General features: G+C 70.7%; 53 protein-coding genes, 2 tRNA genes and 1 pseudogene (2 of these 56 only partly in view). 31 read left to right on the forward strand and 25 right to left on the reverse strand.

The features are described from left to right. The 8 genes from AB0C01_RS17445 to rpmH all read right to left on the reverse strand — a co-directional run. Positions 1–1,000, reverse strand: partial view of a ParB/RepB/Spo0J family partition protein gene (locus AB0C01_RS17445; protein ID WP_357571604.1) — the 5' portion only. It extends 14 nt beyond the left edge of the window; 1,000 of the gene's 1,014 nt are visible here — the first part of the coding sequence; the start codon lies at positions 998–1,000; its stop codon lies off the left edge, out of view. A gap of 27 nt (positions 1,001–1,027) precedes the next feature. After that, positions 1,028–2,347: an AAA family ATPase gene (locus tag AB0C01_RS17450; protein ID WP_357242984.1), complete on the reverse strand. Its 1,320-nt coding sequence runs from the start codon at positions 2,345–2,347 to the stop codon at positions 1,028–1,030. Between the two features lie 256 nt (positions 2,348–2,603). Continuing rightward, positions 2,604–3,314: a 16S rRNA (guanine(527)-N(7))-methyltransferase RsmG gene (gene rsmG, locus AB0C01_RS17455; protein WP_357244057.1), complete on the reverse strand. Its 711-nt coding sequence runs from the start codon at positions 3,312–3,314 to the stop codon at positions 2,604–2,606. A gap of 142 nt (positions 3,315–3,456) precedes the next feature. Beyond that, positions 3,457–4,077, reverse strand: coding sequence for a R3H domain-containing nucleic acid-binding protein (locus AB0C01_RS17460; RefSeq protein WP_357571605.1), 621 nt, complete (start codon positions 4,075–4,077; stop codon positions 3,457–3,459). A gap of 211 nt (positions 4,078–4,288) precedes the next feature. Next, complete coding sequence (gene yidC / locus AB0C01_RS17465) at positions 4,289–5,284, reverse strand: membrane protein insertase YidC (protein WP_357242990.1); 996 nt, start codon at positions 5,282–5,284, stop codon at positions 4,289–4,291. Positions 5,285–5,286: 2 nt separating this feature from the next. Next, on the reverse strand, positions 5,287–5,577 hold the full coding sequence (gene yidD, locus AB0C01_RS17470) for a membrane protein insertion efficiency factor YidD (RefSeq protein WP_357242993.1): 291 nt from the start codon (positions 5,575–5,577) through the stop codon (positions 5,287–5,289). Continuing rightward, positions 5,574–5,990, reverse strand: a complete 417-nt coding sequence (gene rnpA / locus AB0C01_RS17475) for a ribonuclease P protein component (protein ID WP_357571606.1) — start codon at positions 5,988–5,990, stop codon at positions 5,574–5,576. The genes yidD and rnpA overlap by 4 nt, the downstream gene beginning before the upstream one ends. Before the next feature lie 33 nt (positions 5,991–6,023). Further along, complete coding sequence (gene rpmH, locus AB0C01_RS17480; RefSeq protein ID WP_007453904.1) at positions 6,024–6,161, reverse strand: 50S ribosomal protein L34; 138 nt, start codon at positions 6,159–6,161, stop codon at positions 6,024–6,026. Positions 6,162–6,792: 631 nt separating this feature from the next. On the opposite strand from rpmH, the gene dnaA reads away from it, so the two are divergent. The 5 genes from dnaA to AB0C01_RS17505 all read left to right on the forward strand — a co-directional run bounded on the left by dnaA (position 6,793) and on the right by AB0C01_RS17505 (position 13,189). Then, positions 6,793–8,622, forward strand: a complete 1,830-nt coding sequence (gene dnaA / locus AB0C01_RS17485; RefSeq protein WP_357571607.1) for a chromosomal replication initiator protein DnaA — start codon at positions 6,793–6,795, stop codon at positions 8,620–8,622. Positions 8,623–9,394: 772 nt separating this feature from the next. Further along, positions 9,395–10,528 (forward strand): DNA polymerase III subunit beta, encoded by a 1,134-nt coding sequence (dnaN, locus tag AB0C01_RS17490; protein ID WP_357243002.1) that lies wholly within the window; start codon positions 9,395–9,397, stop codon positions 10,526–10,528. Positions 10,529–10,568: 40 nt separating this feature from the next. Next, a complete protein-coding gene (gnd, locus tag AB0C01_RS17495) occupies positions 10,569–11,441 on the forward strand; it encodes a phosphogluconate dehydrogenase (NAD(+)-dependent, decarboxylating) (RefSeq protein ID WP_357571608.1) in 873 nt (290 codons plus the stop codon). A 16-nt stretch (positions 11,442–11,457) separates the two neighbouring features. Further along, complete coding sequence (gene recF, locus AB0C01_RS17500) at positions 11,458–12,591, forward strand: DNA replication/repair protein RecF (RefSeq protein WP_357243008.1); 1,134 nt, start codon at positions 11,458–11,460, stop codon at positions 12,589–12,591. 61 nt (positions 12,592–12,652) lie between these two features. Next, positions 12,653–13,189 (forward strand): DciA family protein, encoded by a 537-nt coding sequence (locus AB0C01_RS17505; protein ID WP_357244060.1) that lies wholly within the window; start codon positions 12,653–12,655, stop codon positions 13,187–13,189. Between the two features lie 10 nt (positions 13,190–13,199). On the opposite strand, the gene AB0C01_RS17510 is transcribed toward AB0C01_RS17505, so the two are convergent. Beyond that, positions 13,200–13,424, reverse strand: a complete 225-nt coding sequence (locus tag AB0C01_RS17510) for a hypothetical protein (protein ID WP_357243012.1) — start codon at positions 13,422–13,424, stop codon at positions 13,200–13,202. 118 nt (positions 13,425–13,542) lie between these two features. On the opposite strand from AB0C01_RS17510, the gene AB0C01_RS17515 reads away from it, so the two are divergent. Next, positions 13,543–14,031 carry a MarR family transcriptional regulator gene (locus AB0C01_RS17515; RefSeq protein ID WP_357243015.1) on the forward strand — a complete coding sequence of 163 codons (489 nt, stop codon included), beginning with the start codon at positions 13,543–13,545 and terminating at the stop codon, positions 14,029–14,031. Here the strand turns inward: AB0C01_RS17515 and AB0C01_RS17520 are convergent. Then, entirely contained in the window at positions 14,016–14,570 is a 555-nt protein-coding gene (locus AB0C01_RS17520) for a hypothetical protein (RefSeq protein ID WP_357243018.1), read from the reverse strand. The two genes, AB0C01_RS17515 and AB0C01_RS17520, sit on opposite strands and share 16 nt — an antisense overlap. Before the next feature lie 521 nt (positions 14,571–15,091). Between AB0C01_RS17520 and gyrB the strand changes: the two genes are divergently transcribed. The 6 genes from gyrB (at position 15,092) to AB0C01_RS17550 (ending at position 22,365) form a co-directional block, all read left to right on the forward strand. Further along, positions 15,092–17,038, forward strand: a complete 1,947-nt coding sequence (gene gyrB, locus AB0C01_RS17525) for a DNA topoisomerase (ATP-hydrolyzing) subunit B (protein ID WP_357243021.1) — start codon at positions 15,092–15,094, stop codon at positions 17,036–17,038. A gap of 193 nt (positions 17,039–17,231) precedes the next feature. Further along, on the forward strand, positions 17,232–20,951 hold the full coding sequence (gene gyrA, locus AB0C01_RS17530; protein WP_357571744.1) for an intein-containing DNA gyrase subunit A: 3,720 nt from the start codon (positions 17,232–17,234) through the stop codon (positions 20,949–20,951). A 4-nt stretch (positions 20,952–20,955) separates the two neighbouring features. Continuing rightward, entirely contained in the window at positions 20,956–21,861 is a 906-nt protein-coding gene (locus AB0C01_RS17535; RefSeq protein ID WP_357243024.1) for a DUF3566 domain-containing protein, read from the forward strand. A 151-nt stretch (positions 21,862–22,012) separates the two neighbouring features. Next, a tRNA-Ile gene (locus AB0C01_RS17540) sits at positions 22,013–22,086 on the forward strand. Between the two features lie 44 nt (positions 22,087–22,130). Further along, positions 22,131–22,259: a DLW-39 family protein gene (locus AB0C01_RS17545; RefSeq protein WP_357243027.1), complete on the forward strand. Its 129-nt coding sequence runs from the start codon at positions 22,131–22,133 to the stop codon at positions 22,257–22,259. 30 nt (positions 22,260–22,289) lie between these two features. Then, positions 22,290–22,365: transfer RNA gene (locus tag AB0C01_RS17550), tRNA-Ala, on the forward strand. Positions 22,366–22,602: 237 nt separating this feature from the next. Here AB0C01_RS17550 and AB0C01_RS17555 read toward each other — a convergent pair. The 3 genes from AB0C01_RS17555 to AB0C01_RS17565 form a co-directional block, all read right to left on the reverse strand. After that, positions 22,603–23,466: an alpha/beta hydrolase gene (locus AB0C01_RS17555; protein WP_357571609.1), complete on the reverse strand. Its 864-nt coding sequence runs from the start codon at positions 23,464–23,466 to the stop codon at positions 22,603–22,605. Between the two features lie 81 nt (positions 23,467–23,547). Beyond that, positions 23,548–24,087 (reverse strand): hypothetical protein, encoded by a 540-nt coding sequence (locus AB0C01_RS17560; protein WP_357571610.1) that lies wholly within the window; start codon positions 24,085–24,087, stop codon positions 23,548–23,550. 950 nt (positions 24,088–25,037) lie between these two features. Next, complete coding sequence (locus tag AB0C01_RS17565) at positions 25,038–25,451, reverse strand: contact-dependent growth inhibition system immunity protein (RefSeq protein ID WP_357243035.1); 414 nt, start codon at positions 25,449–25,451, stop codon at positions 25,038–25,040. Between the two features lie 186 nt (positions 25,452–25,637). Here AB0C01_RS17565 and AB0C01_RS17570 point away from each other — a divergent pair, with 186 nt between their 5' ends. The 3 genes from AB0C01_RS17570 to AB0C01_RS17580 all read left to right on the forward strand — a co-directional run bounded on the left by AB0C01_RS17570 (position 25,638) and on the right by AB0C01_RS17580 (position 26,854). Continuing rightward, complete coding sequence (locus tag AB0C01_RS17570; RefSeq protein WP_357243038.1) at positions 25,638–26,012, forward strand: YciI family protein; 375 nt, start codon at positions 25,638–25,640, stop codon at positions 26,010–26,012. A gap of 52 nt (positions 26,013–26,064) precedes the next feature. Further along, positions 26,065–26,337 (forward strand): hypothetical protein, encoded by a 273-nt coding sequence (locus AB0C01_RS17575; protein WP_357571611.1) that lies wholly within the window; start codon positions 26,065–26,067, stop codon positions 26,335–26,337. A 97-nt stretch (positions 26,338–26,434) separates the two neighbouring features. Next, on the forward strand, positions 26,435–26,854 hold the full coding sequence (locus AB0C01_RS17580) for a CBS domain-containing protein (protein WP_357571612.1): 420 nt from the start codon (positions 26,435–26,437) through the stop codon (positions 26,852–26,854). Positions 26,855–26,928: 74 nt separating this feature from the next. On the opposite strand, the gene AB0C01_RS17585 is transcribed toward AB0C01_RS17580, so the two are convergent. Together AB0C01_RS17585 and AB0C01_RS17590 are read right to left on the reverse strand one after the other, a co-directional pair. Next, positions 26,929–27,729 (reverse strand): MBL fold metallo-hydrolase, encoded by an 801-nt coding sequence (locus AB0C01_RS17585; protein ID WP_357243045.1) that lies wholly within the window; start codon positions 27,727–27,729, stop codon positions 26,929–26,931. A gap of 51 nt (positions 27,730–27,780) precedes the next feature. Further along, entirely contained in the window at positions 27,781–32,223 is a 4,443-nt protein-coding gene (locus AB0C01_RS17590) for an HAD-IC family P-type ATPase (RefSeq protein ID WP_357571745.1), read from the reverse strand. A 162-nt stretch (positions 32,224–32,385) separates the two neighbouring features. Here AB0C01_RS17590 and AB0C01_RS17595 point away from each other — a divergent pair. From AB0C01_RS17595 to AB0C01_RS17620, 6 genes and pseudogenes are all read left to right on the forward strand, one after another. Continuing rightward, positions 32,386–32,702: pseudogene (locus AB0C01_RS17595) on the forward strand (hypothetical protein). 58 nt (positions 32,703–32,760) lie between these two features. Continuing rightward, positions 32,761–33,063, forward strand: a complete 303-nt coding sequence (locus AB0C01_RS17600) for a hypothetical protein (protein WP_357571613.1) — start codon at positions 32,761–32,763, stop codon at positions 33,061–33,063. Then, complete coding sequence (locus AB0C01_RS17605) at positions 33,027–34,148, forward strand: MFS transporter (RefSeq protein ID WP_357571614.1); 1,122 nt, start codon at positions 33,027–33,029, stop codon at positions 34,146–34,148. The genes AB0C01_RS17600 and AB0C01_RS17605 overlap by 37 nt, the downstream gene beginning before the upstream one ends. Positions 34,149–34,398: 250 nt before the next feature. Then, complete coding sequence (locus tag AB0C01_RS17610) at positions 34,399–35,181, forward strand: NAD(P)H-binding protein (RefSeq protein ID WP_357571615.1); 783 nt, start codon at positions 34,399–34,401, stop codon at positions 35,179–35,181. 37 nt (positions 35,182–35,218) lie between these two features. Next, the gene (locus AB0C01_RS17615) at positions 35,219–35,413 is read left to right on the forward strand and encodes a hypothetical protein (RefSeq protein WP_357243056.1); all 195 of its coding nucleotides are present in this window, start codon (positions 35,219–35,221) and stop codon (positions 35,411–35,413) included. A 95-nt stretch (positions 35,414–35,508) separates the two neighbouring features. Then, positions 35,509–36,057 (forward strand): YbaK/EbsC family protein, encoded by a 549-nt coding sequence (locus tag AB0C01_RS17620; RefSeq protein ID WP_357244069.1) that lies wholly within the window; start codon positions 35,509–35,511, stop codon positions 36,055–36,057. An 85-nt stretch (positions 36,058–36,142) separates the two neighbouring features. On the opposite strand, the gene AB0C01_RS17625 is transcribed toward AB0C01_RS17620, so the two are convergent. The 4 genes from AB0C01_RS17625 to AB0C01_RS17640 form a co-directional block, all read right to left on the reverse strand. After that, positions 36,143–36,802, reverse strand: a complete 660-nt coding sequence (locus AB0C01_RS17625; RefSeq protein ID WP_357571616.1) for a DsbA family oxidoreductase — start codon at positions 36,800–36,802, stop codon at positions 36,143–36,145. Between the two features lie 20 nt (positions 36,803–36,822). Beyond that, on the reverse strand, positions 36,823–37,251 hold the full coding sequence (locus AB0C01_RS17630) for a SufE family protein (RefSeq protein WP_357243062.1): 429 nt from the start codon (positions 37,249–37,251) through the stop codon (positions 36,823–36,825). Positions 37,252–37,318: 67 nt separating this feature from the next. Further along, entirely contained in the window at positions 37,319–37,744 is a 426-nt protein-coding gene (locus AB0C01_RS17635; RefSeq protein ID WP_030487636.1) for a CBS domain-containing protein, read from the reverse strand. 57 nt (positions 37,745–37,801) lie between these two features. Then, positions 37,802–39,571 (reverse strand): proline--tRNA ligase, encoded by a 1,770-nt coding sequence (locus AB0C01_RS17640; protein WP_357571617.1) that lies wholly within the window; start codon positions 39,569–39,571, stop codon positions 37,802–37,804. 84 nt (positions 39,572–39,655) lie between these two features. Here AB0C01_RS17640 and AB0C01_RS17645 point away from each other — a divergent pair, with 84 nt between their 5' ends. The 4 genes from AB0C01_RS17645 to AB0C01_RS17660 all read left to right on the forward strand — a co-directional run bounded on the left by AB0C01_RS17645 (position 39,656) and on the right by AB0C01_RS17660 (position 42,109). After that, the gene (locus AB0C01_RS17645) at positions 39,656–39,874 is read left to right on the forward strand and encodes a hypothetical protein (RefSeq protein ID WP_357571618.1); all 219 of its coding nucleotides are present in this window, start codon (positions 39,656–39,658) and stop codon (positions 39,872–39,874) included. 43 nt (positions 39,875–39,917) lie between these two features. Continuing rightward, positions 39,918–40,685: an SGNH/GDSL hydrolase family protein gene (locus tag AB0C01_RS17650; RefSeq protein ID WP_357243071.1), complete on the forward strand. Its 768-nt coding sequence runs from the start codon at positions 39,918–39,920 to the stop codon at positions 40,683–40,685. A gap of 2 nt (positions 40,686–40,687) precedes the next feature. Beyond that, positions 40,688–41,134 (forward strand): hypothetical protein, encoded by a 447-nt coding sequence (locus AB0C01_RS17655; protein WP_357571619.1) that lies wholly within the window; start codon positions 40,688–40,690, stop codon positions 41,132–41,134. Positions 41,135–41,206: 72 nt separating this feature from the next. Further along, positions 41,207–42,109, forward strand: coding sequence for a sulfurtransferase (locus tag AB0C01_RS17660; protein WP_357243077.1), 903 nt, complete (start codon positions 41,207–41,209; stop codon positions 42,107–42,109). A 61-nt stretch (positions 42,110–42,170) separates the two neighbouring features. On the opposite strand, the gene AB0C01_RS17665 is transcribed toward AB0C01_RS17660, so the two are convergent. The 3 genes from AB0C01_RS17665 to AB0C01_RS17675 all read right to left on the reverse strand — a co-directional run bounded on the left by AB0C01_RS17665 (position 42,171) and on the right by AB0C01_RS17675 (position 44,549). After that, a complete protein-coding gene (locus tag AB0C01_RS17665; protein ID WP_357571620.1) occupies positions 42,171–43,355 on the reverse strand; it encodes a hypothetical protein in 1,185 nt (394 codons plus the stop codon). Beyond that, complete coding sequence (locus AB0C01_RS17670; protein WP_357571621.1) at positions 43,352–43,900, reverse strand: SigE family RNA polymerase sigma factor; 549 nt, start codon at positions 43,898–43,900, stop codon at positions 43,352–43,354. The genes AB0C01_RS17665 and AB0C01_RS17670 overlap by 4 nt, the downstream gene beginning before the upstream one ends. A gap of 67 nt (positions 43,901–43,967) precedes the next feature. After that, complete coding sequence (locus AB0C01_RS17675) at positions 43,968–44,549, reverse strand: TetR family transcriptional regulator (protein WP_357571622.1); 582 nt, start codon at positions 44,547–44,549, stop codon at positions 43,968–43,970. Between the two features lie 106 nt (positions 44,550–44,655). On the opposite strand from AB0C01_RS17675, the gene AB0C01_RS17680 reads away from it, so the two are divergent. Then, a complete protein-coding gene (locus AB0C01_RS17680; RefSeq protein ID WP_357243089.1) occupies positions 44,656–45,813 on the forward strand; it encodes an FAD-dependent oxidoreductase in 1,158 nt (385 codons plus the stop codon). Here AB0C01_RS17680 and AB0C01_RS17685 read toward each other — a convergent pair. Next, the gene (locus AB0C01_RS17685) at positions 45,810–47,036 is read right to left on the reverse strand and encodes an MFS transporter (protein ID WP_357571623.1); all 1,227 of its coding nucleotides are present in this window, start codon (positions 47,034–47,036) and stop codon (positions 45,810–45,812) included. The genes AB0C01_RS17680 and AB0C01_RS17685 overlap by 4 nt on opposite strands. Positions 47,037–47,154: 118 nt before the next feature. On the opposite strand from AB0C01_RS17685, the gene AB0C01_RS17690 reads away from it, so the two are divergent. The 5 genes from AB0C01_RS17690 to AB0C01_RS17710 all read left to right on the forward strand — a co-directional run bounded on the left by AB0C01_RS17690 (position 47,155) and on the right by AB0C01_RS17710 (position 54,903). Further along, on the forward strand, positions 47,155–48,942 hold the full coding sequence (locus AB0C01_RS17690; protein ID WP_357243095.1) for an HSP90 family protein: 1,788 nt from the start codon (positions 47,155–47,157) through the stop codon (positions 48,940–48,942). Between the two features lie 2 nt (positions 48,943–48,944). Continuing rightward, complete coding sequence (locus tag AB0C01_RS17695; RefSeq protein WP_357571624.1) at positions 48,945–51,785, forward strand: hypothetical protein; 2,841 nt, start codon at positions 48,945–48,947, stop codon at positions 51,783–51,785. Positions 51,786–51,888: 103 nt separating this feature from the next. Next, positions 51,889–52,488, forward strand: a complete 600-nt coding sequence (locus AB0C01_RS17700; RefSeq protein WP_357243101.1) for a TetR/AcrR family transcriptional regulator — start codon at positions 51,889–51,891, stop codon at positions 52,486–52,488. Between the two features lie 71 nt (positions 52,489–52,559). Further along, on the forward strand, positions 52,560–53,897 hold the full coding sequence (locus tag AB0C01_RS17705; RefSeq protein ID WP_357243104.1) for a biotin carboxylase N-terminal domain-containing protein: 1,338 nt from the start codon (positions 52,560–52,562) through the stop codon (positions 53,895–53,897). A gap of 85 nt (positions 53,898–53,982) precedes the next feature. Further along, positions 53,983–54,903, forward strand: coding sequence for a hydroxymethylglutaryl-CoA lyase (locus tag AB0C01_RS17710; RefSeq protein ID WP_357243107.1), 921 nt, complete (start codon positions 53,983–53,985; stop codon positions 54,901–54,903). Between the two features lie 61 nt (positions 54,904–54,964). On the opposite strand, the gene AB0C01_RS17715 is transcribed toward AB0C01_RS17710, so the two are convergent. Beyond that, positions 54,965–55,540 (reverse strand): snapalysin family zinc-dependent metalloprotease, encoded by a 576-nt coding sequence (locus AB0C01_RS17715; RefSeq protein WP_357243110.1) that lies wholly within the window; start codon positions 55,538–55,540, stop codon positions 54,965–54,967. A 108-nt stretch (positions 55,541–55,648) separates the two neighbouring features. Next, positions 55,649–56,392, reverse strand: partial view of an aldo/keto reductase gene (locus tag AB0C01_RS17720; RefSeq protein WP_357571625.1) — the 3' portion only. The gene runs 240 nt beyond the window's last position; only the last 744 of its 984 coding nucleotides appear in the window; the start codon falls outside the window, past its right edge; the stop codon is at positions 55,649–55,651.

Here is a 56,392-nt window from a genome sequence, read left to right on the forward strand (position 1 = left end):
CCTCCTGCTGCACTCCGATGATCCCGACGATCCGCTCAAGGTCGTCCACTGTCGCGAACTCGATGGTGATCTTGCCCTTGCTCCGGCCGATGTCGACCTTCACCCGGGTGTCGAACCGGTCGGACAGTCGATCGGCGAGGTCGGTCAGGGCCGGCGCGTGCGCCTTCGGCCGGCGCTTCGCCGCCTGCCCCTTCGCCGGCCCGTCGTTGAGCGTCAGGGCGACAATCTCCTCGGTCGCCCGGACCGACAGGCCCTCCGCCACGATCCGCAACGCCAACTGCTCCTGCGCCTCACTGCCGTCGAGGCTCAGCAGTGCGCGGGCGTGGCCCGCCGACAGGATCCCCGCGGCGACCCGGCGCTGCACCTGGGCCGGCAGGTTCAGCAGCCGGATCGTGTTGGAGATCTGCGGGCGACTCCGACCAATCCTGCGGGCCAACTCTTCGTGGGTGGCCCCGAACTCCTCCAGCAGTTGCTGGTAGGCGGCGGCCTCTTCGAGAGGGTTCAGATTGGCTCGGTGGATGTTCTCCAGCAGGGCGTCGCGGAGCATGGCGTCATCACGGGTGTCCCGGATGATCGCCGGAATGCTGTCCCGCCCCACCGCCTGGGCGGCCCGCCAACGCCGCTCGCCCATCACCAGCTCGTACTTCTCGTCGTCGAGCTGCCGGACAACGATGGGCTGAAGGAAGCCGACCTCCTGGATGGAGGTCTTGAGCTCCTCCAGTGCCTCCTCGTCGAAGACCTGGCGGGGCTGCTTCGGGTTGGGCAGGATCGCGTCGACGGGGATCTCGGCGAATCGCGCTCCGGGTACCGGACTGAGCGTGGGCTCCGGCTCGTGCACCGTCGGCTCGACGGGCACCGTCGAGACGGCCGCAGTGCCGGTGTCGTCCGCGTACTCGTTCTCCGGCTCCGCCATGACGGTGCCGGCGGCACCCGGAACCGGCCCGGTCGGGATCAGCGCTCCCAGGCCCCTACCCAGACCGCCCCGAGGACGGTTCTTCATGCCTCGCCTCCCAGCGACTCGTCCGCACTACGCATTCCGGCCCACCGGCTCCTTGACGCCTCGCTCGGCAATCTCCTGGGCGGCCTCGAAGTAACTCGTGGCTCCCCGCGATCCGGGATCGTAGGTCATCACCGACTGGCCGTAGCTGGGTGCCTCGGAGACCCGGACGTTGCGGGGGATGACCGCCTGGAGAACCTTGTCGCCGAAGTGGTTCCGGACGTCCTGCTCGACGGCGTCAGCCAGCCGGGTACGCCGGTCGTACATCGTCAGGAGGATCGTGGAGACATCGAGCTTCGGGTTGAGGTGTTGGCGCACCAGGTTGATGTTGTTGATCAGCTGGTTGAGCCCTTCCAGGGCGTAGTACTCACACTGGATCGGGATCAGCACCTCCTGCGCCGCAACCAGGGCGTTGACCGTGAGCAGGCCGAGCGACGGCGGGCAGTCGATGAAGACATAGTCGAACTCGCCCGGGTAGGCGGCGATCGCCCGGTCCAGGCGCGACTCCCGCGCCACCACCGACACCAGCTCGATCTCGGCGCCGGCCAGGTCGATGGTCGCGGGTACGCACCAGAGATTGGGGATGCCCTCGACCGCCTGGGCCACCTCGGCCAGGGGCACGCTGTTGATCAGACAGTCGTAGACGTCCGGGATTCCGGTGTGGTGCGGGACGTTGAGCCCGGTGGAGGCGTTGCCCTGCGGGTCGAGGTCCACCACGAGCACCCGGTTGCCGTGCAGGGCGAGCGCCACCGCAAGGTTGACGGTGGTCGTGGTCTTGCCCACGCCGCCCTTCTGGTTGGCGACGCACATGACCCGGGTCCGGTCGGGCCGAGGCATGGTCACCTCGCCACTGGGATTCAGGATCTGCACGGCGCGCATCGCCTCCATAGCCAACGGTGGGTCATCCTCTTCGCGCGTCGGGGTTTCACGTGAAACGTACGTGGGGTCGGCCGCCACGGCAGCCAACGACTCGGTCGAAGCGACAGGTGGGTCGGCGATCACCGGAGCGGCGTCCCGGACGGCCGCCGCGTTGGGCTGGTGCGGAACCGCCGGCTCGAAGCGAACCGCTCTCGCGGTGTTGCGCCGTCCCAACGTCTGCCGCACCTCCGCGACATTGGCTGGTCGGCTCGACCCCTCCGATGTCCGTCGAGCCGCCGCCGGGTCCACGACCTCGGGCCCGGTCTGTTGAGCCGCCGGCTCTCCGCCGAACACCAGCGGATCGCCGTCCGCGGGTCGGGTCGCCGGTCCGGTCGCGTCCGGCGACCAGCTCGGGTAGTCGGTTTCACGTGAAACGGGATCGCCTGTCGACCCGGTCACGCGTGGATCGTCGTACCTGCCGTCGTCATGCACCTGTCATCCCTGCCCGCTTCGGATGGTCGGTCCGCGCCCCGGTCAACTTGGCCACACCCACGCTCGCAACCCAGAGCGTACGGCTCACGGGAGCGGTCGGAGACCCGCGACGTCCGTCGCCCGCTCCACACTATCGACGCGCGGTCAGCCTACGGCGGACGGGCGCGGCCGGTCCACGTCGGGTTCTCATCCCCTTGTCCATCCGCACCGGTACAACGAGGCAACCCACCCGCCGGAAGCCCGATGACGCGAAGTGTCAGCGTCGACGAGGGCGACCGCTGCGGGAGCGCTTGTTGGCCGCCACGCGTGCCGGGCCGACCATCCGCTCGCGCACGATCTCCACGACGGTGGTGGGTGGATCGATGACCCCGGTCCCACAGAGGTGCACCGCCGGCTCCCCGCCACCGAGTCGCGCCACCACCTCGGCGTGCTCCTCGATCTCGGCCGCCGCGGACGAACCCTTCAACGCCAGCAGCCGGCCACCACGGACCGCCAGCGGGAGACTCCAGCCCGCCAGGCGATCCAGCGGCGCGACCGCGCGGGCGGTCACCACGTCGCCGCTTATGGGTTCCCGACCGCTCGACCCGGTAGCCGCCTCGTCCGCCCGACCACGGAACACCCGCACCGACTTGGCCAGACCGAGTCGTTCGACGACCTCGATCAGGAATGACGTGCGTCGCGCCAGCGGCTCGATCAGGGTGACCGTGAGATCCGGGCGCGCGATGGCCAGGACCAGACCCGGCAGACCGGCACCGGACCCGACGTCGAGGACCGACGCGCCGGACGGGATCCGCTCGGCGACCGCTGCGCAGTTGAGCAGGTGCCGGTCCCAGATGCGAGGTGCTTCCCGGGGGCCGATCAGACCGCGGACCACCCCGTCGGTGACCAACAACTCGGCGTACGAGGCAGCCAGGTCGAGACGATCGCCGAAGAGGGAGAGTGCGGCCGGGGCCAGTTCGGGCGGCAGCGCCGCGTCGACGGGCGACGGGGTGGTGCCGAGTCGATCTGGGTCGGCACCTTCCCCATCGGGCTGGACAGCGGACGGCCCGAGCGGCGTACCGCCCGGGCCGGTCACGGCGTCGGCCGTGTTGTCGTCGTGGGTCACCCGGTCAGTCCGCTGGCCGTACGACGATGCGCCGGTTCGGCTCCACGCCCTCGGACTCGCTCGCCACCCCGGACATCGCGTTGACCACGTCGTGTACGCACTTGCGCTCGAACGCGGACATCGCCTCCAGGCGGACCGGCTCGCCGTACTCCTTGACCTTCTCGACGGCGTTCTTGGCGACCGCGGCGAGTTCCTTGCGGCGGTTCGACCGGTAGCCACCGACGTCGAGCAGCAGCCGGCTCGGCGTTCCGGTCTGCCGGAAGACGGCGAGGCGGGTCAACTCCTGGAGCGCTTCCAGGGTGGCTCCCCGCTGGCCGACCAGGTTCTGCAGCCGCTCGCCGACGACCTCGACCATCGGGCGCCCCGCGGCGACCAACTCGTCGATGTCACCGTCGTAGTCGAGGATGTCGAGCAGCCCCTCGACGTAGTCGGCCGCGATCTCGCTCTGCCGGAACAGGTCGCTCTCGCTCACTGCCTTCTTCACCCTGCCGCCGGCAGCGGTTTCGGTGTCGTCGTCGGCCGCGCTGTCGTCGTCGGTCTCGGTGTCGTCACCGTCCACCGCGAGCGTTGCGGTCTCCTCCTCGTCCAGGGCCTGCTCGGCGCGGGGGATGCTGGTCTCGGTCACGGTCTCATCTCCGTACTCGCTCGGCCGGACCCTCGGGTCCGACTGGTTTCCCGGGGCCGGCTGGAGGTCGCCGGTGCCCGCGGGCACGTCTGTACGGGCAGTGTCGCCCGTGGCCGCACGATGCGCGGTCGGTTCCGCTCGGCGCCACCGGACGGCGGCTGCGCGGTGCGGAACGGGCCGCCGCCGGTCACCCGGCGACGGCCCTCTGAGCTCAGCCCTGCCGCTTGGCGGGACGGCTCTTCTTCGGGTTGTTCGCCGGCTTGGCACCTGGCTTCGGCCCGGCCACCTTGGGCGCGGTCGCCTTGACCGGCGCCGGCGGGGCCGCCTTGCCGCGACCGAACAGACCACCGGACTTGGCGGGCTGCACCGGGTTGCGGGTGGCCGCGGGGGCGACGGCCTTCTTGGCGGTCACCGGCGGCGGGAACTTCCGCAGCACCCACTGCTGCTGGCCGAGGGTGAAGAGGTTGTTGGTGACCCAGTAGATGATGACGCCGATCGGGAAGATCGCGCCGGAGATCAGCAGCGACGCCGGGATGCCGTAGAGCATCAGCCGCTGGATCATCCGCTGCTGCGGGTCCTCCGCCCAACCGGTCTTGAGGATCATCTGACGGCTGGTCAGGTAGGTGGTCGCGATCATGACCAGAACCAGGATGCCAGCAATGATCTTGACGGTGCTGCCGGTGGCGCCGAGCCGGGCCAGCTCGTCGGCCGTCGAGCCGAACTTGCCGGCGATCGGGGCGGTGAAGAGCTTCGCCTGCGAGGCGCTCTCGAACTGGTCGACGCTCCACCCGTACAGGGTCTTGCCCTGGTTCGCCGGGTCCAGTCGCTTCAACGTGTGGAAGAGACCCAGGAAGACCGGGATCTGAAGGAACATCGGAAGGCAACCCATCAACGGGTTGGCCTTCTCCTTCTTGTAGAGCTCCATCATTTCTTTCTGGAGCGTCTCCCGGTCACCCTTGTGCTTCTCCTGAAGCTCCTTGACCTTGGGCTGGAGCGCCTGCATCGCCCGCTGGGACTTGATCTGCTTGACGAAGACCGGGAACAGGATCACCCGGACGGTGACCACCAGGAAGATGATGGACAGGATCCAGGCGAAGTTGGTGCCGATCACCGCACCAACCGGCACCCCGATGGCGTCCCAGGCGGAGTGCCAGGTCAGCAGGATCCACGAGATCGCGTAGTAGATCCAGTCGAGGCTAAAGTCCACTCTCAGGCTCCAGTCACATCAGCACGACGGCGGCCGCCCGGCTCCGGCACCGGGTCATACCCACCAGGGTGGAAGGGGTGGCAGCGCAACAGCCGCCGGACCGCCAGCGCGGCTCCCCGGAGCGCGCCGTGCCGAGCGACCGCCTCCTGGGCGTACGCGCTGCACGACGGGTAGAACCGACAGCGGGCCGGCAACGCCGGACTTATCCACCGACGGTACGCGATGATGGGCGCGATCAGCACCTTGGCACCGGTTGTCGACGCGCGTGGACTGGTCTTCTCGGCACCGGTCATCGGGACCGCCGCTCGCGGGGGGACCGGGCGACCGCGATGGCGGCATCCAGGTCGGTGGCGAGGCGGGGATACGACGCCTCTGCCGCTGCGGGCAGCGCCCGGACGACAAGCGTGCTGCCGGCGGGCAGGGCGGTCAACCGGTCCTGGACCAGTGCCCGCAGCCGACGCTTGACCCGGTTACGGATCACCGCGTTGCCGACGGCCTTGGACACGACGAAGCCGGCGCGGGGCGACGCGGATGACTGCTCCGCACTGTCGTCCCGCACCGGCTCCGACGAGGTCGAAAGGTTGGGGTCGGCGAGCACCGGCACGGTCAGGTGGACCACGACGGCGCCACGTCCGGCGCGTCGGCCACCGCGAACCGCTGCGGCGAAGTCAGTGCTGCGCCGCAGTCGCTGCGCGGCGGCCAGCACGACTGCCCACGTCCCCTGACCGGCCCGGTCGGCTCAGGCCGACAGGGTGGTGCGACCCTTGGCGCGACGGCTCGAGAGGATGGCACGGCCGGCACGGGTGCGCATGCGCAGCCGGAAGCCGTGGGTCTTCGCGCGCCGGCGGTTGTTCGGCTGGTAGGTGCGCTTGCTCACGTCAGGCTCTCCGTTTTCGTACGCGCCCCGCGCGACGGGATCGCCGGGGTCGTGTGGTGGTGTCCAGGCCACCTCGACGGTGGCCCCCGATCGGTGCTGTCCGGCGGGGCGAGACCTCGACGACGCGGGGCATGCGACCGCGGACAGCAAGCACCCATCACCCTAGCAGAGGGCGAGAAAGCAGCCGTTCCAGCCTACGCAGGGGGGCAATGACCGTCAAACACCCCGAGGAGCGGCCAACAGGACGCGCCCGGGGCAGGAGGGTGGTTTTCGCTGATGCCGAGAAGGGTGCCGCCGCGTCGCCGGTTGATGGCGCAGGGACAACGCTGTTACCGTGCCCGATTGCGGTGAGCGTCGGAAGCGTCCGGTCGTCGCACAGGCAAGACCGGACAAGGTAGTGAATCGTTCGGCACGGTGAACCCGCTTCAGCGCCCGGTCAGGCAGGGGGCAGGTCCCACCCGAGTCCGGCAGCGGCCACAATCGGTCGGTACACAGGCTGTGGATAACTTGTGGATGACCACCGGTCGATCGTCCGGGTGGGGTGTTGTTCCACCCGCGAACGCGGCGGGCCCGGGACGGCCGGCTGGCAGACAGCGGCGGCCGGGAGCAGAGGCGAGGGGGTGGCACGACGGTGGCCGGTACGACCGACCTTGCCGCAGTGTGGTTAGCGGCGACCGACGAGCTTGCCGACGAGATCATCTCTGCTCAGCAGCGCGCCTACCTCCGACTGACCCGGCTGCGGGCGATCGTCGAGGACACCGCGCTGCTCTCCGTGCCGGACGCGTTCACCCGTGACGTGATCGAGTCACGGCTGCGCCCGGCGATCACCGAGGCCCTCACTCGCCGGCTCGGCCGGCCGATCCAGGTGGCGGTCACCGTTCGGGTGGCCGAGGATGCCACGGGCCGACCGGCCGGCACCGTCTACCGCAGCGCCCCGGAGCCCAGCCCGTTCGAGGTCGAGGGTCCGGCTGCCGCGCCCTTCGACACCGACCACGGCGCACGAGCGCACGCCGACACGATGATCCCCGAGCAGTCACACGCGCCGCGTACGCCCGAGCCGGTCGCGCCACCCGCACCCACGGGTCCGCCGCTCGCGCCGAGCGTCGACGCGCATCGTCCCGGGATGATCCCCGCCAGCAGGGACGGGCAGGAGGCGTTGTTCAGCGCCTCCTTCGCGGAGCCGATGCGGTCGCCCCGACCGGGATCGGACCGGCGTGGCTACGACGAGCAGGCTGGTCGCCTCGACCCACCCGGTCCGGACACCCGGCCCTACGAGCCGCGCTACCGGGAAGATCCGGGGTCGCCGCGCGACCAGCACGTGATCCGCGCGATGCCCCGCGACGGCGGCACGGACAGCGGCCCGGGGCGCAGCGGAGTGGACCACCGGGCGGGTGGCCGCGACGACCGCCGGCTGCCCGGCGCCGACACCGGCGGCAACCGACTCAACCCGAAGTACATGTTCGAGACGTTCGTCATCGGGTCGTCCAACCGGTTCGCCCACGCGGCGAGCGTGGCGGTGGCGGAGTCACCGGCGAAGGCGTACAACCCGCTGTTCATCTACGGGCACTCCGGGCTGGGCAAGACGCACCTGCTGCACGCCATCGGGCACTACGCCACGACGCTCGGCAACGCCCGCTCGGTCCGGTACGTCTCGACCGAGGAGTTCACCAACGACTTCATCAACTCGCTCCGGGACGACAAGACCAGCGCGTTCCAGCGGCGCTACCGCGACGTCGACATCTTGTTGATCGACGACATCCAGTTCCTGGAGAACCGCGAGCGTACGCAGGAGGAGTTCTTCCACACCTTCAACACCCTGCACAACGCCAACAAGCAGATCGTGATCACCTCCGACCGGTCGCCGCGTCAGCTCGCCACGCTGGAGGACCGGATGCGAACCCGGTTCGAGTGGGGACTGCTCGCCGACATCCAGCCACCGGACCTGGAGACGCGGATCGCGATCCTGCAGAAGAAGGCGGCGCAGGAGCGGATGTACGCCCCGCCGGACGTGTTGGAGTTCATCGCCTCCCGGGTGTCGAACTCGATCCGGGAACTGGAGGGCGCGCTGATCCGGGTGACGGCGTTCGCCAGCCTGACCCGGTCGACAGTCGAGCTGTCCCTGGCCGAGGAGGTGCTCCGGGACTTCATGCCCGACGGCGCCGGGCCGGAGATCAACGCCGACCAGATCATGGCCTCGACCGCTGACTACTTCGGGGTGAGTCTGGAGGACCTGCGCGGTCAGTCCAGGTCCCGGGTGCTGGTCAACGCCCGCCAGGTGGCCATGTACCTGTGTCGGGAGCTGACCGAGCTGTCGCTGCCCCGGATCGGGCAGGCCTTCGGCGGCCGGGACCACACCACGGTCATGCACGCCGACCGGAAGATCCGTCAGCAGATGGCAGAGCGTCGCTCGCTCTACAACCAGATCGCCGAGCTGACCAACCGGATCAAGCAGAACAGCTGAGGCGTACGCCGCCGTCGCGGCGGCACGCGGCCCAGGAAACGCCCGACCGGGTCTCCGGTCGGGCGTTTTTTCGGGCCTGGGGCTGGACTCTCGACATGGTGTAGGCCACACATTGAGGCCGTGACCGCCTCGACTCCCACTCGTTGTCCACAGCTCGTTGTCCACCGTCGGTGGATAACTACGGTCCGTCCCTCGCCGGTTACCCACAGGCTGTGGAGAAACCCTGTGTACGGAGCTGTGGACGCCTGGGGACAACCGTCGAGTTATCCACCGACAACCGTCCACCTGTGTACGAGCTGTTGAAGGTTCTGGGGATGACGGCAATGGTGATCTTCATCGTCATCCACAGGCTTGGGGAGAAAGTCGGTGGATTACCGGTGGACAACCGGTGGACAACGGTGGACAACCGAGCGCCGAGATCGGCCTGTGGACAGGCAGGCCGGTTGTACCCCCGGTTCTCCACAGCCAATTCACCTGTAGATAAGGTGTCTGAGCTGCGCAGACTCGGGTTTTCCACAGTTTGCACAGGTGCGATGAAGACGATGAGTTATCTCTTCTAAGAGAACAAAAACCAATCATCACCGTTGGGCTTTCTGTGGATCGTGCCGAACGCTGCCCGATCGACAGGTCAGCACCGACACGAACCATGGGGTCGGGCGCACAGCCGATACCCCCGCGCCCTAAGGTGCGATGGGTACCCGCACGGTCGGGCGGGACGGTAGGCAGCGGTCGGCATGAGAGAGTTGTCGCTGACGTCGACGCGGAGGCATTGATGAAGTTCCGAGTGGAGCGCGACGCGCTCGCCGAGGCCGTGGCGTGGACCGCGAAGAGCCTGCCCAACCGGCCATCCGTACCGGTGCTCGCCGGGGTGATGCTCCGGGTCACCGACGGCAACCTGCGGGTTTCCGGGTTCGACTACGAGGTCTCCAGCCAGGTGACCGTCGAGGTGCAGGGCGACGCCGACGGCGCCGCGCTCGTCTCCGGCCGCCTGCTCGCCGAGATCACCAAGGCGTTGCCGGCCAAGCCGGTGGACATCGCCGCGGTCGGCGCGCACCTTGAGCTGGTCTGTGGCAGCGCCCGGTTCACCCTGCCCACCATGCCGGTGGAGGACTACCCCGCGCTGCCCGAGATGCCGCAGAGCGCCGGCACTGTCGACGCGGCAGCGTTCGCCACCGCGGTTTCCCAGGTGGCCATCGCCGCCGGTCGGGACGAGACGCTGCCGATGATGACCGGCGTCCGCGTCGAGCTCTCCGGCAACACGCTGTCGATGCTCGCCACCGACCGATACCGGCTGGCGCTGCGCGAGATCCAGTGGCAGCCGGACGACCCCGAGGTCAGCATCAACGCCCTGGTGCCGGCCCGCACCCTGAACGACACCGCCAAGGCTCTCGGCCCGCTGGGCGGCGAGGTCACCCTCGCCCTCGCCCAGGGCGCTGCCGGCGAGGGAATGGTCGGTCTGGCCGGCGGCACCCGGCGTACCACCAGCCGCCTGCTCGACGGCGCCAACTACCCGCCGGTGCGTTCGCTCTTCCCGGCCACCCACAACGCCGCCGCCCGGGTTTCGGTGAGCACCCTCATCGAGGTGGTCAAGCGGGTCGCGCTCGTCGCCGAGCGGACCACTCCGGTGCTGCTGAGCTTCAGCGCGGACGGTCTGGTGGTCGAGGCCGGCGGTTCCGAGGAGGCACGAGCCAGCGAGGCGATGGAGGCCACCTTCACCGGTGACGCGCTGACCATCGGGTTCAACCCGCAGTACCTCATCGACGGCCTGGCCAACCTCGGCTCGCAGACCGCCGTGCTCTCGTTCGTCGACGCCTTCAAGCCCGCGGTGATCTCGCCCGCCGGCGAGGATGGAGAGGTCATTCCGGGGTACCGGTACCTCATCATGCCGATCCGCGTCTCGCGCTGATCGCGCCCAGCAACACCCAGATCCACGGAGGTAGAAACACATGCAGCTCGGCCTTGTAGGACTCGGCCGTATGGGCGGCAACATGCGGGAGCGGTTGCGCACCGCTGGTCACGACGTTGTCGGCTTCGACCACAATGCGCAGATCAGCGACGTAACGACCCTCGCGGGCCTGGCTGAGAAGCTCGAGTCGCCCCGCGCGGTCTGGGTCATGGTGCCCGCCGGTGTCACCGACGCCACCATCGACGAACTGGCCGAGGTGCTCGGCGAGGGCGACATCATCATCGACGGCGGCAACTCGCGCTTCAGCGACGACGCACCCCGGGCCGAGCGGCTCAACGAGCGGGGCATCGGCTACATCGACGTCGGCGTCTCCGGCGGCGTCTGGGGTCGGCAGAACGGCTACGGGTTGATGGTCGGCGGCGCCCAGGAGCACGTGGACCGGCTGATGCCGATCTTCAGCGCGCTCAAGCCGGAGGGAGAGTTCGGCTTCGTGCACGCCGGGCCGGTCGGCGCCGGGCACTACTCGAAGATGGTGCACAACGGCATCGAGTACGGCCTGATGCACGCCTACGCCGAGGGCTACGAGCTGATGGCGGCCTCGGAGTTGGTGACCAACGTGCCGGGCGTCATCAAGTCCTGGCGGGAGGGCACCGTCGTCCGTTCCTGGCTGCTCGATCTGCTGGACCGGGCGCTCGACGAGGACCCGGAGCTGGCCGATCTGAGCGGCTACACCGAGGACACCGGCGAGGGCCGGTGGACCGTCGACGAGGCGGTCCGGCTGGGGGTGCCGCTCAACGTCATCACCGCCTCGCTGTTCGCCCGGTTCACCTCGCGGCAGGACGACTCGCCCACCATGAAGGCCGTCTCCGCGCTGCGTCAGCAGTTCGGTGGCCACGCCGTCCACAAGCGCTGAGCGGTATCCACAACCTGTGTATGTCCACCGGCTGGAACTTGTCGACTTCCGCTCGTACGAGCGGGTGGCCGTCGACCTCCAGCCGGGGGCGAACGTCCTGACCGGCCCCAACGGCGTCGGCAAGACCAATCTCGTCGAGGCGCTGGGCTACGTGGCGACCCTGGACTCACACCGGGTCGCCACCGACGCGCCGCTGGTCCGGATGGGCGCCACCGCCGCGGTCATCCGCTGTGCGGTGGTGCACGACGGCCGGGAGCTGCTGGTCGAGTTGGAGATCGTGCCCGGCAAGGCCAACCGGGCACGGCTGGGCCGCTCACCGGCGCGGCGGGCGAGGGACGTGCTCGGTGCCCTGCGACTCGTGCTCTTCGCCCCGGAAGACCTCGAGCTGGTCCGGGGAGACCCGTCCGAGCGCCGCCGCTACCTGGACGACCTGCTGGTCAACAGGCAGCCCCGGTACGCGGGAGTGCGGGCCGACTACGAGCGGGTCGTCAAGCAGCGCAACGCCCTGCTGCGTACCGCGTACCTGGCTCGCAAGACCGGCGGGTCGCGAGGCGGTGACCTCGGCACCCTCGCCGTCTGGGACACCCACCTGGCCCAGCACGGCGCGGAGCTGCTCGCCGGCCGACTGGAACTCGTGGCCGCGCTCACCCCGCACGTCGCCAAGGCGTACGACGCGGTGGCCGCCGGCCGGGGCGCGGCGAGCATCGCCTACCGACCCTCGATCGAGCTGGCCGAGCCGACCACCGACCGGGCCGCGCTGACCGACGCGCTGACCACCGCACTGGCCGCGTCCCGCTCCGCCGAGATCGAACGGGGCACCACCCTGGTCGGTCCGCACCGGGACGAGCTGGCGCTGACTCTCGGCCCGCTGCCCGCCAAGGGGTACGCCAGCCACGGCGAGTCGTGGTCGTTCGCGCTCGCGCTGCGGCTGGCCGGGTACGACCTGCTGCGCGCCGACGGTATCGAGCCGGTGCTGGTGCTCGACGACGTCTTCGCGGAGCTGGACACCGGCCGTCGGGAGCGACTGGCGGAGCTGGTCGGCGGGGCGAGTCAACTGCTCGTCACCTGCGCGGTGGACGATGATGTGCCAGCCGCTCTGCGCGGTGCCCGCTACCAGGTCGGCGAAGGGACGGTACGCCGTGTCGGATGAGCCACGCCCCAAGCGACCGGAGGCCGGTAAGGGCGACGCCGCGGGCGCGCGTACCCCGGGGGTGGAAGCGGCGGGCGGTGCGGAGGCCAGCGGTCCGGAGCTGGCTCGGGCGGTGCTCGACGCGGCGCTGTCCCGGCGGCAGGCGGCGGCCCGCGCCCGGCGTACCCCTGGTGGTGCGGGCGGCGACACGGCCGGCGGGTCGGGACGGCGGTTGCGCGGTTACTCCGGCCCCGGCCCCGACCCGCGCGACCCGCAGCCGCTCAGCGCGGTGCTGAACCGGCTGGTGAAGGCGCGGGGCTGGCAGCAGCCGGCGGCCGAGGCCACCGTGTTCGGCGCCTGGGAGCGAGTCGTCGGCGCGGAGGTCGCCCAGCACAGTCGCCCGGTCAAACTGGAGAACGGCGAGCTGACGGTGGAGGCACGCTCGACCGCGTGGGCGACGCAACTGCGTCTGCTCGCCGGCTCGCTGCTCAAGCAGATCGCCAGCGAGGTCGGCCACAACGTGGTGCGCAAGCTGCACATCCATGGCCCGGCCGCGCCCTCCTGGGGCAAGGGGCCGCGCCGGGTACGCGGCCGGGGGCCCCGCGACACGTACGGCTGAGTCGGGCTCCTCAGCCCTTTCCTGCCTCGCGGGCCGCTCGCCTGCGTTCGCGCTGTTCCCGGGTGTAGCGCTTGCGTTCGGCCAGGTCGCGTTTCCACGCCTCGCGAGCCTCGGTCGAACCGCCCTGAACCGCACCCTGGACACCCTCGGCCGGGCCGGCGAGGTGCCGGAAGGCCCAGCTCAGGAGTCGGCCGCCCTCGCCTGGCGCCCTGGTGACCGCACCGTCCTCGCTCATCTTCCGCCCTCTCCCGCCGCGTGTCCGTCCGCCCGTTCCACGAGCAGATGGTTGGGGCACCAATGATTGGTACACCAATGATCGGTAGAGTAGTCACCGTGGCTGGTACGAGCAACCGATGAGCGATCGACCGGATCGCGACGACCCGTTGGCGCTGGAGCAGCAGGTCTGCTTCGCCCTGTCGGTGGCCGCGCGCAGCGTGGTGGCCGTCTACCGGCCGCTGCTGGAACCGATGGGGCTGACCCACCCGCAGTACCTGGTGATGCTGGCGCTCTGGCAGCACGCCCCGCTGTCCGGTCGCGACCTCAGCCGACTGTTGCAGCTCGACCCGGGCACACTCTCACCCCTGCTCAAGCGGCTCGAAGCGGCCGGCTACCTGCGCCGCGAACGCGACCCCGGCGACGAGCGCAGCCTCGCCGTCACGCTCACCGCCAGCGGCGCCGCCCTGCGGAGCCAGGCGGAGCTGATCCCGGCCGCGATCGTGCAGCGGCTCGGGCTGCCGGTCGAGGACCTGCAACACCTGCACGCGGTGCTCACCCAGGTGATCGCCGCCGCCAACCGACCGGCCGCCTCGGAGGCCGACGCGGCGGGTCAGACGTCGGCGTAGACGGCGAACCCGCGCTCCGCGCAGCGCCGGTAGAAAGCGGCAAGCACGCCCATCTCGGCGCAGGTGAAGTTCCACTGCGGCGGGTCGCCGCGCTCGTCGCGCAGCGCGTCGAGGCGGCTCTCCAGCCACCGCAGCTGCTGCTCGGCCAATCTGCCGTCGCCGAGCAGCGAGCGCAGCACCGTACTCACCGACTCGAAGGTGACCACCTCACCGTGCGGGCGGTGCCCGGCCACGAACCGCTCGATGCCGCTGGCGATCCAGGCGCAGCCGTCCGGGTCGATCACCGGGTCCTCGTCCTCGGCGGCGGCATCTGTGGCGTACAACACACCTTCCAGGCCGAGGAGCAGATCCACCAACTCGGTGTACGCCGTGGCCCGGATGGTGCCGGTCTTCGCGATCAGCTCGGCCAGCGCCGCCGTCGGCGCGGAGATCCGTGGCAGATCGACGATCTCGCCGAAGTCGACGAACTCGGCCGGCGCGACCGGATCATAGAAGCGGCCGGTCCGCGGCCAGTGCACCGCGACGTTGTCCAGCCCCATCTGTCACCTCTTAGAGAGCACGTGTCGGGTCGATCGGGTCGATCGTCCCGGTTCCGGCCGGTAAAGATCAAGCCTGGTTCCGGAGCGCCGCAAACGTACGGCACGGGGGCTTCGGCCGCGACCCCCGACCCGCCCGAGCGCGGGTCAACCCGTTCGGGGACGGCGCGTGCGATCGGACCCTGGCGTGTGGGGGGAGTCGCGGGCAACGGGGTTCTGCCGGCTACGGACTTCTCAGCCGCCTCTCTGAGGGTGCCGAGTGGTGGTTCTGTCCCCCGCGCACAGTAGGATTGACCGCGAGACGAAGACCCGGTGCGGGAGAGGGACGGGGCCGGTGGCCCCAGGTTCATTCTCCACGTCGGGTTGAGCCGATCGCGATCCGCGGGCAACCGCGGCGACCGGCGCGTTCGACCCGCTGTCCGGAGGTCTCCGGCACCGGTCCACGCGCCGACGTCGCGTCCTGTCCGCCGAACCCGCGCCCGCCGCGCCCTACCGGCGCGGCTGACGCGAGAAAGTGGCCGAGGGTGGCAGCGCAGGACAAGCAGGAGTACGGCGCAGAGTCGATCACCGTTCTCGAAGGGCTGGAGGCAGTTCGCAAGCGGCCCGGTATGTACATCGGGTCCACCGGCGAGCGCGGTCTGCACCACCTCGTCTGGGAGGTCGTCGACAACGCGGTCGACGAGGCCCTCGCCGGATACTGCGACACCATCGACGTGGTGCTGCTCGCCGACGGCGGCGTCCGGGTCACCGACAACGGCCGTGGGTTCCCGGTCGACCTTCACCCGAAGCTCAAGAAGCCCGGTGTCGAGGTCGCGTTGACCATCCTGCACGCGGGTGGCAAGTTCGACGGCAAGGCGTACGCGGTCTCCGGCGGTCTGCACGGCGTCGGTGTATCCGTCGTGAACGCGCTCTCCACCAAGATGTTCGTCGAGATCCACAAGTCCGGCAACGTGTGGCGGCAGCACTACACCAACTCCAAGCCGAGCCCGCTGGAGAAGGGCGAGACCACCGACAGCACCGGCTCGGCGGTCTCCTTCTGGCCCGACCCCGACGTCTTCGAAACCGTCGACTTCGACTTCCAGACCATCTACCGGCGCCTGCAGGAGATGGCCTTCCTCAACCGCGCCCTGCGCATCCACCTGCTCGACGAGCGGGTGGCCGAGGAGGAGGACGGCCGGCAGCGCGAGGTCACCTTCTACTACGAGGGCGGCATCGCGGACTTCGTCCGGCACCTCAACGCCTCGAAGAGCCCGATCCACAAGACCGTGGTCGAGTTCGAGGCCGAAGAGGAGGGCATGTCCCTCGAGATCGCCATGCAGTGGAACGAGTCGTACGGCGAGTCGGTCTACACCTTCGCCAACACGATCAACACCCACGAGGGCGGCACCCACGAGGAGGGCTTCCGGTCCGCGCTGACCAGCGTGGTCAACCGGTACGGCACCGACAAGAAGCTGCTCAAGGGCGACGAGAAGCTCTCCGGCGAGGACATCCGCGAAGGGCTCGCGGCGATCATCTCGGTCAAGCTGGCCAACCCGCAGTTCGAGGGGCAGACCAAGACCAAGCTGGGCAACACCCCGGTGAAGAGCTTCGTGCAGCGGGTCTGCAACGACCGGCTGGTCGACTGGTTCGACCGCAACCCGGCCGAGGCCAAGATGATCATCACGAAGGCGTCCCAGGCGGCCCGGGCGCGGATCGCCGCGCAGCAGGCGCGCAAGCTGGCCCGACGCAAGTCGCTGCTGGAGTCCGGCTCGATGCCGGGCAAGCTGGCCGACTGCCAGTCGACCGACCCGCGCGAGTCCGAGGTGTTCATCGTCGAGGGTGACTCGGCCGGCGGCTCGGCCAAGCAGGGCCGCGACCCACGGACCCAGGCGATCCTGCCGATCCGCGGCAAGATCCTCAACGTGGAGAAGGCCCGGATCGACCGGGTGCTGAAGAACAACGAGGTCCAGGCGCTGATCACCGCGCTGGGCACCGGCATCCACGACGACTTCGACATGGAGAAGCTGCGGTACCACAAGGTGGTGCTGATGGCCGACGCGGACGTCGACGGCCAGCACATCCAGACGCTGCTGCTCACCCTGCTGTTCCGCTTCATGCGTCCGCTTGTCGAGATGGGGCACGTCTACCTGGCCGCCCCGCCGCTCTACAAGATCAAGTGGAACAAGAAGGGCGACGACGCCCAGTACGCGTACTCCGACCGCGAGCGGGACGGTCTGATCGTGCTGCGCCAGCAGAAGAAGCCGAACGCCAAGCCGGACGACATCCAGCGCTTCAAGGGCCTCGGCGAGATGAACTATCCCGAGCTGTGGGAAACCACGATGAACCCGGCAACGCGTACCCTGCGTCAGGTCACTCTCGACGACGCGGCGACCGCCGACGAGTTGTTCAGTGTGCTGATGGGTGAGGACGTCGAGGCGCGCCGGTCGTTCATTCAGCGCAACGCCAAGGACGTGCGGTTCCTGGATATCTGACGGACTGCGGTGGATCGGCCGGGCAGTGCCCGGCCGATCCGGCGGTCCACAGAGTTATCCACAGCTTGGCCGGTATCCACAGCGGTTATCCACAGCACGAAAACGACTCTGAGTCTGATAAGGGTATACAGTGACCGATTCTCCCGAGTCCACACCGAACGAGCCCGAGGTCCCCGCCGAGGCCATCGCCGCCGTGGTCGCACACGACCGGATCGAACCGGTCGGGCTCGAGGTGGAGATGCAGCGCTCCTACCTCGACTACGCGATGAGCGTCATCGTCGGGCGTGCGCTGCCGGACGTCCGGGACGGCCTCAAGCCGGTCCACCGCAAGATCCTCTACGCGATGTTCGACTCCGGCTACCGCCCGGACCGCGGCTACGTGAAGTGCTCCCGGGTCGTCGGCGACGTGATGGGCCAGTTCCACCCGCACGGCGACTCGGCGATCTACGACGCGCTGGTCCGGATGGCGCAGCCCTGGTCGCTGCGCTACCCGCTGGTCGACGGCAACGGCAACTTCGGCTCGCCCGGAAACGACCCGGCCGCCGCGATGCGTTACTGCGTCACGGCAGATGTCCGTATTCGTACCGCCGAGGGCAGCGTGCGGATCGCCGACGTCGTGCCGGGCGCGGAGCCGTCCAGCGAGACCGACGTCGACCTCAAGGTCCGCGACCGCAACGGCGACCTGGTTCGCGCATCGAAGTTCTTCCACTCCGGCGAGCACCCGACGCTGCGGCTGCGTACCCGCGAGGGGTACGAGCTGACCGGCACCCACAACCACCCGGTGCTCTGCCTGGTGGACGTGGCCGGTGTGCCGACCCTGCTGTGGAAGCTGCTCGCCGAGATCTCCCCGGGCGACCGGGTGGTGCTCCAGCGTTCGGTGCCGGACGAGATCGGCTACCCGATGCTGGAGCACGTCGAGGCGGCGGTCCTCGCCGGCGCGTTTGTCAGCGAGGGCTGGGTCTCCCCTGGGCGGGCCGGGTTCAACAACGTGGACCGGGATTTCTTCGTCCGCGTCCTCGCGGCCTACGACCTGGCGGTGGGCGGCCCTCGTTACGTCAGCGAGCGGGTCATCGCCTCCGGCAGCACTCTGCACGAACTCGACGTGCAGGACCTCAGCGCGCTGCGTAAGAGCCTCCTCGGTGACCTGCTGGGCGACCGCAGCGCCGCGAAGTTCGTCCCCGAGTTCGTCTGGCAGGGGCCGGCCGCGGTCAAGCGGGCCTTCCTCCAGGCGCTCTTCGAGGGCGACGGCTCGTCCTCGCTGCTGCCGCGCAACACGATCCAGGTCTCGTACTCCACGCGCAGTCAGCGGTTGGCCCGCGAGGTCCAGCAGTTGCTGCTGGAGTTCGGCGTGATCAGCCGGCAGACCCGCTACGACGACGGCGAGATCAAGGTCGTCGTCACCAACCGCCGCGACGCCCGGATCTTCGCCGCGCACGTCGGCTTCCTCGGCCGCAAGCAGGCCAAGCTGGAGGCGGAGCTGGCCCAGGTGCCGGCGAGGAGCACCGCGCTCTCCAGCGACCACGTACCGCTGGTCGGTGAGTTCATCCGCGAGCATGGCGCGCAGCGCTGGACCGAGCGGGACTGGCTTCGCCGGCACAACGTCGACCGGGTGGAGCGGTGGGAGCGGGACCGCGACGAGATCGCCGCCCGGATCAGCAACACCGAGGTGCTCGACGTGGTCGAGCCGTTGGTCGACGGTCGGTTCTACTACGCCGAGGTGGCGGAGATCACGGATGCCGGTGTGCAGCCGGTCTACAGCGTCCGGGTCGACACCGACGACCACTCGTTCGTCTCGGACGGGTTTGTCAGCCACAACACGGAGTGCAAGCTCGACCCGCTGGCCATGGAGATGCTGCGGGACATCGACGAGGACACCGTCGACCTCCAGGACAACTACGACGGCCGGGCCAAGGAGCCCACGATCCTGCCGTCGCGGATCCCCAACCTGCTGGTGAACGGCTCCGAGGGCATCGCGGTCGGCATGGCCACCAAGATCCCGCCGCACAACCTGCGGGAGATCGGCACGGCGGTGCAGTGGTGCCTCGACAATCCCGAGGAGGACGAGGAGACCACCCTCGAAGCCCTGCTCGGCATCGTCAAGGGTCCGGACTTCCCGACCTACGGCCTCATCGTCGGCCAGACCGCGATCCAGGACGCGTACCGCACGGGTCGTGGCTCGATCCGGATGCGCGCCGTGGTGGAGGTCGAGGAGGACAAGCGCGGCCGTCCCTGCCTGGTCGTCAGCGAGCTGCCCTACCAGGTCAACCCGGACAACCTGGCCGAGCGGATCGCCGAGCTGATCAAGGAGGGCAAGCTCGCCGGGATCGCCGACATCCGCGACGAGTCCTCCGGCCGTACCGGTATGCGGATCGTGCTGGTGCTCAAGCGCGACGCGGTCGCGAAGGTCGTGCTGAACAACCTCTACAAGCACACCCAGCTCCAGGAGACCTTCGGCGCCAACATGCTGGCCCTGGTCGACGGGGTGCCGCGCACGCTCAACCTGGCCCAGTTCATCCGCTACTACGTCGAGCACCAGATCGAGGTGATCCGTCGGCGGACCGCGTTCCGGCTGCGCAAGGCCGAGGAGCGGGCGCACATCCTGCGCGGTCTGGGCAAGGCGCTGGACGCGCTGGACGAGGTGATCGCGCTGATCCGGCGGTCGCCGACCGTGGACGACGCCCGGCAGGGCCTGATCCGGCTGCTGGAGATCGACGAGATCCAGGCGACCGCCATCCTGGACATGCAGCTGCGCCGTCTCGCCGCGTTGGAGCGGCAGCGGATCGTGGACGACCTGGCCAAGCTCGAGATCGAGATCGCCGACTTCAAGGACATCCTGGCCAAGCCGGAGCGGCAGCGGAAGATCGTCTCCGAGGAGCTCGGCGAGATCGTCGCCAAGTGGGGCGACGACCGCCGGACGCAGATCATCCCGTTCGACGGTGAGGTCTCGATGGAGGACCTCATCGCCCGCGAGGATGTGGTCGTCACGATCACCCGGACCGGGTACGCCAAGCGCACCAAGGTCGATCTCTACCGCTCGCAGCGACGCGGGGGTAAGGGCGTCAGTGGCGCTACGCTGCGGCAGGACGACATCGTCAGCCACTTCTTCGTCTGCTCGACCCACGACTGGATCCTGTTCCTGACGAACAAGGGCCGTGTGTACCGGGCCAAGGCGTACGAGTTGCCGGAGGCCAGTAGGGTAGCCAAGGGCCAACACGTGGCCAACCTGCTTGCCTTCCAACCCGACGAGCAGATAGCGCAGATCATTGAGATCCCGAACTACCAGGTAGCCCCCTATCTGGTACTGGCCACGAAGAACGGCCTGGTGAAGAAGACGCGGCTCGAGGAGTTCGACTCCAACCGTTCCGGCGGCATCATCGCGATCAACCTGCGCGATGAGGACGAGCTGGTCGGTGCTGCGTTGGTTGCGCCGGAGAACGACCTGCTGCTGGTCTCCAAGAAGGCGCAGGCGATCCGGTTCAACGCCTCGGACGAGGCGTTGCGGCCGATGGGCCGAGCCACCTCGGGGGTGATCGGCATGCGCTTCACGGACGACGACGTCCTGCTGGCCATGGAGGTCGTTCGGGAGGGTCTGGACGTTCTGGTGGCCACGAACGGGGGATACGCGAAGCGGACCCCGATCGAGGAATACCCGGTGCAGGGCCGGGGAGGTAAGGGCGTGTTGACTGCAAAGATCACCGAACGGCGCGGTGGTCTGGTCGGCGCGGTGGTGATCGATCCGGACGACGAGCTGTTCGCGATCACCAGCAACGGTGGTGTCATCCGGACTCCGGTGAAGCCTGTACGCCGTACGCGTGACCGGAACACAATGGGGGTCAAGCTGATGGACCTCCCGGACGGCGTGACTATCGTGGCGATTGCTCGCAATGCCGACGAGCCTGACGAACAGGACTAGTTGAATGACGGAGACACAGGCGAAGTCGGGGAACACGGGGACCTCGGCCAACCCGGTCGACGAGGAGGCCGCCAAGGGCGGCACACCAGCGACCGGCCGCGCGGCCGTAGGCCGGGCGACGGTCCCCGCCGACGCGCCTGCCCCGAAATTCACCAGGGCCCCGGGCATGACACCCCCGCCTGAGCCGACCAGCGATGACGCTGGCAAGGGTGACAAGACCGAGGCGTCCGGAGCCGAGGCGCCGACGTCTGCCGCCACACCCTCGGGTTCGGCGACACCCTCGGCCCGACCGGCGACCACCCAGCCGATCAACGTCCGGCCCGGCCAGGCCGCGTCGACCGGGGCCACCGGCACCCAGCCGCGGATCACACCCGGCATGACCCAGCCGCCGTCGGACGGTGCGCGTACCTCCGCTGGCGGCCGCCCGGTCAGCGGCGGTGGCCTGCCGCCGGGCATCGGCAACGCGTCGGCCGTCGGGGCCGCCCGTGTCGGTGACGCGGTACGCGCGGCACGTACGTCGGTCAGCTCGGCTGCGTCCCGGGGACCGCGCCGGGCTCGGCTGAACCTGAAGCGGATCGACCCGTGGTCGGTGATGAAGTTCGCGTTCGCCGTCTCGGTGGTGCTCTTCATCGTCGTGGTGGTCGCCACCTCGGTGCTCTACCTCGCGCTGGACGCGATGGGTGTGTTCAAGAGCGTCAACGAGAGCCTGAGCGACCTGGTCAACGCCGGCGGTGGGCAGAGCACCAGCGGCTTCCAGATCACCGCCAAGGGCGTGATCCTCAGCTCGGCGCTGATCGGTCTGGTCAACGTGGTGCTGTTCACCGCGCTGGCCACGCTGGGAGCGTTCGTCTACAACGTCTGCGCCGACCTGGTCGGCGGGATCGAGCTGACGCTCGCCGAGCGGGACTGAGCGACCGGGACGCCGGGGCACCGCGAAACGCGGTCGCTCCGGCGTCCCGTACTCGGGTAGGTTTTGGCAGGCGACGACGGCCCGGCTCGTGGGTGCGGACCCCGATTTGGGGCCGGCGCAGCGGATGGGTTAATCTTGCTCGTCGCAACGCGGGGCTATAGCTCAGTCGGTTAGAGCGCAGAGCTGATAACTCTGAGGTCGATGGTTCGATTCCATCTAGCCCCACCGCACGGTCGTCCGACGTTAGTCGAGCACGAGGGGTCGCCCCAATGTTCAAGAAGCTGCTGATTCTGGCTGGCGTCGTCGGCGTGGCCGCCGTCGTGTACAACAAGATCAAGGCCTCGAGCGACGAGCGTGCCCTCTGGCACGAGGCGACCACCGCACCCGACCTGCGCTGACCTCTGAGGCGGCGACAAGCGGTCGTCCACGGGGCCCTAGCTCAACTGGCAGAGCACTGCCTTTGCAAGGCAGGGGTTAGGGGTTCGAGTCCCCTGGGCTCCACCAGCACTTCCCCCGGTTGATCTCGGTCCTGAGGGCAGCCACGCGGTCCTGTCGTCCCCTCCTCGCCCTGATCGAGTAGGAGCGAGGCGAAGGCGTGCCGCAGCTTGTCCCGCTGTGGACCGCTTCCGCTCGCTCTTGGTCGACGTACTTCCGTTTCCGCTCCCGTCGATCCGACGAGGTGTCGACCACCGCACTGTCAACGCCTACCGCCACGTGCCCGGCGCGCGAGGTGCTTGAGCCTTAGTTGACCAGTCGGCCGACCATGGCGGCGAGCTGATCGGGATGCTCATCGGTGACCAAGTGGCCGGCGCTGAAAATAATGTCAGGGTCAACATGGAGCCGCTGTTGTGCCCCTGATCGCAATCGGTTCGGCGGCAAGAACACGTCCTGGTCTCCGCTAGCGATCACGACCGGCACCGTGCGCGTTACCGGCGGGACGAGATCATCGGAACTCACCGGACGGGTGTGTCGGGCGACCAACGTCATCCACTCCACCAGGTCTGCGCGGGGCGCTCGGCCGGTAGCAGACAGGATTCGCAGCAGACGAAGACTCGAAGCAGATCGTGGCCGTACCAGCCAGCTCAGGAACGCCAACAAGACACGGGGAGTGACCCTGAGTCGGCACAGCCCTCCAGGAGCCACCGCGACCTTGCCGTGAATCCGCGAATGATCTGCCGTGAGCGCGACAGCGCCGCCGAACGAATGCCCGAACACCACGACCGGCCCGCTTGTGGATTTCTCGATGACCTCTTCCAGCCAGGAGCCGTACCAGGTGAGCCGGCCGCCGGCGGCATCCGCTTCACCGGAACTCAATCCAGGCTGGCCCGGAACGTCGGCAGCGACCACCCGGTACCGCTGAGCCAAGGTTGTGAGCAACGGCAGGTAGGCGGCCGTGCTGAAGCGGTCCTCAGCGACGAATACGACAGTCAGTGGGCCTCCGCCAGCGGTGAATACGTGTGTGTCTTCGCCTTTGGCGCGAATCATGCGTCGATCGTGTCGGACCGGCCACGCACTCAACTGCTCCTCGCACCACTGGCGAATGCTGTCCCTGCCCGCAGGAGTCCGATAGATCGACTTCACCGCTGCATCCTGCACCAGGACCATCGGAAGTACCACGCCACCAGCTCGAGCATCGTGAGGATCATCGGCGCCCGTCATACGGCCATCCGCACAGCCAAGCCCTCGTCACCGTACGGTGAAACCCCCGTTGCTGACGGTCTCTCTCAACCAGTCAAGCCAGGCCGCCCACAGGTCATCCCCATCCAACTCTGCACGGACGCTCGGCGACGAAGCCTGATAGCAGTCGAGCGCTTCGTCGATCTCCCTCGCTCCAACCAGCCAGGGACCATTGCTCGTCAGCTTGAACTCTGGGATACCAAGCATTCCAGGGACCGTCTGGGCCGACGCCGCCCGTTCGGCCTCGTTGTACGCGTCGCGCCGACTCTGATCAGCAGACTGCCAGTCGTCGATGCCCTGGAACGGCCAGGCGGGGAAGGGCTGCGGGGCTCCGTGGTAGGTCATGCCGGTTCGGCGCATACCGTCGCGGCAGAGGCCCATGCCGGCGATGTTCAGATGGAACTGATATGCAGCCGCAAGCGTCTCGTACTCGTGCAGGCATGGAGGAGCGTGCACGCACAGGTCCCGCAGCTCAGAGCACGCTTCGAAGCGCGAGCGGGCAGTGGCAGCAGGTTCGGGTAGGTCAGTCCACTCAAGGTCGTAGCTCACGAGACCCCTTCGCTGCCGCGCATCAGCCAGCGCCCGGCGTCATGACATTCGCCGAGCAGCATACGGCGGTTCGTCAGGCAGGTCCTGACACCGATCGGTCACGCAGGTCACGAGACCGGACAGGTCGCCGGAGGTGATGTCGACCAAGGGGTCCGTACGTCTTCAAGGCGGCCCGCGACGGGCAAAACGCGCCGCCAACCCTCACCCTCGACTCGTCGCCGGTCACCCGGAGGCATCGAAGTTCGCTTGACGACGAAGCGGGCCGGTGGCCCGCCTCCCGAAGGGCGGTCGGTTGCATACGGGTGGGCATCGCGGGTAGTCCGGGCGGGGGCTGAGGTTTGAGGTCTGTTGCCCTTCAACAAGCCGGGGTCATGCCAAGGTTCCTGAGGTCCGACGGCGGGGAGGCACAGTGGTGCGCATCGACGTGAACGAGCCGAGGGCTGCCGAACGGTTCTGGGAAGGGATGCGGGAAGTAGCCAGTGCTGCCGCCCGGCATCGCGATCCACAGTTGTACGAGTCGATCGTCAAGATCGGCAGGGCCGCGCTTTCTCAAGGTGTTGAGCTAGTGCCCTCAAGTGGGCTCTTTCTCCAGTGCCCCGTTTGTGGCGTCTCGCCAGGTCAGCGCTGTATCAGCGCACCCAGGAACCCTCTACAGGACAACGTTCTCCACCCGGCTCGTATGGAGCTGGCCGAGAAGGCGTTCAAGGGAGATGTCCCCCTTCCTGCTCCACTTCGTTAACTGCCCCCAACACGATCAGGAGCGGGTTGGGAGGGTCGAGCTAGCGGGTCAGCGTGCTAAGCGCGGACGCCGCGTGACACCTGGCCTTCGGCCACTGCCAGCCAGCGTCGATACCAACTGCCGAACCCGAGCGATGTCCCGTCGTCGTCGCGCCGGCGACCCTCCTCTGGGGCTGGACCGCCTGACGACAGGCCGACGCTGAGATCCGCTCTCATCGACCAAGGAACCGTACGATCGCGTCGCGAAGAGGCCGGTCCAGGTCGCGAGGCTCATGGTCAGGGGCGGACGACGGGGTACCGGCAATGAGCTCAGTCAGAACAGACTCCAGCCGCTTCCGCTCCGGTCGCAGGTCCGACCAGGCCGTGTCGGGTAGCCGCAGCACGTTGGCGAGCAGGTCACCTGGGTAATAATCTCCCTCGGCCAACGGATCGCGGAGCAGGACCTGTATCGCGAGAGGCAGCAGTGCAGGTACGCCAATCTCTTGCCCGAGCATGATGCGCAGGTCTTCGACCGTGAACTCGGTCAACGGCGTGCGTCGCAGCTCCGTGCACCGTCTCGTCAGAGACGTGGCGTCCGGGCCGAGGTCCGGCCGCACGTCCCGTTCAAGCTGCTCGATGGTCGTCATGGCGGTCAGGGTAGTTGGCACCCGGCACCCTGGGCCGGCCGGAAGGTTGGCGGCCGTCCACGGGTCGCCGCTGGCCGACGAGGATCCGGCGAAATCTTTCCGGTGGGGCGTCGAATCCGGAACGAGTCGTTCGTAGAGGAGACGAGAGGTGGCCGAAGGTGGCCGCCGGGACAAGGAGTCACGAGGATGGCGCGGTACCTGATCTCGTTCAACGACGGCGCGATGGACCACATCCCCGCTGAGGAGATGCCCGACGTGGGCAAGGCCGCGCACGCGGTGGTCCAGGAGGCCGTGAACGCCGGCGCGTGGGTGTACGGCATCGGCCTCGAAAGGCAGCAGGCGAGCATCGTGACCCCCGACGGGACGGTCACCGACGGCCCTTACCCGGAGACCAGGGAGGTCATCGGCGGTTTCGTCGTCGTCGACGTGGCCACCCGCGAGGAGGGATTGGCGTGGGCTGCCAAGATTGCCGCTGCCTGCCGCTGCGCGCAGGAGGTCCGGGAGCTCATGCCCGATCCCGAGACGGAGGCGATGCTCGGTCGCGCCGACAGTCGGGGGTGACACCACCGACGGTGCCCGGTCAAGGGACGCCGCCCTTTGTCATGATCCGTGCATGGATGAACAGTCGGTGCTCGTCACCGACCCGGCGGCGGTCACCGGTCACGCGGTCGCCGACCGGCGTGCGGCGGACATCGACTGGTCCACAGAGGAGGGCGACCTGGAGACGGCGGTCGAGGAGCTCCGATCGGACCTGGCGACCTCCGTGTCGAGCATCGTGGACATCAGCCACCTGGTCGACGGCATTCCGGGAGTGGAGTTTCGCGGGGGCCTCTGCTGGGCCGAGCAGGGCCCGTCCCGGGACCCCTTCCGCCCGGACGCGGGGTGACGACTCGGGCGCGGTGAGGTGAAGGCGGGCGGCATGGCCGTGGCCGACCGGGGTAGGAGAAACGGCAACAACCCCCCGGAAGTGAGGTGTCTTACCAATGCCTACGGCACGCGAGATCATGACGAACGACGTGACCTCTGTCCGCGAGCAGGACGACCTGAAGTCGGCCGCGAAGCAGATGGCAGAGCTGGGGGTCGGCGCCCTGCCGATCTGCGGCGAGGACAACCGGCTGAAGGGCATGCTGACCGACCGTGACATCGTGGTGAAGGTGCTTGCGGAAGGCCGCGACCCGGCCAACGTCACGGCGGGCGAGCTGGCCCAGGGCGAGGCGGTGACCATCGGCGCGGACGACGACGCGGCCGAGATCCTGCGCACCATGGGCCAGCACAAGGTACGCCGGCTGCCAGTGATCGACGGGCATGAGCTGGTCGGCATCGTCGCCGTCGCCGACGTGGCCCGTTCCCTGCCGGAGCGGCCCGTGGGTGACCTCATCGAGGCCATCTCCGAGCGCGGCTGACCGTCGCATCCGTCCTCGATCGCCGCCCCGGGTGGGCGGCGATCGCCGTGTCGGGGGTCTGCGCGAATCGGTGGTCAGTCGGGCGGGGTGAGGGATGCGGTCTCGCCGCGGGCGATGGTGCGTACCTGCTTCACCCAACCCCGGCGGCGGGCCTCGTCGACGAAGTGCGCGAGCGGGGACCGGAACACCGGGTAGTCGTCGTAGTGGATCGGTACGGTCAGCTTCGGTCGGACCAGTTCCGTCAGGTCGGCACCCTGGCTGGCATCCATGGTGAGTAGCACCCCGGCGACCCTCGTACCGCCGAGGTGGATGAGCATGGCGTCGATGTCCGGGTAGCGCTCGGGGATGGCGGTGAGCAGCGGCCGGTTGAGGGTGTCGCCGGTGACGTACAGCCGGAACTCTCGAGCACCGGCGCGTTCCACGTCGATCATCGTGCCCATGACGTCGGGCATCAGCAGGTCCAGGGCACCCGGGCCGTGTTGGCCGGGCATCGAGGTCAGGCGCAGTGTCGTACCGTCGCGGTGCAGCTCCCGGGACGACCAGGTCGGCAGGCCCTGGGCGGCCTGGAAGCCCCAGCGACGTAGGCGGCGTTCGGCCGCTGGCGTGGTGACGATGGGCAGGTCACGGTCCAGTTCGCGGCGGGCCACCCGGTCGAAGTGGTCGCCGTGCAGGTGGGAGAGGACCACCGCGTCCAGCTCCGGGAGCTGGGCGATCCGCAGCGCCGGGTCCGTGCGTCGGCGCGACCACAAACCCTTGCCCAGGTACGCCCGCTGACCCCGATGCAGGAAGTTCGGGTCGGTCAGCAGGGTGAACCCGCCGATCCGCAGCACCGTCGTCGCGGTACCGATGAACGTCACCTGGGGTTGCTCCACCATCGTGCCCACCTCCTCCGGCTCCGGTACCCCGGTGGGCGGTGGGCATGCGGCTCAGCTGTCCGTGGGCGCGGTGTTCGGCCGGGCCTGGGGCACGTGTTCCATCAGCCTGGTGAGCGCGCCGTTGGCGAAGGTCGCGCCGAGCGCCGAGCCGGCCCCGATGGTCCAGCCCACCGGTCCGAGTGGGGTGCAGCCGAAGAACTGGCTCACCCCCGGCGTCTGCACCACCACGACGAGCACGCCCAGTGATGCCGCCGTGGACGCCAGCACGGCGGGGCTGGTGCCGCCGGCCAGGATGGTCTGCCCGAGTTGGGTGCCGACCAGGCTGACCAGGGCGACCGTCCCGGCCCGCTGACGGCGTCCGGTGTATCGGGCCAACGTCCAACCCGCGGTCGCGCCCAGCGTGGTCGCTGCCGCCCGGAGGCCGATCTCCCTGGTGAGGCTCTCACCGAGCGCCGTGTCCGGACCCTCGCGGAGCAGCGCGTCGGTGCGGTCCGACGCGGGTGGCCGGACCGCGATGGCCAGCGCCGGCGCCAGGTCGGTGAGCAGGTTGACCAGCAGCAGTTGTCGTCCGGTGAGCGCGGAGCGGCCGGTGGCCGCGGCGGTCAGCACACTGAACGCGATCTCGCCGAGGTTGCCACCGACCAGGATGCTGAGCGCGTGCCGCACCGACGACCACATCGCCCGCCCCTCGATCAGGGTGGCGATGATGGTCTCCAGCCGGTCGTCGGTGACCACCAGGTCGGCTGCGGCGCGGGCGGCCGGGGTGCCCCGCTGGCCGAGGGCGATGCCGACGTCGGCCAGCCGGATCGCCGGGGCGTCGTTGGCGCCGTCACCGGTCATCGCGACGGTCCGTCCGCACTTCTGCAACGCCTGGATGATCCGCACCTTGTGCGCCGGGGTGCAGCGGGCCACCACATCGGTGTTGGCCAACCGCTCGGCGAGCGCGTCGTCGTCCAGTTGGTCCAGTTCGCCGGCGGTGACCACCCGCTGTTCGTCGTGCTCGCTGATGGTGGCGGCGATCGCCTCGGCGGTGGCGGGGTGATCACCGGTGATCATGATGGTGTGCACACCGGCCTGCCGGATGCGGCGCACCGCCGGGGCGGCGCTCTCCCGGACCCCGTCCGCGAGGGCCAGGAAACCCACGAAGGTCAGCCCTCGGACGTCGTTGTCGGTCACCTTCGGGTCGTCCACCTGGCACTCGGCGACGGCGAGGATCCGGTTTCCCGCTCCGGCCCGATCGGCGAGCATCCGCTCCAGCTCCGCGCGCCCGGCGTCGTCGAGCGGCTCCTGACTGCCGTCGGTGCGCCGGGCCGAACAACGCGGCAGCACCGTCTCCGGAGCGCCCTTGACACTCAACAACAGGCGGCCGTCGGTCTCCCCGACGCTCGCGTGATAGCCACGGGACGGTTCGAACGGCAGCCCACCGGCAGCCCGCCAACCAGCCGCGCCGGTCTGCTCCACCACCCCGGCCACGCCCGCGCCCCGCCGCACCGCCCGGTCGGTCTGCAACGCCAACTCCTCCGGGTTGGCCGCGGCGGGGGTGGCGCGCAGCGCCGCGGCCAGCGTCAACTGGAGCCGGTCGTCGAGCCGGTCCACCGGGGCGTACCGGTCGCCCACGCCGTCGCCGACCCCGGCGAGCAGCAACTGGCCCTCGGTGAGGGTGCCGGTCTTGTCGAAGCAGAGCACATCCACCCGACCCAGCGCCTCGATGGTGCGCGGGTTGCGGACCAGGGCGCCGTGCTCGGCCAACCGCCGGGCGGCGGCCAACTGCGCCGCGCTGACCAGGAACGGCAACCCCTCCGGCACCGACGCCACGGCGAGGTTCGCCGCGGTCGCCGCCGTCTCGGCCAGGGGTACGCCCCGAAGCAGGCCCGCGCCGGCCACCGCCACCGCCGAACCGGCGGCCAACGGGATGGCGGCGCTGGTCAACGAACCGAGGCGGGCCTCCACCCCACTTGTCGGTGGGGCCTGCCGGACGAGCGCCAGGCTGCGGCCGGCTTCGGTGTCCGACCCGGTCGCGACCACCACGGCAGTGCCGTGCCCGGCGGCGACGGTGGTGCCCTCGTAGAGCATCGAGTGTCGGTCGGCGATGGCGGCGGCCACCACCGGCCGGTTGGACTTGGCGACCGGCAGTGACTCACCGGTCAGTGACGACTCGTCCGCCTCCAGGCCCACCGATTCGAGGACGCGGCAGTCGGCGGGCACCGAGTCACCCGGCTCCAGGGCGATGACGTCACCGAGGACCAGGTCCTCGGCGGCGAGAACCTGCTCGCCACCGTCCCGGCGGACCCGCCCGGTCACCGCGGAACGGGACAGCAGTTCCGCGAGTGACCGTTCGGTGTTGCGTTCGTGCACCGCGCCGATCAGTGCGGACCCACCGACCACGCTGCCCACGAGCGCGGCGTCGACAAGCGAACCGAACGACGCGGACAGCACCGCCCCGGCGGCCAGGACCGGGGTCAGCGGGTTGGACAACTCGTCCACGAAGGCGCGCAGCAGACCGCCGCGTCCCGGTCCGGCATCGCCGTTCCCGCCACCGTCGTGGTGCCGGCGCTGCGCTTCCGCGGTGGCCAGACCGTCCGGCGTGGTGTGCAGGTGGTCCAGCACGGTACGGACCGGCATCAGGTGCCAGGCGGTCGCCACCGGTGCCGGGGTGTCCGACTGGTCGCGTAGCCGGCGGGCCTGCCAGACCCCGTTCGCGAAGGCCAACCCGGCCGCGCCGTTGACCGCGACGAGCGCCTTGTGCGGCAGTTGGGTCGGCGGAGCGGTGAACGCGCCCAGTGCTCCGAGACCGGTGCCCGCCATGGCCAGTCGGATGTTCTGCTGGGCCGTACGGCGGGCCACCCCGGTCGCCTCGACCACGAGGGCCACCACCCGCAGGTCGGCGCCCACCAGCAGGTGTGCGCCCCACGGCGGCAGTTCCTCCGGCGCGGCGAGCCCCAGACCGCAGTCGGACGCGCCGAGCGCCCTGCGGTCCGCCGAGACCAGCATCACCACCGCGCCGTCGCGCTGCAACGCGCGTACCGACTCGGTCAGCTGGTCGCCGCCGGGCAGCATCGCGTCGGCGAAGCCGTACCGCTGCTCGTCGCCGCCGGCCACCACCAGCCGCAGGCCAGCCTGCCGCGCGGCGGCCGGGAGGCCGTCGACGCCGGGCGCGGGTTCCGGCTCGACCCGCAGGAGCGCGGCGAGCCGGTCGCCGTGGACGAGACCGAGCAGTTGGCCACCGGCGGAGCGCAGCCGGTCGCCGTCCGGGATGTCACCCGGGTCGGTGCCGGGCAGCTGATCCAGCGGTCCGAGCCGCCAGCCGTCCGCCGTGCGGGAAGCAGCCGGATCGTCCGGGTTGAACAGCGCGAAGGCCTGCTCCGCCACCTGGTCGACGTCCGCGCCGGGCGCCGGCGCCAGATCGGCGAGGACACCCCGGTCCGAGCCGAGCACGGCGGCGTCCAGCACGAGCGTGTCGATCCGGTCCAACTCCCGCAGCACGCTGCGGTCCATCGCGATCACTCCGCGCCGGGCCAGCATCCAGCCAAGTTGCGCGGCGTACCCTTCGCGTCCGCTGCCGGGCGCCTTCGGCAGCGTCGACAAGCCCACCGCGATGGCCCGTTTCGGCCCGGCGAACGGCATCGCCGCCGCACCGGCCGCCGCACCCGCGCCGAGCATGCGGTTGACGTACCGCTCGACCGGCCCGTCCGGCTTCGGCCGGGGACGCTCGACGACCGGCCAGCGGGCGGTGGCTCGTTCCGCCTCGCCGGTCAGATGCGGTTCGGCCCGTTCCCAGGCGGCGAGTTGCGCCCGCGCCTCGCCCCACTGCACCACCCGCTGGGCGCCGTCCAGGACGATCCCGGTCCAACGGCCGGTCAGGCCCTGCACCACCGCTTCGGCCAGCGGAAAGAGGATGTCGGCGCGGGGGTCGGAGCGCAGCCGTTTGCCGATGAACTCGTGCAGCTTCGGCTGTAGATCGACCGCGGCGAGCACGCCGGCCACCTCACCGGGCAGCGGCGCGAACGGCAGGATCCGGGTGGCCGCCGAGATGGTCAGGCCCAGCGCGTCGGAGGCGAGCGCGCCGAGGGTACGGGGGGTGCGCGGCCCCTCCTCCGGCGGATGCGGTGGTGGGATCTCCGGGTCGGGTTCGTGGTCGCAGGTCCGCTCGACCCGGCTGATCGTGGCGATCAGGTCGCGCAACGCCGGCTCGGGGGTCTCGACGGCAACCACCACCCGCCCGGACGGGGCGTTGACCCGAGCCCAGGCGACGCCGGGCAGACGTTCCAGCGCGCCCTCCACCTGACGGGCCAGCCGGTTTCCGCCGTCCTGGCAGACACCGTGCACCTCGATGTGGTGTCGGCCCGGCCGGGACCAGACCCGCCGCCGCGTCAGCCCGGCCGTCCGGGCCAGCCGGGTCGCCGCCGAACCGACAGTCCGGGACGCCTCGCCGACCAGGTGCGGCATGCCGAAGGACGGCAGGATGCGGCCGGCTGCGCGACCCGCCGCCGTCATCGAGGCGTACGGCTGGACGGACGGTGGTCCGACTCCCTGTTGCTGCTGGTCCTGACCTTGGCCATTTCGTCCTCCCACCGCACTCACGTCCGGCGGCCTGGCTTCCCGACCTGCCATCCGTTATGCCCCCTGAGTGGCGGAATTTTGCGTGGCCGCCGGTGCATGGACGGGGTGGGTCGTGGAACCCGACGACCATCACCGGACATGGGGAGGCCGACATGAGCACGCTGACGCGACATCTGAACGGCTCGGGGGAGAACGTCCGGATGTACAACCGGCAGGTGGCCTTACCGGTGCTGGGTGACGTGGCGGTGCCGCCACCGGACAAGGTCGCCTACTACGCGGGGCTCGGTGTGCTCGCCGCACTCCAGGTCATCGAGTGGCCGATCGCCCTGGTGATCACGGCCGGCCACCTGCTGGCGGACCAGCATCTGTCGGGAGTGGTGCGCGGGGTCGGGCAGGCGCTGCAGGACGCCTGAGGAGAGCCGGGTCACCGGCGATTGACCTGAATCCAGGTTGAAGTCGCATGCTCGGGTCATGCCGAGCACAGTCGCCACCGACGCACCGGCCGTACCGGGGTTGTTCGCACCCCGGTTGCGCGCGATGACGGTGGGCAGCGTCGCCTTGATCTCGTTGCTCGCGTTCGAGGCGCTGGCGGTCGGTACGGCGATGCCGACCGTCGCCCGCAGCCTCGACGGGGTGGCGCTGTACGGGATCGCGTTCGGTGGCCCGTTCGCCACGGGCGTGCTGGCCATGGTGGTCTCCGGCATCTGGTGTGACGCCAGAGGCCCCCGAGGTCCGATGTGGCACGGGTCACCTGGTTCGTGGTCGGGTTGCTGATCGCCGGGACCGCCCCCGTGATGAGTGTGCTGGTCGTCGGGCGGGTGGTGCAGGGGTTCGGCTCCGGGCTGCTCTCGGTGGCGCTCTACGTGATCGTCGGGCAGGCGTACCCGCCGGAACTGCACCGGCGGATCTTCGCGGCGTTCGCGGCGGCGTGGGTCGTACCGTCGCTGGTGGGGCCGGCGGTGGCCGGCCTGATCGTGGAGTACCTGGACTGGCGGTGGGTCTTCCTCGCGGTGCCGGCGGTGGCCGTGCCGGCGGTGTTGTTGATCCATCCCGGCCTGCGGTCGCTGGGGCGGAGCGCGGTTACCCGGCTACCGGCCGGCGCGGCGGGACGGATCGGTTGGGCGTGCGGGGCCGCGGTGAGCGCCGCTCTGTTGCACATCGGGGGGCAGCAGCGCGGCGTTCCCGCCCTGACGCTCATCGCGCTTGCCATGGTCGGCCTGCTGGTCTGTGCCCCGCGCCTGCTGCCGGCCGGGTTCCTGCGGGCGGCCCGGGGGCTTCCCACGGTGGTGGGCCTGCGCGGGCTGGCGTCGGCGGCCTTCGTCGGCGCCGAGGTGGTCATCCCGTTGATGCTCTCCCGGGAGCGGGGCCTCTCGCCCACCGCCGCCGGGCTGGTCCTCACGGTCGGCGCGCTGGCCTGGTCGGCCGGCTCCTGGTTGCAGGGCCGGATCCCGGTGCCGGCGTCGCGGGCCAGCCTGCCGCGCGCCGGGTTGAGCTGCATCACGGTCGGCACGGCCACGGTGGCGCTGGCCGTCTGGCCGGAGTTGCCGGTGGCTGTCGCCGTGCTCGGGTGGGCGGCGGCCGGCCTCGGCATGGGGCTGCTCTACCCGTCGTTGTCGGTGCTCACCCTGGAGCTGTCCGCCCCCGGCGAACAGGGCCGCAACAGCTCCTCCCTGCAACTGGGCGACTCCCTCTTCGCGGCGACGGTGCTCGCGTTGACAGGTGCCGTGCTGGCCGCGGGGAGCGCGCCTGGCCCGGCCAGTTACGCGGCGACTCTGGCAGTGACGGCGGGCCTGGCACTGCTCGGGGCCCTGTTGGCCGGCCGCGTCGTGGTGGGCGGTACCGCCCGGCCGGCCGGGTGATCCGGGGATTCGGTCGCGGCCGGCCCGGTTGGGCCAGGAGGATGGCGGGCGAGATGCGGGAGTGGGCCGAGGGTCATGCCTGGATCGTCAACGAGATCGTGATCTCGTTCTTCGCACTGCTGACCGTGCTGGACCTGATCCGCTCGGCGTGAGCCGGGGCAGAGCCCGTAACGAACCGCCACGTCGTCTCGTCCACCCCGCGTGCGCCGACGGCGTGCCGTGGTCCCCAGCAGGAGAGGAGGAGGACGAGATGAGGGTTCTGGTCACCGGAGCGGGCGGTCGCCTGGGACGTGCGGTGCTGGCCCGACTGCACAGTGCCGGGGTGGGTGTCCGGGCCACCAGCCGACGCCCGCACGCCCGGTCCGAGGCCGAGTGGGTGGTGGCGGACCTCGCGACGGGCCGCGGCCTGCCCGAGGCGCTGTCCGGGATGGACGCGGTGCTGCACCTGGCGTCCGCACCGAAGGGCGGGCAGACCTATCAGGTGGACGTGTTGGGCACCCGCCGACTGGTGGTGGCCGCTGGCGCGGCCGGGGTGGGACACCTCGTCTACGCCTCGATCGTCGGCGTGGACCGGGTGCCGATCCCGTACTACCGGCACAAGCTCGCCGCCGAGGAGGTGGTCGCGGCGGGTCCGGTGCCGTGGTCGGTGCTGCGGGCCACCCAGTTCCCGCAGTTCCTGGACGACCTGCTCGCCTCCAGCGCGCGGCTGGGGCCGGTGATCGGGGACCGGGCGGTGCTCGCCCAGCCGGTCGACCCGGGTGAGGTGGCGGCCCGGCTGGCGGCTCGGCTGGTCGCCGGCCCGCTGGGCGCCGTCGAGGAGTACGGCGGACCGCAGGTGCTGCGCTTCGACGAGGCGGCCCGGGCGTGGCGGGAGGCCCGAGGCTCGCGTCGACCGCTGCTGCCGGTACGGATCCCCGGCCGGCTCGGTCGCGAGTTGCGCGCCGGTGGCCTGGTCACCGAGGCACTGCCCCGGGGTGCTCGTACCTGGGCCGACCACCTCGCCGACACGTACGGGGGAACGGGGCGGAAATGAGAGCAACAACGGTTCACGTTCGTTTTACGGTGACGCCATGTTCGCTGTCGTCACCACGGTGATCCTCTACGTCTTCGGTTTCGTCTTCCTCTACGGCGTGATCCGGCTGGGAGTCCGGCACGCATTGGAGGACCTGGAGTTGCAACGGGCCAGGGCCCGGCGCGAGGAGGAGTTGGCAGCCGCCAGGGACCAGTCGTTCCTGCGCGACAACGCGTTCCTCGCCGGCAGTTGAGCACCGGATCGGTTCGGCCCGGGCCGGTGGCGTCCCGAAACGGACCGGGAGCCGTCGGGCGGTTCAGCGTGGCGGATGCGAGGATCGCACCCGTGATGGGAACGCTGAAGACCGAACCCGCCCGCGCCCGCCTGGACCTGCTCGCTCCGCCGGTGGCGGAGGCCATCGCGCAGTGGCCCGCCGAGGCGCCGGTGGACGTCAACGACGTGCTGGTCGCGCCGATCGACGCCGAGCTCGCCGACACCGCCGCGTTCTGTGCGGCGTACGAGGTGGGACTGGACGTGTCGGCCAACTGTGTCGTGGTGGCGGGCAAGCGTGAGGGTGTGGTCCGCTACGCGGCCTGCATCGTCCTGGCCACCACCAGGGCCGACGTGAACGGGGTGGCCCGTCGGGCGCTCGACGTGCGCAAGGCGAGCTTCGCCCCGATGGCCGACGCGGTCGAGTTGACCGGGATGGAGTACGGCGGCATCACCCCGATCGGGCTGCCGGCGCAGTGGCCGATCCTGGTGGACGCACGGGTCATCGCCACTCCGCACGTGATCATCGGATCCGGCGTACGGCACAGCAAGATCGCGCTGCCGGGGCCGGCGTTGGGCGCACTGCCGGGCGCGCAGGTCGTGGAAGGGCTGGCCAGGCCAGCCTGAACAGACACTGGCATCGATGTTGTTGCACGTGAAACATCGTGATCATCGATGCCCGGGTGCCCGGGTGCCCGGGTGCCCGGGTGGCTCAGCGTGCCGCGGCCTCGCGCTGCTCGCCTTCCGCTGCCTCGCGCTGCTCGACCTCGCTGAGCGCGGCGAGCAGGGTCTGCACCTCCTGTGCGCCGCTGACCGCGTACTTCCCGGCCAGGACGAAGGTCGGCACGCTGGTGATGCCGAGGTCCCGGGCGGTGGCCAATTCGGCCGCGACCTCGGTGACGCGCTCGTCGGAGTCGAGGAAGCGGCGTGCGTCGGCCGCGTCCAGACCGATCGTGCCGGCCAGGGTGGCCAGCGTCTCCCGCGAGCCCACGTCGAGCCCGTTGTTGAAGTGCGCCTGGTAGAGCGCCTCCACCATCTCGGCCGCCCGACCGTGGTCGGTGGCGTAGGAGACCAGCCGGTGCGCGTCGAAGGTGTTCGCGATCACCGCGCGGTCGTAGTCCAGCCGAAGCCCGTCCGCGGCCGCGACCTGGGTCACGTGCGCGACCATCTGCTGGGCGCGCTCCGGCCCGCCGAACTTGCCGGCCAGCGCCTGCACCAGCGGGAGCGGCTCGGCGACCGGCGACGGGTCGAGCTGGAACGGCCGGTAGCGGACCGTCACCTCGCCCGGGTAGCTGGCGAGAGCCTCGTCCAGGCGGCGCTTGCCGATGTAGCACCACGGGCAGATGACGTCCGCGTAGATCTCGATCTCCATGATCGGTGGCAACCTCGCGGTCAGGCGAGTTGTTCCCGCACCTGACGCTTGAGCCGGCCCAGGATCGCCGTGCCACCGCGGATCCGCAGCGGGCTGATCGCCTGCGCCAGGCCCATCCGCTGGTAGAGGTCGTCCGGCACGGCCAGCACCTCCTCCGGGCTGGCCAGGGCCAACCCTTCGGCGAGGATCCCGGCGAACGCCCGGGTGGTCGGCGCCTCCGGCGGGCAGTCGAAGATCGTCGTCACGGTGCCGTGCGGGGTCACCTTGGCGCGCAGGAAGAACGACGTCTGACACTCGGGCACCTGCTCCATGCCCTCGCGTTCGACGGTGCCCTCCGGCAGCACCGGGATGACGTCCGCGTACTCCAGGAGCATCTCCAGCACCAGGTCGCGCGGCGCGGCAGCGAACTCGTCGACGATCTCGGCCAGTCGGGCCGGCATGTCAGCCATGCGTCGAGGCTACCGCCGGCCATTCGCGAACAGGTCGGCGGCGCATACCGAGCCCCCGACCCGTTCGTCACACCGTCGGAGACTGCTCGCTGATCTCGCTGAGCGCGCTCGTGGGGTCGAGCTGCATGGCCAGGTCGCCGAGCGAGACGATCCCGACCAGCTTGCGATCGCTGTCACAGACCAGCACCCGGCGGATGCCCCGGTCCCGCATGAGCGCCGCCGCCTCGCCCGCCGTGCAGTGCTGCTCGATCATGACCACCTCGCGGGTGACGATCGAGCCGATGGTGGTGGCCGCGGGCGAGCTGTTCTCCGCCACGGCCCGCACCACGATGTCCCGGTCGGTGAGCATGCCGGCGAGGCTGGCGCCGTCGGTGACCACCACGTCACCGATGTCCGCCTCCTTCATCACCCTGGCCGCCTCGTCCAGGGTGGTCTCCGCCGGCAGGTACACGACTTGCTTGGTCATCACGTCACTGACCCGGTAACCGGTCATGAGAGCCTCCGAAGACGAATACACCCGATCGAACTGATCTACCCGGTGACGCGGTAGCTACACCAGGTTTCCACGTTCCTGACGTACCTCGTGCACGAGTCGGGCCACCAGACCGTCAAGTGGCACCTCGGTGCGCCCGTCGCCGGCCCGTACGCCCAGCTCGACGTACCCCTCGTTGAGTCGGCGGCCGACCACGACGGCCCGGGGGATGCCGATCAGCTCCGCGTCGGTGAACTTGACCCCGGCCGAGACGTGCGTGCGGTCGTCGACAAGCACCCGCAGGCCGGCGGCGGCGAGACGTCCGCCCAACTCCAGCGCCGCGTCGAGCTGCGGCCCCTTGCCCGCAACCACCAGATGTACGTCGCACGGCGCGATCGCGGCCGGCCAGACCAGACCCCGGTCGTCGTGGTGCTGCTCGGCGATCGCCGCGACCGCCCGGGACACTCCGATGCCGTAGCAGCCCATGGTCGGCCGGACCGGCTTACCGTCCGGTCCGAGCACGTCGACCGCGAACGCGTCGGTGTAGCGGCGACCGAGCTGGAAGATGTGGCCGATCTCGATGCCCCGCCGGATCGTCAGCTCGCCGTCGGCGCAGGCCGAGCAGCTGTCCCCGGCGCGCACCTCGGCCGCCTCGATCGTCCCGTCGGGCGTGAAGTCCCGCCCGCAGACCACGTCGGTCGCGTGCCGGCCCGGCTCGTTCGCCCCGGTCAGCCACGCCGAGCCGGGCACCACCCGGGGATCGGTCAGGTAGCGGATGCCCAGCTTGTCGAGCACCTGCGGCCCGAGGTACCCGCGGACCAGCTCGGGATGCTCGGTCCACTCGTCGAAGACAGCCACCTGGGCCGGCGCCAGTGCGGCGCTGACCCGCTTCAGGTCGACCTCCCGGTCCCCGGGCAGCCCGATCACCAGCGGCTCGGCCCGGTCGGCACCCGGCTGCCGAACGGACAGCACCACGTTCTTCAGGGTGTCGGCGGCGGTCCAGCCGTCCCGACCGCCCAACCGGCGGGCGTTCGCCAGCTCCACCAGACCGGCGATCGTCGGGGTGTCCGGGGTGTCGTGCACCTCGACGGCCGGCTGCGTGGTCGGGTCACCGGCGGCCGGCGCCCGGGTGACCACCGCCTCGGTGTTGGCCGCGTAGTCGCAGGCGGTGCAGCCGACGAAGGTGTCCTCGCCGACCGGTGTCGCCGCCAGGAACTCCTCCGACGCGGAACCACCCATCGCCCCGGACATCGCGTGCACCACCGTGTAGTCCAGGCCCAACCGGTCGAAGATCCGCCGGTACGCCGCGCGATGCCGGGCGTACGCGTCCCGCAGCCCCGCGTCGTCCAGGTCGAAGGAGTACGCGTCCTTCATCAGGAACTCCCGGCCGCGCAGCAGTCCGGCCCGGGGTCGGGCCTCGTCGCGGAACTTCGTCTGCACCTGGAACAGCGTCAGCGGGAAGTCCCGGTACGAGGTGACCAGGTCCTTGACCAGCAGCGCCGCCATCTCCTCGTGGGTGGGTGCCAACAGGTGCTCGGCGCCGCGCCGGTCGGCGAGGGTGAAGATGTCGTCGCCGTACTCCGTCCACCGCCCGCTGGTCCGGTACGGCTCGGCGGGCAGCAGCGCCGGGAAGTGCACCTCCTGGTCGCCGATCGCGAACAACTCGCCACGCACCACGTCGGTGATCCGGTCCAGCACCAGCTTGCCCAGCGGCAGCCAGGTGTAGCCGCCCGGCGCGGCGCGGCGGATGTAACCGGCGCGCAGGAGAAGCCGGTGGCTCGGCACCTCCGCGTCGGCCGGGTCCTCGCGCAGGGTCCGGAGCAACAGGGTCGACATGCGTAGCAGCATTCGCGCAGCCTAGAGCGTGTGCGCCCGGCCCGACGATCCAATTCGGCCCGACGGGGGGCGTCACTGTCGAAGTTGGCGCCCAGGGTGGCAACCATCGGTGATCAGCGCGACGTCTGGAAGGGCATCAAGTTCGCCGAGCAGGCCGAGCCGGCGAGCCTGCGGGACATGCAGATCATCAACGCGCTCATCAGGGCGGGGTCGACCGGCCGGAGGCCCAACCCGCGACTGCGCCGGACGATCCGGCCCGCCAATGACCTCCGCCACGTCGCCCGATCGGGGCACTACCCGCCGCGCCCGCGGTGACAGACTGGTCGCCGCAGGCAACGAGCGGTGTGAGGGGGCGCGGGTGCGCTGGCGCAGTTTTGTCGCGGTCGGGGACAGTTTCACCGAAGGCATGGATGACGCGTACCCGGACGGCACCTTCCGGGGCTGGGCGGACCTGGTGGCGACCCGCCTCGCCGCCGAGGCAGGACCCGACTTCCGGTACGCGAACCTGGCCATCCGGGGTCGGCTCTTCCCCAGCGTGGTAGCCGAGCAGGTGCCGTCGGCCGTGGCGATGAAGCCGGACCTGATCAGTTTCGCGGCCGGCGGCAACGACGTGCTGCGCCGTACCTTCGATCCGGACACGCTGGTGTCCCGCTTCGACGAGGTGGTCCGGCAACTGCGTTCGGGCGGCGCGGACGTGCTGCTCTTCCGGTTCGCCGACGTGATGGCCCGACTTCCCGGCCAGCGCCTCGTCGCCCCCCGGGTGCAGTTGCTCAACCAGGCCGTCGGTGAGACCGCCGAGCGGCACGGCGCGATCATGGTCGACCTGTACGCCGACGACGTGTTCCTCAACCCGATGCTGTGGAGCACCGATCGGTTGCACCTCTCCCCGGCAGGTCACCGGCGGGTCGCGGGGCAGGTGTTGAACGCGCTCGGGGTCGGTTGCGACGAGGAGTGGCTGATGGTCCCGCCGCACCCGGCGCCGTCGCCGTGGTTGGCGGCCCGTGCCGCCGACGTGCGGTGGGCCGGTCGGCACCTCGCACCCTGGGTGAAGCGACGGCTGACCGGCCGGTCGTCCGGCGACACCGTGACGGCGAAGCGCCCGCTGCTCGGGCCGATCGTCGACTGACCGTGCGCACGCTGCACACCGCTCCACTGCTGCGACGCACCGCCGATGGTGCGTCGCAACCCGATCACGCCGTGCTGGTGAGCGGGGACCGCATCGAGGCCGTCGGACCGCTGGCCGACCTGCGCGCGGCGTACGCGGATGTCCGGGTCCGCCGGTGGCCCGGCACCCTGGGGCCGGGCCTGCTGCACGACGCCCCGCTGCCGGCAGCGCCCACCCCACGCGAGCGGGTGCACGCGTTGCTGCGGACCGGGGTGACAGCGGTGCTGGCAGAGCACCTGGCCGACCCGGCGCTGCGGGTCGCCGTCGACCGGGGCGACCTGCTCGCGCTGCCCGCCGCGGTGTCGCCCACGCTGCGTACCGGTGCGCGCGCCGATCTCGCGGTTCATGCCGCCGACGGTGTCTGCCTGGTGACCGTGGTCGCCGGCCGGATCGCCCACCGCCGCGCCTGAGGCCCGTCACGTGCGCTCCGTCGCACCCCGATGGCCGTTCACCGGCCCGGGTTACGGCGTAGTTTGGGGATCATGTCTGTGCCGAACGATCCTGATCCCCGCCTTCAGTCGTACGCGGATCCGCAACGGCTGGTCACCACCGAGTGGCTGGCCGAGCACCTGGGCGACGAGGGCCTCGTGGTTGTCGAGTCCGACGAGGACGTACTGCTCTACGAATCGGGTCACATTCCCGGTGCTGTCAAGGTCGACTGGCACCTGGAGCTGAACGACCAGGTGACCCGCGACTATCTGGATGCCGAGCGCTTCGCCGAGTTGTGCGCCGCGAAGGGCATCGGCCGGGGTGACACGGTCGTCTTCTACGGCGACAACTTCAACTGGTGGGCCGCGTACGCCCTCTGGGTGTTCTCGCTCTTCGGCCACGCCGACGTGCGGCTGCTCGACGGCGGCCGGCAGAAGTGGATCGCCGAGGGGCGCGAGGTGACCCGCGACAAGCCGGCCCGTCCCCGCGCCGACTACCCGGTGCCGCTGCGCGACGACGCGCCGCTGCGGGCCTACCGTGAGCAGGTCATGGCGCACATCGCCGCCGGCCGGCCGCTTGTCGATGTCCGGTCGCCGGGTGAGTACACGGGCGAGACGCTGCACATGCCGGACTACCCGCAGGAGGGCGCGCTGCGGGGCGGCCACATCCCGGGCGCGGTCAGCAAGCCGTGGAAGTCGGCCGCCAACGAGGACGGCACGTTCAAGTCGGCCGACGAGCTGAAGGCGATCTACGCCGACCAGCTCGGGCTGAGCCCCGACGACGACGTGATTGCGTACTGCCGGATCGGCGAGCGGTCCAGCCACACCTGGTTCGTGCTGCGGCACCTGTTGGGCTACCCGCAGGTGCGCAACTACGACGGCTCGTGGACCGAGTGGGGCAACCTGGTCCGGGCACCCGTCGTCAAGGGCGACCAGCCCGGTGGCCTGGCCGCCTGAACGGCGCCGGTATCGGTGTGGACCGTCCCCGCGCGATGCCCTGTCGCGCGGGGACGGTCGTTCAACCAGCGACTGCGATCACGCCACGCAGATCGCGGATGATGCCGGTGACCTCACCGGTCTCCGGGTTCCAGCGGGCCAGCGCGGCCGGTTCCAGCCGGAGCAGCACCGCACCCTTGTTGTCCCAGCCCAGCACCTCGCAGCAGCCCTTACTGCGCTCCCGGCCCAGGTCGAGCAGGTGGGACACGGCACCGGTCCGCGCGTCCAGCACCGCCGTCCCCTCGGCGCCGTCGATCTCACCGCTGGTGATCCATGCCGCGCTGGCCAGCCGCCCGCCGTGCAGCCAGCCCCGGCCGTAGAACTCGTTGATCTGGTACGGCGAGGGCAGTCCGTCGGTGGTGATCCGCTGTTCGGAACGGATCGTCGCCTCGCGGGCGGTCCGGGTACGCAGTTCCAAGCCATCTCGTTCGCCGATCAGCTCGACCAGCGGCGCCTCCCGACCCGCCTCCGGGTCGGGCGCGGCCAGGACCCAGGTCGACACGTCGATCCTGCTCGCCGCCCCGGTGGCCCGGTCCACCGCGTACGTCCGGTCCTCGCCGCCGACCAGCACCCGGTCGTTCGCCCAGACAACCAGCTCCAGATAGCCGTCGAGGGGGATCCGGCGTACCTGCGCGGTGGTGAGGTCGACGATGACCAGTTCCTTGGTCTGCGCGAACGCCGCCGACTTGCCGTCCGGCGACAGCACTCCCGGCTTCACGGCGGGTGCCTCGTTGTAGCCCGCATCCCGGGTGGGTTGCAGCGTCACCACGTCGAGGCTGCGTACCACGCCGTCGTTGCCGAGCACCCGCACCGGACCGTCCGCGCGATTTTCCTCGTCTGTCGGCTGGAACAGTGCCAGCGCCCGCTGGACCGGTCGCTCGGAGAGCGCCACGGTCGCCGGGCCGCCGAGCCGGGCGAGTGGATCGGGTGCGAAGGTCAGCTCGGCGGGTGGGTGCTGCACGGGATCGCCGTGCGTGGGGACGGTGGTCGGGGTTGGCGCCACCGTGAGATTCGGTGGTGGATCGGGCGGTCGTAGGGCCGCCACCACGCCGCCGCCGACAAGTGTCACGGCCAGAGCGACAATGCCGACGGCCCGTCGGGTCCGTCGCCTGCGCCGAGCCCGGTCCCAACCGGCCGTTGCCGGTTGGCTGGGCAGAACGTCCTCGACAGTGATGGTCAGCAGCCGCCGCAGGTCCTGTTCGTTCACGGGTTCACCTCCAAGCCGGCGGCCAGATCGGCCGAGCCCTGCCGTGGCCGGGCGTCCCGGGCGAGGTCCGGGGCGACCTCGCGGAGGCGGCGCAGCGCCGCATGACACTGGCTCTTCACGGTGCCGACGGTCACCCCGAGTGCTTCGGCGGTGGCGACCTCGGTCAGATCCTCGTAGTAGCGCAACACCAGGACGGCCCGCTGCCGGGGCGGCAGCAGGCTCAGTGCGTCGTGCATGGTCAGCCGTAGCGCGCCGTCCCGGTCGTGGGTCACCCGGTCCGGTGGCGTGGCGCTCAGCCATTCCCGCCGTCGTCGACGCCACCACGACACGGCATCCCGGTAGAGGATGGCCCGCACGTACGCGGAGGGGTCGCCGTCGCGGACCGACGCCCAGCGCAGCGCGAGCTTGAGCAGGGCTTCCTGGAGCAGATCCTCGGCCTGATGCTGGTTGCCGCAGATCAGGTAGGCCGCACGCAGCAGCCGGTGTTGGTGGTTTTCCACGAAGGCGAGGTAGCCGTCCCGGCCGTCGTGTCCCGTCGGTGCCATCCGCCCCCTCCCGGCCGTCGCGTTGGGCGTCACCTGCCAGACGCACGGGGAGGGGTAAATGGTTGGGTCAGTTTTCCGGCATCCCGGTCAGGTAGCGCTGCAGAGTCGGTGCGATCCAGGGGACCAGCTCCTCGGCCGGCGCGTCCACCATGGGTGGCAGGCGGACGATGTACCTGGTGAAGGCCAGGCCGAGGATCTGGCTGGCCACCAGACCGGCACGGCGGGCGGTCGTCGCGGGATCGGTGCCGAAGCTGGCCACGGCGGCGGCGAGCTGATCGACGAAGATGCCGCGCATGCGCTCGGCGGCGCCCGGGTTGGTGCTGGCGGCCCGGAGTAGCGCCACGAGCGTCTCGTCGCCCTCCCAGCGGGCGAGGAAGTGCCGGATCAGCACCTCGCCGAGGTGAGCGGGCGGCACCGCGGCCAGATCGGGCAGGCGGAGGTCGAACTCGGCGGCCGCCGCGAAGAGCCCCTCCTTGCTGCCGTAGTAGCGCATGACCATCGAGGGGTCGATTTGGGCGTCCGTGGCGATGGCCCGAATCGTGGCGCGCTCGTATCCGTCCGCCGCGAAGCGTTCCCGCGCCGCCCGCAGGATCGCCGCCCGGGTGGCGTCGGAGCGGCGGGGGTGGGTCGGTTGGGTGGACGCGGTCATGCCGACGACCGTATGCCAACAACTGTTGACACACAATCAGCAGCGCCATAGCGTTGCCAACAAGTGTTTGCCAACGCCTGTTGGCAACGGTTCTCCGGAGGTGGCCATGCTGCCCGAGAGCACGGATGTGCTGGTGGTCGGCGCTGGTCCGACCGGTCTCGCCACCGCGCTGACGCTGGCCCGACGCGGGATCGAGGTGACCGTGCTGGACCAACTGGCCGTGCCGCCGACGACCTCCCGTGCGGCGGTCGTGCACGCGTACACCCTGGAGGTGCTGGACCGGGTCGGCGCCGCGGCGCCGCTTGTCGCCCGGGGGATCCGGTCGCCGCGTTTCACCGTCCGCGACCGGGACCGGGTGTTGCTGACGGTGCCGTTCCACGAGTTGCCCTCCCGCTTCCCCTACGCGCTGCTGGTCTCGCAGTCGGTCACCGAGGAGGTGCTCACCGCGCAGTTGGCCGCCCTCGGCGTCCGGGTACGACGGCCGTCCCGGCTGACCGGCCTGAGCCCGACCGACAACGGGGTGCTCGCGCGGATCGACGGGACGGAGCTGCGCGCCCGGTACGTCGTCGGTGCCGACGGCTTGCACAGCACCGTCCGGCAGGCAGCCGGCATCGGCCTCACCGGCCCCCGCGACGAGGAATCCTTCGTGCTCGCCGACGTGCGGGTGGACAGCGTCCTGCCCGGCGACGAGGTCGCGCTCTTCCTGGCCCGGTCCGGCCCGCTGATCTGGGCGCCGCTGCCGGACGGAGTGGTCCGGCTGGTGGCCGCAGTGGCGACGGCTCCGGCGGATCCGGATGCGGCGTTCCTCCAGGCGCTGCTCGACGAGCGCGGCCCGGCGCGACGACCCGACCGGGTGACCGAGGTGCTCTGGGGCTCCCGGTTCCGGGTGCACCACCTGATCGCCGACACCTTCCGAGCCGGATCGGTGCTGCTGGCTGGGGACGCCGGGCACGTGCACAGCCCGGCCGGCGGTCAGGGCATGAACCTCGGCATCTGCGACGCGGTCGCCCTCGGCACCGCCGTGGCGGACGTGCTCGACGGAGGCCCGGAATCGCTGCTCGACGATTACAGCGCCGGGCAGCGGCCGATGGCCGAGGACGTGCTGAGTTTCGCCGCCGGGCTGACTCGACTGGCGACCGTCTCCCCGGCCCGCCGTCCCGCCCGGGACGTGCTGATCCGGCTGCTCGGCGCGCTACCGCCGGCCCGCCGGAAGGTCGCGCTACGCCTGTCCGGGTTGTCCCACCGGCAGCCGGCGTCCGGCTAGGCGGCCCCGCTGGGGCTCGGCACGCTGGGCGCGGTCCGCAGTGTCCGCCACGCGGCCACTGTGACAAGTGCGAACGTCAGTGCCGCCGCGCCGACCACCGGCACCGTGCCGTACGCCGCGGCGGCCAGGCCGGCGAGCACCGCCCCGACCGGTGCGGTGAGCAGACCGACCATCCGCTGGGCCGCACCGACCCGGCCGAGCAGCCCGGCCGGCACGTACCGCTGCCCGTACGACGCGCACAGGCTGTTCCACACCACGGTCCCGGCGGCGAAGACGGCCAACGCGAGGCCACCGAGCACCGGATCGCGGGCCAGCGCGAACCCGGTCAGCGCCACCGTCTGCGCGGCGAGCACGGCGCGCAGCGCCGGCAGGGTGCCGACCCGGGCGGCGAGCCGGCCGGCCCCGAGCGCCCCCGCCACACCGCCGACGATGGCGGCCGCGGCGAACAACCCGTACCCGGCGGGTGGCACCCGCAGCACGTCGAGCGCATAGAGCACCTGCACCGCGATGATCCCGCTGATCACCAGGTTGCTGGCGGCGGCGAGCACGGTGACCCGCCACAGTGTCCGGTGGCCGCGCAACCAGCGCACCCCCTCGGCGATCTCGCTCCCCACCGACAGGCGTCGAGTGCTCGCGCGGGGAACCGCGACCGGAAGCGGCGCCAGGGCCAGCACGAGCAGGGCGGCGGCGGCGAAGGTGACGGCGTCGAGGGCGAACGGCAGGGCCGGGGCGACGGCGAAGAGGACACCGGCGGCGGGTGCGCCGAGGAAGCCGCCGGCCACCGCGGACCCCGCCTGAAGCCGACCGTTCGCCCGGGGCAGCGCGTCCGGGGGCACCAGCGCCGGAAGCAGGGCGAATGACGCCGAGTCGAAGAGCGTGCCCAGCGCGGCGAGGAGGAACGCGGCCAGCAGCAGCACCGCGACGCCGACCCGGTCGAGGGCGACCGCCACGGCCAGCGCCGCCACCACGGTGGCGCGTACCCCGTCGACCAGAGCCATCGTCCGACGGCGGTCCCAGCGGTCCGCGTACACGCCCCCGAGCAGGCCGAACAGCAGCGGCGGCAACTGACCGGCCACGGTGACCGCCGCGATGATCCGCGGGTCGCGGGTCACGGTCGCGGCCAGCAGGGCCAGTGCCGGCGTACGCAGCGCGTCCCCGAGCCTCGACGAGACGGCGGCGGACCAGAGCAGCCGGAAGTTTCGGCCGAGAGGAGGGGAGGTCATCCGGTGACCGTGCGGGTTCGACCGGGTCGAGGGTCAAGCCGCCGGACGAAAGAGGGACGCGCCTGTCGGTGATCATCGGTACGGTGAGCGCCGGCATTGGACCGGGGAGAAATCAGTCGTGGACCACACTTTCCAGGTCGACCTACGTGGCGTGGTCGATCTGCTCAGTCATCATCTCTACGGCAGCCCGCGGGTCTACGTCCGCGAGCTGCTCCAGAACGCGGTGGACGCGATCACCGCCCGACGTGCGGTCGAGCCGGACGCGCCGGCGTTGGTCCGCATCGAAACACCGGACCGCACCGGGGACGGCACGCTGCGGGTACACGACACCGGCATCGGCCTGACCGAGGCGCAGGTGCACGAGCTGTTGGCCACCATCGGCCGCAGCTCGAAGCGCGACGAGCTGGGGTTCTCCCGGCACGAGTTCCTCGGCCAGTTCGGCATCGGCCTGCTGTCCTGCTTCCTGGTGGCCGACGAGATCCAGGTGCTCACCCGGCACGGCGACGATCCGACCGTTCGCTGGACCGGGTACGCCGACGGTCGCTACGCGGTGACGCTGGCCCCGCCGGAGGCCGCCCGCGCCGAACCGGGCACCACTGTGACGTTGGTGCCCCGCCGCGACGCCGACCAGTGGTTCACCACCCCGACCGTCACCGACCTGGCCCGACTCTTCGGGGCGCTGCTGCCGGTCACCGTCCGCGTCGGCGACGTCGTCACCACCACCGGGGCACCGCCGTGGCCGACCACGCCGGGTGCGCCGCTGGACCGCGCGGCGTTGGTGCGGTACGCGCGGGAGACGCTCGGCGTCGACCCGTTCGACGTCCTGCCGCTGGCCGTGCCGGAGGCCGGGCTGACCGGCGTCGCCGTCATCCTGCCCACCCCGGTGAACCCGGCGGCCCGGGCCGGGCACCGCGTCTACCTCAAACGGATGCTGCTCACCGAGAACGCCGACGGGCTGCTGCCCGAGTGGGCGTTCTTCGCGCACTGCGTGGTGGACGCGACCGAGCTGCGTCCGACCGCCAGTCGGGAGGCCCTCTACGAGGACACGCTGCTGACGGCGACCCGGGAGGCGCTCGGCGACCAGGTGCGCGGTTGGCTGGTCCGGCTGGCGCGGCACGACCCGCACCGGCTCGCGCAGTTTCTCCAGGTGCACCACCTCGGCGTGAAGGCCCTGGCGTTGCACGACGACGAGATGCTCCGGCTGGTCGACAGGTGGTGGCCCATGGACAGCAACGTCGGCACGCTCACCCTCGCCGAGTTCCGCGAGCGCTACGGCGTGGTCCGCTACGCGGCCAGCCTCGACGAGTTCCGTCAGCTCGCCGCCGTGGCCGCCGCGCAGGACCTGGCGGTGGTCAACGCCGGCTACACGTACGACACCGAACTGATCGAGCGGCTGCCGGTGGTGGACCGCTCGGTGCTGATCGAGCGGCTGGAACCGAGCGACCTCACCACCCGCTTCGACGCACTCGACCCGCAGGTGGAGTTGGCGCTGCGCCCGTTCCTCACCGCGGCGCAACGGGCCGTCGAACGGTCCGGCTGCGAGGTGGTCATCCGGGCGTACGAGCCGGTCTCGCTGCCCGCGCTCTACCTGGTGAGCCGCACGGCCGCGTTCAACGACCAGCTCGCGGCCAGCCGGGACCGGGCCGACGACCTGTGGGGCGGGGTGCTCGACGCGCTCGCCGCCACCGCGCCACCGGACCGCCCGCAGTTGGTGCTCAACCACCGCAACCCGCTGGTACGACGGGTGGCCTCGCTGACCGACCCGGAGCTGGTGGGGCTCGCCGTCGAGGCGCTCTACGGGCAGGCGCTGCTGCTCGGGCACCATCCGATCCGCGCGGCCGACGCCGCCCTGCTGAACGATTCCTTCCTCGGCCTGCTCGGCCGGGCCGTGCCAGGACAGGAGTGACCATGAGCGACGAGGATCTGTGGCGGGTGCTGCGCGGCATCACCGACATGCCGTACGGGGCGGGGCAGATCGCCGCGCTGGAGCAACTGCTGCGTCGGGTCGACGCCGCCGACGACCGGCACCTTGCCTTCGTCACCCGGATGCAGGCCACCGAGGGCTACATCTACGGCGGCGAGCCGGCGAAGTCCTTCGTGACCTTCTCCTGGTGCCTGTCCGAGTTCGACCAGGATCCGCAGCCCTACCACCAGCGTCACCTGCACAAGCTGCTCTGGCACTTCAAGTACATGGTCAACGGCCTGCTGAACTTCCCGGAGGTGCCGCTCGACCGCACGTACGCCGTGCTGGACGACATGGAACGCCGCTACCGGGAGGGCGGGCACAGCCTGCGGACCGTCCACAAGTACCGGTTCCGGATCGCCGACCACGTGGGCGACGCGGAGGCGGCCGCGCACTGGTACCGGCTCTGGCAGACCACCCCGAGCGACGACCTCTCCGACTGCGCCGGCTGCGATCCGACGAGTCAGGTGGAATACCTCGCCGACACCGGGCGGGACGCCGAGGCGGTGGAGCTGGCCGAGCCGGTGCTCGCCGGCCGGCTCAACTGCAACGAGCAGCCGCAGGCGATCCTCACCGCGCTGCTCCTGCCGTACCTGCGGACCGGGCGGGGCGACGAGGCGCGGGACGCGCACCGGGAGGCGTACCGCCGGTTGCGCGGCAACCTCGCCGACCTGTGGGAGATCGGCGACCACGTCGAGTTCTGCACGGTGACCGGCAACGGGGCGCGGGCGGTCGAGCTGGTCGAGCGACACCTGGACTGGTTGGACCGGCCGCCGTCGCCGGCCGCCGCCATGCACTTCGCGGCGGCCGCCGCCGCAGCACTGCGTCAGGCCGGCGAGTCGACCGTGTACCGCCGGGCCGCCGAGGGCCGGCCGGCCGCCGAGGTGTCCGCGGCGGCGCTGGCGGACGAGCTGGCCGAGACCGCGACGAGTCTGGCCGTCCGCTTCGACGCCCGTAACGGCACCGCCCACCAGTCGGAGTGGGTCGCCCGTCGGCTGGCGGTGCGGGCGAGCGGGGAGCATCTGCCGCTGTCGGCGAGCGTCCGACGCCCGGTCGGTCGGACCGCCGACCGGGCGGAGCGGGTGCGGTCCGGCAAGGGTGAACGACCCACCGTCGACCTGCCCGCCGACGCCGGCCCCGACGACCTGCTGGACCTCGCGGACCAGAGCTGGGGTCGACACGACCAGACCACCTTCCGGGCGGCGCTTGTCGCCTTCGACGAACGGTTCGGCTCCGCCGAGCTGCCCGCACGTACGTCCGCGCACCGGTTGGCGCTGCGGGCGGGCGAGCGTGCCGACGAGGAAGACCTCGAGAGCGCCGTCGAGCTGAACCGGGCGGCGCTGAAGTTGTACCGGGAGGTGGGCGAGGACGTGCCCGCCCAGGTGGTCGCCGGGCGGCTCGGCGTGCTGTTGGCCCGGTCCGACGAGGGCGCCGAGGAGGGGCTGATGCTGGTTCGCGAGGCGGCCGAGGCCCTGGACCGGTCCGGCGACGCCCGGGAGCGGGCGGGCGGACACGTCCGGTTGGCGTCGGCGCTGCTGCAGCGGGAACGCTGGGCGGACGCGCTCGCCGCGCTCGACCGGGCACCGGCCGACGCGGGCGGCGACCGGCATCTGCTGGCCCGGATCGCGACGTACCGGGCGCACCTGCTGGAGCAGTTGGACCGCGTCCACGAGGCCCGCGCCGCCGTCGACGAGGCTCGCCAGCTCGGCCGTGAGCTGGGTGTCGGCGAGGTGATCGTGACCGCCTGCCTGGCCCACGCGCGGATGGCGGACGATCCGGCGGACGCCGTGGCTGCCTGCGACGAGGCGTTGGAGGCGGCACCGGCGGACGCGGAGCTGCCGGTCCGAGTCGCCCGCGCTCGGGCCTTGCAGTCGGCCGGCCGGGCCGTCGACGCGGTGGACGACTTCGTCGAGGCGGTGACGCTGTGCGTGGAGCAGGGTGCCGGGGGGGATGCGATCCTGCGGTGGGAGCTGGCGAACGCCTACCAGATGGTGGGCCGGCTCGCCGAGGCCGCCGAGGTCGCCGAGGAGGCCGTGCTCGGTCTGGACCGGATGGGCGCCCAGGCCGAGGCCGACCGCTGCCGACACCTGTTGGCCGGCGTCTATGCCGGGCTCGGCGAGGTTGACCCGGCGTTGGCACTGCTGGAGCAGTTGGCCGTCAACCTGGACGGACCGGACAACCTCCCCTACCGGGCTCAGGTGCTGGAGGAGGCCGGCGGGATCCTCTTCGACGCCGACCGGGACGCGGTGGCGGGCGAGCGGTTCGCCGCCGCGGCTGAGGAGTACCGGCGTGGCGAACTGCCGCTGGACGAACTGCGCGCCCGGCGACGGGAGGCGTACGCCTGGTTCTGGGCCAACGACCGGGACGCGGCGGTGCGGGCCGTCGAGGTGGTCGACGCGGTGGCGGCGACGTTGGCCGGGCAGGCCGAGCCACCGGTGACGTACGAGCTGGCGATGGCAGCCGAGGTCGGAGCACGGGTGCTCATCGGGGAGGGTCGACTGGACGAGGCGTTGGGCCGGCTCGACGGGGTGCCCGACCGGTTGCGGTCGATCGGGGCGTTCAGTGAGGCCGCCATGGCCGAGCGCCTCGCCGGTGAGCTGCTGCTACGCCTGGACCGCCCGGCCGAGGCGGAGGTGCTCCTGCGCCGGGTGCTCGGTGGGTTGCCGGTGGACGCGCAGCCGGTCCGCCAGACGGCCTGGCTGCTGGCTCGTGCGCTGGATCTGCTCGATCGGCCCGCGGAGGCCGCCGCACTGCGTGCGGAGCACGATCTGGACGAGGACGACTGACCCGGAACGGGCCGCCCCCCGGCCAGGTCAGGGGCGGCCCGACCCGGTGCGAGCGAAACTCACCGGCAACCACCACTGCCGGTTTGCGGTCTAGGCTTGCCCGGTGACGGTGGAGCAGCAGGCACGGGGCGCGGCGGGTGCGGGCCGGCGCAGGTCCCGCAAGGACGAGATTCTGGAGATCGCGGTTGGTCTGTTCGCCGCCCGTGGCTACCACGGTGTGTCGATGGATGACATCGGCGCGGCCGCTGGGGTCACCGGTCCGGCGCTCTACCACCACTTCGCCGGCAAGGAGGCGATGCTGGCCGCCGCGCTCATCCCGGTGAGTGAGGGGCTGCTGGCCGGCGGGCGGGAACGCGCGGCCGGGCACCCGGACGCTCCGCGCGAGGTGCTGGAGTCGCTGATCGACTTCCACGTCGAGTTCGCGCTGGCCAACCCTGCGGTGATCGCGTTGCACCTGCACGAGTTGGACCGCCTGCCGGAGGAGCCGCGGCGACGCATCCGTCGCCTGCAACGGCTCTACGTCGAGGAGTGGGTGACAGTGCTCACCGCGCTGCACCCGGGCATGCCGGATGGGGAGGCGCGGGTGCTCGCGCACGCCGCGTTCGGTCTGATGAACTCGACCCCGTTCCTCGGTGGCGAGGTGGACCGGCGGCGTCGCGCCGAGCTGCTGCGCGGGGCGGCCCTCGCCGCGCTGCTCGCCTGAGCCGACTCGTCAGAAGCAGGCCGGTCATGATTCCCTGACATCGTCCCACCATCCGGACGCCGGGAGGAAACATGATCGAGTCACTGTTGGTCGCCAATCGGGGCGAGATCGCCCGCCGGATCATCCGTACCGCCAAGCGCCTCGGCATCCGCGCGATAGCGGTCTACTCGGAGGCGGACGCCGACCTGCCGTTCGTCGTCGAGGCCGACGAGGCGGTCCTCATCGGCCCGCCGAACCCGGCGCAGAGCTACCGCAACACCGAGGCGATCCTGGCCGCCGCGAAGTCGACGGGTGCCCAGGCCATCCACCCCGGGTACGGCTTCCTGTCGGAGAACGCCGAGTTCGCCCGTACCGTCGAGGCGAGCGGCCTGATCTGGGTCGGGCCCGGCGCGGACGCGATCACCGCGATGGGCGACAAGATCAATGCTCGGAACCTGATGGCGGCGGCCGGCGTCCCGGTCGCGCCCGGCACCACCGACCCGGCGGCCGACCTCGACGCGGCCGTGACGGCGGCGGCCGAGATCGGTTACCCGGTGATGGTCAAGGCCGCGGCCGGCGGTGGCGGCATGGGCATGGGCGTGGCCGTCGACGAGGCCGCGCTGCGCACCGAGTACGACAAGGTACGCGCGTTCGCCGAGCGGATGTTCGGCGACGGTTCGGTGCTGATCGAGCGGTACTTCCCCCGGGTACGGCACGTCGAGGTGCAGATCCTCGGCCTGGCCGACGGCCGGGTGGTGGCGCTCGGCGAGCGCGAGTGCTCGGTGCAGCGGCGCAACCAGAAGCTGGTCGAGGAGTCCCCGTCGCCGGCGGTCTCACCGGAGCTGCGGGAGCGTTTCCTGGCGGCGGCGGTGCGCGCGGGTGAGGCGGTCGGCTACCGCAACGCCGGCACCGTGGAGTGTCTGCTCGATCCAGCCACCGGCGAGTTCTTCTTCCTGGAGATGAACACGCGGTTGCAGGTGGAGCACCCGGTGACCGAGTACGTCTACGGCATCGACCTGGTCGAGGAGCAGTTGCGGGTGGCGTCCGGGCTGGCGCCGACGTTCGACCCGGACGCGTTGACCGCGCGTGGCCATGCCATCGAGATGCGGATCAACGCGGAGGACCCGAAGCGCTTCCTGCCCGGCCCTGGCGTGATCAGGACGTGGGTGGAGCCGACGGGCGAGGGGGTCCGGGTGGACTCCGGCTACACCGAGGGCAACACCGTCACCCCGTTCTACGACAGCCTGCTGGCCAAGCTGATCGTCACCGGTGCGACCCGGGACGAGGTGCTCGAACGGGCGAAGACGGCGGTCGCGGCCTTCCAGATCGAGGGGCCGAAGAACAACGTCCCCTTCTTCAGTGAGCTGCTGGAGAATGCGGAGTTCCGCTCCGGCGTCTACGACACCGGCATCGTCTCCCGCATGCGCTGACCCCTTCTTGATCAATGTGACCGTTGGTCGGGTGGCATGCTGGGAGACGTTGAGGTTGGTGGCTGCACAAAGGGGTGGGCCTTTCATGGTTGATCTACCGGATTCGGTCTCGATTCGTGAGGTCGGGCCACGGGACGGGTTGCAGAACGAGGACCCGATCCCGACCGATGCCAAGGTGCGGCTACTCGACGCGCTCTCCGCCACCGGCGTCCGCCGGATCGAGGCGGTGTCGTTCGTGCACCCGTTGGCGATTCCGCAGATGGCCGACGCCGACCAGGTGTGGCAGCGGGCGGTGAAGGCCGACGGGGTGCGGTACTCGGCGCTGGTGCCGAACACCCGGGGCGCCCAGCGGGCCCTCGCGGCCGGCTTCACCGAGATCGAGGTGGTGGTCTCGGCCAGTGACACCCACAACCGGCGCAACGTCAACCGATCCACCGACGAGTCGCTTGACGACATCGCCGAGTTGATCGACCTGCTGCATGGGGCGTCCGCGCGGGTCGAGGTGATCGTGGCGACCAGCTTCGGCTGCCCGTACGAGGGGGACATCGACCCGCGGCGGGTGGCCGGCATCGTCGACCGGGTGGTCCGCGACGGCGCGGACCGGGTGGCGTTCGGGGACACCACCGGAATGGGCACTCCGCGTCGGGTTCGCGAGCTGCTCACCGCGGTACGCGACCGCAACGCGCACGTCCCGGTGCTGCTGCACTTCCACAACACCCGGGGTACCGCCCTGGCCAACCTGTTGACCGCCCTGGAATTGGGGGTGACCGAGTTCGACGCCAGCGTCGGTGGCCTCGGTGGTTGCCCGTACGCGCCGGGGGCGAGCGGCAACCTGGCCACCGAGGAGGCCGTGCACATGCTGCACGACATGGGCATCGACACCGGCATCGACCTGGCCGCCCTGATCGAGGTGGCGGAGTTGGCTGAGGAGTTGCTCGGCAAGAAGCTGCCGTCCGGTGTGCTGCGGGCCGGTCCGCGTACCCGGCTGACGCCGCTGCCGAGCTGACCGTCAGGACACGCGGAGAGGGGCCGGCCCGGAGGCCGACCCCTCTGACGTGCCTGGTCGATCAGCTCACCGGGGTGAGCACGCTCGGCCAGCTGTCCCGGAAGATGTCCGCCCCGGCGCTGTCCGTGCTGCGCTCGGTGGCGATGCGGGTGCCGGCGAACAGGTTGCTGACCCGGTTCGCCTCGGCGCTGCTCGGGTACGGGTTGGTGCAGCCGGTGCCGGCGCTGCCGCCGGACATCAGGAGGGCGCAGTTGCCGTTGTAGTTGTCCGGCAGGCCGAGGATGTGCCCGATCTCGTGGGTCATGATCCGCAGTGGGCTGTACTGCGCGGCCTGCTGGGTGTCGATGTAGACCCGGCCGTTGCCGAGGCTGGTCCGCACGGCGTAGGAGCCGCCGCCGGTGATTTGGTAGATCCGCAGGTTGGAGCCGCAGTTCGCGGAGAGCGTCAGGTTGACTGTGGCGTTGTTCCAGATCGACGCGGCCTGGCTGGCGGTGCCGGCGTAGCTGCCTGCCTGGCTGGTGTTGTAGCAGATGGTCATCGCGGCCGACGCGGGTGCCGGGTTGGCGACCGTGACGGCGAGGGTGGCACCTGCGGTCGCGAGCATCGCTACCGCGATTCGACTGAGTCGTGAGGTCATCGCTGACTCCGATCTGGAAGGGGGTGCCAGGAGCCTAGCCATAGACATCTGTAAATATCAATGCCTGTTTCGCCGATGCCTGGTCACCGCCCATCCGGATCAGTGCCGCTACTGCGACCACCAGGTCGGCTGCCGGGACCAGCGGTGCCGACGCAGCGTCGCCAGCACCTCCGGCTCCAGCGGTTTCCCGTCGCTCACCGCGATGTTGCTCTCGACGTGCGCGATCCGTCGCATCCCGGGGATGGTGGTACAGACCCGGGGGTCCGCCAGGATGAAGCGCAGCGCCGCCTCCGGCATCGGTATCCCGGGCGGCAGGTCCTCGCTCAGCGCCTGCGCTCGGGCGACGCTCTCGGCCAGGTTCTCCGGCACGAAGTACGAGTTGCGCCAGTCCCCCTCCGGCCACGTCGACTCCAGGGTCAACGTGCCGGTCAGGGTGCCCTCGTCGAACGGAACCCGGGCGATGACCGCGACGTCCTGTGCCGTGGCCGCCGGAAACAACTCGTCCTCGGGATCCTGGTCGAAGATGTTGTAGATGACCTGGACGGCATCGATCAGCCCGGTCTCGATCGCCCGTACGCCGTTCCACGCCTCCCAACGGTTGACCGAGATGCCGATCCCACCGATCAGGCCCGCGTCCCGCAGCCCGGTGAGCGTGTCCCGCCAGCGCGGGTCGTCCGTCCAGGAATCCTCCCAGACGTGCAGTTGCAGCAGGTCGATCGACTCCAGCCCGAGATTGTCCAGGCTCTTGTGCACGTACTCCTCGATGTGCTCCGGGGGGAAGACGTCATCGAGGGTGGAGTCCCGGGTCGACGGCCACTTCATGTCCTTCGGCGGCACCTTCGTGGTCACGTA

Origin of the sequence: Micromonospora sp. NPDC048905 (assembly GCF_040649655.1) — a bacterium.
Lineage (GTDB): Bacteria > Actinomycetota > Actinomycetes > Mycobacteriales > Micromonosporaceae > Micromonospora.

What these genes read in the sequence shown, in the direction of transcription:
- yidD (WP_357242993.1), bottom strand. Translation starts at nt 5,577, where the DNA reads ATGACCGGTGCCGAGAAGACCAGTCCACGCGCGTCGACAACCGGTGCC.
- dnaN (WP_357243002.1), top strand. Translation starts at nt 9,395, where the DNA reads ATGAAGTTCCGAGTGGAGCGCGACGCGCTCGCCGAGGCCGTGGCGTGG.
- gnd (WP_357571608.1), top strand. Translation starts at nt 10,569, where the DNA reads ATGCAGCTCGGCCTTGTAGGACTCGGCCGTATGGGCGGCAACATGCGG.
- AB0C01_RS17510 (WP_357243012.1), bottom strand. Translation starts at nt 13,424, where the DNA reads ATGAGCGAGGACGGTGCGGTCACCAGGGCGCCAGGCGAGGGCGGCCGA.
- AB0C01_RS17515 (WP_357243015.1), top strand. Translation starts at nt 13,543, where the DNA reads ATGAGCGATCGACCGGATCGCGACGACCCGTTGGCGCTGGAGCAGCAG.
- AB0C01_RS17520 (WP_357243018.1), bottom strand. Translation starts at nt 14,570, where the DNA reads ATGGGGCTGGACAACGTCGCGGTGCACTGGCCGCGGACCGGCCGCTTC.
- AB0C01_RS17535 (WP_357243024.1), top strand. Translation starts at nt 20,956, where the DNA reads ATGACGGAGACACAGGCGAAGTCGGGGAACACGGGGACCTCGGCCAAC.
- AB0C01_RS17545 (WP_357243027.1), top strand. Translation starts at nt 22,131, where the DNA reads ATGTTCAAGAAGCTGCTGATTCTGGCTGGCGTCGTCGGCGTGGCCGCC.
- AB0C01_RS17555 (WP_357571609.1), bottom strand. Translation starts at nt 23,466, where the DNA reads ATGGTCCTGGTGCAGGATGCAGCGGTGAAGTCGATCTATCGGACTCCT.
- AB0C01_RS17565 (WP_357243035.1), bottom strand. Translation starts at nt 25,451, where the DNA reads ATGACGACCATCGAGCAGCTTGAACGGGACGTGCGGCCGGACCTCGGC.
- AB0C01_RS17570 (WP_357243038.1), top strand. Translation starts at nt 25,638, where the DNA reads ATGGCGCGGTACCTGATCTCGTTCAACGACGGCGCGATGGACCACATC.
- AB0C01_RS17575 (WP_357571611.1), top strand. Translation starts at nt 26,065, where the DNA reads ATGGATGAACAGTCGGTGCTCGTCACCGACCCGGCGGCGGTCACCGGT.
- AB0C01_RS17580 (WP_357571612.1), top strand. Translation starts at nt 26,435, where the DNA reads ATGCCTACGGCACGCGAGATCATGACGAACGACGTGACCTCTGTCCGC.
- AB0C01_RS17585 (WP_357243045.1), bottom strand. Translation starts at nt 27,729, where the DNA reads ATGGTGGAGCAACCCCAGGTGACGTTCATCGGTACCGCGACGACGGTG.
- AB0C01_RS17590 (WP_357571745.1), bottom strand. Translation starts at nt 32,223, where the DNA reads ATGACGGCGGCGGGTCGCGCAGCCGGCCGCATCCTGCCGTCCTTCGGC.
- AB0C01_RS17600 (WP_357571613.1), top strand. Translation starts at nt 32,761, where the DNA reads ATGCCGAGCACAGTCGCCACCGACGCACCGGCCGTACCGGGGTTGTTC.
- AB0C01_RS17610 (WP_357571615.1), top strand. Translation starts at nt 34,399, where the DNA reads ATGAGGGTTCTGGTCACCGGAGCGGGCGGTCGCCTGGGACGTGCGGTG.
- AB0C01_RS17615 (WP_357243056.1), top strand. Translation starts at nt 35,219, where the DNA reads ATGTTCGCTGTCGTCACCACGGTGATCCTCTACGTCTTCGGTTTCGTC.
- AB0C01_RS17620 (WP_357244069.1), top strand. Translation starts at nt 35,509, where the DNA reads ATGGGAACGCTGAAGACCGAACCCGCCCGCGCCCGCCTGGACCTGCTC.
- AB0C01_RS17625 (WP_357571616.1), bottom strand. Translation starts at nt 36,802, where the DNA reads ATGGAGATCGAGATCTACGCGGACGTCATCTGCCCGTGGTGCTACATC.
- AB0C01_RS17630 (WP_357243062.1), bottom strand. Translation starts at nt 37,251, where the DNA reads ATGGCTGACATGCCGGCCCGACTGGCCGAGATCGTCGACGAGTTCGCT.
- AB0C01_RS17635 (WP_030487636.1), bottom strand. Translation starts at nt 37,744, where the DNA reads ATGACCGGTTACCGGGTCAGTGACGTGATGACCAAGCAAGTCGTGTAC.
- AB0C01_RS17640 (WP_357571617.1), bottom strand. Translation starts at nt 39,571, where the DNA reads ATGCTGCTACGCATGTCGACCCTGTTGCTCCGGACCCTGCGCGAGGAC.
- AB0C01_RS17660 (WP_357243077.1), top strand. Translation starts at nt 41,207, where the DNA reads ATGTCTGTGCCGAACGATCCTGATCCCCGCCTTCAGTCGTACGCGGAT.
- AB0C01_RS17670 (WP_357571621.1), bottom strand. Translation starts at nt 43,900, where the DNA reads ATGGCACCGACGGGACACGACGGCCGGGACGGCTACCTCGCCTTCGTG.
- AB0C01_RS17675 (WP_357571622.1), bottom strand. Translation starts at nt 44,549, where the DNA reads ATGACCGCGTCCACCCAACCGACCCACCCCCGCCGCTCCGACGCCACC.
- AB0C01_RS17680 (WP_357243089.1), top strand. Translation starts at nt 44,656, where the DNA reads ATGCTGCCCGAGAGCACGGATGTGCTGGTGGTCGGCGCTGGTCCGACC.
- AB0C01_RS17685 (WP_357571623.1), bottom strand. Translation starts at nt 47,036, where the DNA reads ATGACCTCCCCTCCTCTCGGCCGAAACTTCCGGCTGCTCTGGTCCGCC.
- AB0C01_RS17695 (WP_357571624.1), top strand. Translation starts at nt 48,945, where the DNA reads ATGAGCGACGAGGATCTGTGGCGGGTGCTGCGCGGCATCACCGACATG.
- AB0C01_RS17705 (WP_357243104.1), top strand. Translation starts at nt 52,560, where the DNA reads ATGATCGAGTCACTGTTGGTCGCCAATCGGGGCGAGATCGCCCGCCGG.
- AB0C01_RS17710 (WP_357243107.1), top strand. Translation starts at nt 53,983, where the DNA reads ATGGTTGATCTACCGGATTCGGTCTCGATTCGTGAGGTCGGGCCACGG.
- AB0C01_RS17715 (WP_357243110.1), bottom strand. Translation starts at nt 55,540, where the DNA reads ATGACCTCACGACTCAGTCGAATCGCGGTAGCGATGCTCGCGACCGCA.